This is a genomic window from Streptomyces sp. NPDC087844 (assembly GCF_044742785.1).
GTDB lineage: Bacteria > Actinomycetota > Actinomycetes > Streptomycetales > Streptomycetaceae > Streptomyces.
Genome location: NZ_JBIUVD010000034.1, coordinates 1 through 57,671 on the forward strand (window position 1 = coordinate 1; position 57,671 = coordinate 57,671).

45 protein-coding genes (1 of these 45 running past the window's edge) are annotated in these 57,671 nt (G+C 71.8%); 22 read left to right on the forward strand and 23 right to left on the reverse strand.

The annotated features are described in order from the left end of the window. Positions 1-144: 144 nt before the first annotated feature. The gene (locus ACIOKD_RS39420) at positions 145-1,452 is read right to left on the reverse strand and encodes a glycoside hydrolase family 18 protein (protein ID WP_402093126.1); all 1,308 of its coding nucleotides are present in this window, start codon (positions 1,450-1,452) and stop codon (positions 145-147) included. Positions 1,453-1,782: 330 nt separating this feature from the next. On the opposite strand from ACIOKD_RS39420, the gene ACIOKD_RS39425 reads away from it, so the two are divergent. The 3 genes from ACIOKD_RS39425 (at position 1,783) to ACIOKD_RS39435 (ending at position 5,730) form a co-directional block, all read left to right on the forward strand. Then, the gene (locus ACIOKD_RS39425) at positions 1,783-2,955 is read left to right on the forward strand and encodes an acyl-CoA dehydrogenase family protein (protein WP_402093128.1); all 1,173 of its coding nucleotides are present in this window, start codon (positions 1,783-1,785) and stop codon (positions 2,953-2,955) included. 513 nt (positions 2,956-3,468) lie between these two features. Continuing rightward, positions 3,469-4,593 (forward strand): hypothetical protein, encoded by a 1,125-nt coding sequence (locus ACIOKD_RS39430; protein WP_402093130.1) that lies wholly within the window; start codon positions 3,469-3,471, stop codon positions 4,591-4,593. Between the two features lie 30 nt (positions 4,594-4,623). Continuing rightward, entirely contained in the window at positions 4,624-5,730 is a 1,107-nt protein-coding gene (locus ACIOKD_RS39435; protein ID WP_402093131.1) for a phosphotransferase family protein, read from the forward strand. A gap of 58 nt (positions 5,731-5,788) precedes the next feature. On the opposite strand, the gene ACIOKD_RS39440 is transcribed toward ACIOKD_RS39435, so the two are convergent. Beyond that, complete coding sequence (locus ACIOKD_RS39440; protein WP_402093132.1) at positions 5,789-6,226, reverse strand: hypothetical protein; 438 nt, start codon at positions 6,224-6,226, stop codon at positions 5,789-5,791. A 265-nt stretch (positions 6,227-6,491) separates the two neighbouring features. Between ACIOKD_RS39440 and ACIOKD_RS39445 the strand changes: the two genes are divergently transcribed. The 4 genes from ACIOKD_RS39445 to fxsA all read left to right on the forward strand — a co-directional run bounded on the left by ACIOKD_RS39445 (position 6,492) and on the right by fxsA (position 10,770). Next, on the forward strand, positions 6,492-6,932 hold the full coding sequence (locus ACIOKD_RS39445; RefSeq protein ID WP_107019623.1) for an Lrp/AsnC family transcriptional regulator: 441 nt from the start codon (positions 6,492-6,494) through the stop codon (positions 6,930-6,932). 165 nt (positions 6,933-7,097) lie between these two features. Then, positions 7,098-8,786, forward strand: a complete 1,689-nt coding sequence (locus tag ACIOKD_RS39450) for an amidohydrolase (RefSeq protein ID WP_402093134.1) — start codon at positions 7,098-7,100, stop codon at positions 8,784-8,786. Positions 8,787-9,322: 536 nt separating this feature from the next. Further along, on the forward strand, positions 9,323-10,090 hold the full coding sequence (locus tag ACIOKD_RS39455) for a polyprenol monophosphomannose synthase (RefSeq protein ID WP_402093136.1): 768 nt from the start codon (positions 9,323-9,325) through the stop codon (positions 10,088-10,090). An 83-nt stretch (positions 10,091-10,173) separates the two neighbouring features. Then, complete coding sequence (gene fxsA, locus ACIOKD_RS39460) at positions 10,174-10,770, forward strand: FxsA family membrane protein (RefSeq protein WP_402093137.1); 597 nt, start codon at positions 10,174-10,176, stop codon at positions 10,768-10,770. 232 nt (positions 10,771-11,002) lie between these two features. On the opposite strand, the gene ACIOKD_RS39465 is transcribed toward fxsA, so the two are convergent. The 4 genes from ACIOKD_RS39465 to ACIOKD_RS39480 all read right to left on the reverse strand — a co-directional run bounded on the left by ACIOKD_RS39465 (position 11,003) and on the right by ACIOKD_RS39480 (position 14,602). After that, positions 11,003-11,377, reverse strand: coding sequence for an RNA polymerase-binding protein RbpA (locus ACIOKD_RS39465; protein WP_042173984.1), 375 nt, complete (start codon positions 11,375-11,377; stop codon positions 11,003-11,005). Positions 11,378-11,632: 255 nt separating this feature from the next. After that, positions 11,633-12,994 (reverse strand): MFS transporter, encoded by a 1,362-nt coding sequence (locus ACIOKD_RS39470; RefSeq protein ID WP_402093192.1) that lies wholly within the window; start codon positions 12,992-12,994, stop codon positions 11,633-11,635. A gap of 103 nt (positions 12,995-13,097) precedes the next feature. Next, positions 13,098-13,865, reverse strand: coding sequence for a glycerophosphodiester phosphodiesterase (locus tag ACIOKD_RS39475; RefSeq protein ID WP_402093139.1), 768 nt, complete (start codon positions 13,863-13,865; stop codon positions 13,098-13,100). Next, entirely contained in the window at positions 13,862-14,602 is a 741-nt protein-coding gene (locus ACIOKD_RS39480) for a YitT family protein (RefSeq protein ID WP_402093193.1), read from the reverse strand. Before ACIOKD_RS39480 ends, ACIOKD_RS39475 begins: the two co-directional genes overlap by 4 nt. 30 nt (positions 14,603-14,632) lie before the next feature. Between ACIOKD_RS39480 and ACIOKD_RS39485 the strand changes: the two genes are divergently transcribed. Next, the gene (locus ACIOKD_RS39485) at positions 14,633-16,132 is read left to right on the forward strand and encodes a PLP-dependent aminotransferase family protein (protein WP_402093141.1); all 1,500 of its coding nucleotides are present in this window, start codon (positions 14,633-14,635) and stop codon (positions 16,130-16,132) included. 428 nt (positions 16,133-16,560) lie between these two features. Here ACIOKD_RS39485 and ACIOKD_RS39490 read toward each other — a convergent pair whose 3' ends face one another. Then, positions 16,561-18,237, reverse strand: coding sequence for a hypothetical protein (locus ACIOKD_RS39490; RefSeq protein WP_402093142.1), 1,677 nt, complete (start codon positions 18,235-18,237; stop codon positions 16,561-16,563). Between the two features lie 37 nt (positions 18,238-18,274). Continuing rightward, entirely contained in the window at positions 18,275-18,469 is a 195-nt protein-coding gene (locus ACIOKD_RS39495; RefSeq protein WP_041991757.1) for a hypothetical protein, read from the reverse strand. Between the two features lie 330 nt (positions 18,470-18,799). On the opposite strand from ACIOKD_RS39495, the gene ACIOKD_RS39500 reads away from it, so the two are divergent. The 4 genes from ACIOKD_RS39500 to ACIOKD_RS39515 all read left to right on the forward strand — a co-directional run bounded on the left by ACIOKD_RS39500 (position 18,800) and on the right by ACIOKD_RS39515 (position 23,508). Then, positions 18,800-19,192 carry an ankyrin repeat domain-containing protein gene (locus ACIOKD_RS39500; protein WP_189772896.1) on the forward strand — a complete coding sequence of 131 codons (393 nt, stop codon included), beginning with the start codon at positions 18,800-18,802 and terminating at the stop codon, positions 19,190-19,192. Between the two features lie 310 nt (positions 19,193-19,502). Beyond that, complete coding sequence (locus ACIOKD_RS39505) at positions 19,503-20,921, forward strand: HEAT repeat domain-containing protein (protein WP_402093144.1); 1,419 nt, start codon at positions 19,503-19,505, stop codon at positions 20,919-20,921. 227 nt (positions 20,922-21,148) lie between these two features. Next, positions 21,149-22,312 carry a glycosyltransferase family 4 protein gene (locus ACIOKD_RS39510; RefSeq protein WP_402093145.1) on the forward strand — a complete coding sequence of 388 codons (1,164 nt, stop codon included), beginning with the start codon at positions 21,149-21,151 and terminating at the stop codon, positions 22,310-22,312. After that, positions 22,309-23,508, forward strand: coding sequence for a glycosyltransferase (locus tag ACIOKD_RS39515; RefSeq protein ID WP_402093147.1), 1,200 nt, complete (start codon positions 22,309-22,311; stop codon positions 23,506-23,508). The genes ACIOKD_RS39510 and ACIOKD_RS39515 overlap by 4 nt, the downstream gene beginning before the upstream one ends. 331 nt (positions 23,509-23,839) lie before the next feature. Here the strand turns inward: ACIOKD_RS39515 and ACIOKD_RS39520 are convergent, their stop codons facing one another. Genes ACIOKD_RS39520 through ACIOKD_RS39540 form a run of 5 tightly spaced genes read right to left on the reverse strand, consistent with a single transcriptional unit; the run spans position 23,840 to position 28,333 of the window. Further along, a complete protein-coding gene (locus tag ACIOKD_RS39520; protein WP_402093148.1) occupies positions 23,840-24,745 on the reverse strand; it encodes a biotin-dependent carboxyltransferase family protein in 906 nt (301 codons plus the stop codon). Next, a complete protein-coding gene (gene pxpB / locus ACIOKD_RS39525; RefSeq protein WP_402093149.1) occupies positions 24,745-25,359 on the reverse strand; it encodes a 5-oxoprolinase subunit PxpB in 615 nt (204 codons plus the stop codon). Before pxpB ends, ACIOKD_RS39520 begins: the two co-directional genes overlap by 1 nt. Beyond that, complete coding sequence (locus ACIOKD_RS39530; RefSeq protein WP_402093151.1) at positions 25,356-26,150, reverse strand: LamB/YcsF family protein; 795 nt, start codon at positions 26,148-26,150, stop codon at positions 25,356-25,358. The genes pxpB and ACIOKD_RS39530 overlap by 4 nt, the downstream gene beginning before the upstream one ends. A 36-nt stretch (positions 26,151-26,186) precedes the next feature. After that, on the reverse strand, positions 26,187-27,017 hold the full coding sequence (locus tag ACIOKD_RS39535) for a putative hydro-lyase (RefSeq protein WP_402093152.1): 831 nt from the start codon (positions 27,015-27,017) through the stop codon (positions 26,187-26,189). Beyond that, positions 27,014-28,333, reverse strand: coding sequence for an MFS transporter (locus ACIOKD_RS39540; protein WP_402093153.1), 1,320 nt, complete (start codon positions 28,331-28,333; stop codon positions 27,014-27,016). The genes ACIOKD_RS39535 and ACIOKD_RS39540 overlap by 4 nt, the downstream gene beginning before the upstream one ends. Before the next feature lie 212 nt (positions 28,334-28,545). On the opposite strand from ACIOKD_RS39540, the gene ACIOKD_RS39545 reads away from it, so the two are divergent. The 4 genes from ACIOKD_RS39545 (at position 28,546) to ACIOKD_RS39560 (ending at position 36,723) form a co-directional block, all read left to right on the forward strand. Further along, positions 28,546-29,238, forward strand: a complete 693-nt coding sequence (locus tag ACIOKD_RS39545; RefSeq protein ID WP_402093155.1) for a GntR family transcriptional regulator — start codon at positions 28,546-28,548, stop codon at positions 29,236-29,238. Between the two features lie 122 nt (positions 29,239-29,360). Beyond that, positions 29,361-30,887: a hypothetical protein gene (locus ACIOKD_RS39550; protein ID WP_402093156.1), complete on the forward strand. Its 1,527-nt coding sequence runs from the start codon at positions 29,361-29,363 to the stop codon at positions 30,885-30,887. 190 nt (positions 30,888-31,077) lie between these two features. Then, positions 31,078-31,956 carry a hypothetical protein gene (locus ACIOKD_RS39555; protein WP_402093157.1) on the forward strand — a complete coding sequence of 293 codons (879 nt, stop codon included), beginning with the start codon at positions 31,078-31,080 and terminating at the stop codon, positions 31,954-31,956. 78 nt (positions 31,957-32,034) lie between these two features. Further along, positions 32,035-36,723 (forward strand): hypothetical protein, encoded by a 4,689-nt coding sequence (locus ACIOKD_RS39560; protein WP_402093158.1) that lies wholly within the window; start codon positions 32,035-32,037, stop codon positions 36,721-36,723. 5 nt (positions 36,724-36,728) lie between these two features. On the opposite strand, the gene ACIOKD_RS39565 is transcribed toward ACIOKD_RS39560, so the two are convergent. The 8 genes from ACIOKD_RS39565 to ACIOKD_RS39600 form a co-directional block, all read right to left on the reverse strand. Next, positions 36,729-38,291, reverse strand: coding sequence for a GMC family oxidoreductase (locus tag ACIOKD_RS39565; protein WP_402093159.1), 1,563 nt, complete (start codon positions 38,289-38,291; stop codon positions 36,729-36,731). Between the two features lie 39 nt (positions 38,292-38,330). After that, on the reverse strand, positions 38,331-39,914 hold the full coding sequence (locus ACIOKD_RS39570; protein WP_402093161.1) for an APC family permease: 1,584 nt from the start codon (positions 39,912-39,914) through the stop codon (positions 38,331-38,333). Between the two features lie 158 nt (positions 39,915-40,072). Continuing rightward, entirely contained in the window at positions 40,073-41,539 is a 1,467-nt protein-coding gene (locus ACIOKD_RS39575; RefSeq protein WP_402093162.1) for an aldehyde dehydrogenase family protein, read from the reverse strand. After that, positions 41,481-42,710, reverse strand: a complete 1,230-nt coding sequence (locus ACIOKD_RS39580) for an aromatic ring-hydroxylating dioxygenase subunit alpha (RefSeq protein WP_402093164.1) — start codon at positions 42,708-42,710, stop codon at positions 41,481-41,483. The genes ACIOKD_RS39575 and ACIOKD_RS39580 overlap by 59 nt, the downstream gene beginning before the upstream one ends. Before the next feature lie 11 nt (positions 42,711-42,721). Continuing rightward, a complete protein-coding gene (gene solA / locus ACIOKD_RS39585) occupies positions 42,722-43,876 on the reverse strand; it encodes an N-methyl-L-tryptophan oxidase (protein ID WP_402093165.1) in 1,155 nt (384 codons plus the stop codon). Between the two features lie 167 nt (positions 43,877-44,043). Further along, complete coding sequence (locus ACIOKD_RS39590) at positions 44,044-46,521, reverse strand: FAD-dependent oxidoreductase (protein WP_402093166.1); 2,478 nt, start codon at positions 46,519-46,521, stop codon at positions 44,044-44,046. Then, complete coding sequence (locus ACIOKD_RS39595; RefSeq protein ID WP_402093167.1) at positions 46,518-47,603, reverse strand: S-(hydroxymethyl)mycothiol dehydrogenase; 1,086 nt, start codon at positions 47,601-47,603, stop codon at positions 46,518-46,520. The genes ACIOKD_RS39590 and ACIOKD_RS39595 overlap by 4 nt, the downstream gene beginning before the upstream one ends. Positions 47,604-47,887: 284 nt before the next feature. Then, on the reverse strand, positions 47,888-48,706 hold the full coding sequence (locus ACIOKD_RS39600; RefSeq protein ID WP_402093168.1) for an IclR family transcriptional regulator: 819 nt from the start codon (positions 48,704-48,706) through the stop codon (positions 47,888-47,890). A 214-nt stretch (positions 48,707-48,920) separates the two neighbouring features. On the opposite strand from ACIOKD_RS39600, the gene ACIOKD_RS39605 reads away from it, so the two are divergent. Continuing rightward, positions 48,921-49,241, forward strand: a complete 321-nt coding sequence (locus ACIOKD_RS39605; protein WP_402093170.1) for a bifunctional 3-phenylpropionate/cinnamic acid dioxygenase ferredoxin subunit — start codon at positions 48,921-48,923, stop codon at positions 49,239-49,241. A gap of 469 nt (positions 49,242-49,710) precedes the next feature. Further along, positions 49,711-50,892: an NAD(P)/FAD-dependent oxidoreductase gene (locus ACIOKD_RS39610; protein ID WP_402093172.1), complete on the forward strand. Its 1,182-nt coding sequence runs from the start codon at positions 49,711-49,713 to the stop codon at positions 50,890-50,892. 12 nt (positions 50,893-50,904) lie between these two features. On the opposite strand, the gene ACIOKD_RS39615 is transcribed toward ACIOKD_RS39610, so the two are convergent. Beyond that, entirely contained in the window at positions 50,905-51,372 is a 468-nt protein-coding gene (locus ACIOKD_RS39615) for a hypothetical protein (protein WP_402093195.1), read from the reverse strand. A gap of 749 nt (positions 51,373-52,121) precedes the next feature. Here ACIOKD_RS39615 and ACIOKD_RS39620 point away from each other — a divergent pair. The 4 genes from ACIOKD_RS39620 to ACIOKD_RS39635 all read left to right on the forward strand — a co-directional run bounded on the left by ACIOKD_RS39620 (position 52,122) and on the right by ACIOKD_RS39635 (position 56,609). Continuing rightward, a complete protein-coding gene (locus ACIOKD_RS39620; RefSeq protein WP_402093173.1) occupies positions 52,122-55,103 on the forward strand; it encodes a nitrate- and nitrite sensing domain-containing protein in 2,982 nt (993 codons plus the stop codon). After that, a complete protein-coding gene (locus tag ACIOKD_RS39625) occupies positions 55,100-55,537 on the forward strand; it encodes a roadblock/LC7 domain-containing protein (protein ID WP_402093174.1) in 438 nt (145 codons plus the stop codon). Before ACIOKD_RS39620 ends, ACIOKD_RS39625 begins: the two co-directional genes overlap by 4 nt. Positions 55,538-55,546: 9 nt before the next feature. Further along, positions 55,547-55,942, forward strand: a complete 396-nt coding sequence (locus ACIOKD_RS39630) for a DUF742 domain-containing protein (RefSeq protein ID WP_402093175.1) — start codon at positions 55,547-55,549, stop codon at positions 55,940-55,942. Positions 55,943-56,003: 61 nt separating this feature from the next. Then, positions 56,004-56,609, forward strand: a complete 606-nt coding sequence (locus ACIOKD_RS39635) for a GTP-binding protein (protein ID WP_402093176.1) — start codon at positions 56,004-56,006, stop codon at positions 56,607-56,609. 89 nt (positions 56,610-56,698) lie between these two features. On the opposite strand, the gene glpK is transcribed toward ACIOKD_RS39635, so the two are convergent. Beyond that, positions 56,699-57,671, reverse strand: the 3' portion of a protein-coding gene (glpK, locus tag ACIOKD_RS39640; RefSeq protein ID WP_402093177.1) for a glycerol kinase GlpK. 536 nt of this gene lie beyond the right edge of the window; only the last 973 of its 1,509 coding nucleotides appear in the window; the start codon falls outside the window, past its right edge — the gene reads right to left on this strand; it ends in the stop codon at positions 56,699-56,701.

The following is a 57,671-nucleotide window of genomic DNA, read 5'->3' on the forward strand; positions in this document are numbered from 1 at the left end:
GGGGGGGGGCGGGCCCGCCCCCGCCCCCCTCCCCTCCTCGGCGCCGGCCCCCCCCCCCCGCGGGGGGGGGCCCCGGGGGGGGGGGCCGCCCGGGGGGGGGGGGGGCCCCGCCCCCCCCCCGCCCCGACTGCCGTACCGGTGCAGCTAGTTGATCGCCTTGATCAGTTCGCCGTTCGCCGTGTCACCGCTCAGCTCCCAGAAGAACGTGCCGCCCAGACCCTGCGCGTTCTTGTAGCCCATCTTCCCGGCGATGGTCGACGGGGTGTCGTAACTCCACCAGTCGCTACCGCACTTGGCGTACGCGGTGCCGCCCACCGTGCCGGTGACCGGGCACTTCGTCTTGAGCACCTTGTAGTCGTCGATGCCCTGCTCGTACGTACCCGCCGCCGGCCCGGTGGCCGAGCCGCCGGGCGCCGCCTGGGTGACTCCGGTCCAGCCACGTCCGTAGAAGCCGATACCGAGCAGCAGCTTCGAGGCCGGTATGCCCATGCCCTTGAGCTTGGCGATGGTCGCGGAGGTGTGGAACTCCGCCTTCGGGATCCCCGAGTAGGAGTTCAGCGCGGAGTGCGGAGCCGTCGGACCGGTCGCGTCCCAGGCACCGAAGAAGTCGTACGTCATCGGGTTGTACCAGTCGACGTACTGGGCCGCGCCCGCGTAGTCCGCCGCGTCGAGCTTGCCGCCGGCCGTCGCGTCGGCGGGGATCGCCGAGGTGACCAGCGCCGAGCCGCCGAACTTGGCGCGGACGGCCGACATCAGGTTCTTGTACGCGGCCCGTCCGCTGGTGTCACAGCTGAGGCCGCAGCTGTTGGGGTACTCCCAGTCGATGTCGATGCCGTCGAAGACATCGGCCCACTTCGAGTTCTCGACCAGGTCGTAGCAGGACTGGGCGAAGGCCGCCGGGTTCCCGGCCGCCTCCGTGAAGCCGCCTGACCAGGTCCAGCCGCCGAAGGACCACAGGATCTTGAGGTTCGGGTGCTTCTTCTTCAGCTCGCGGAGCTGGTTGAAGTTGCCGCGCAGGGGCTGGTCCCAGGTGTCCGCGACCCCGTCGACCGACTCGGCCGCCGTGTGCGTCCGCTCGGTGGCCGCGTAGGCGTCGCCCATCGCGCACTTGCCGCCGGTGACGTTGCCGAAGGCGTAGTTGATGTGCGTCAGCTTGGCCGCTGAGCCGGACGTCTCCACGTTCTTGACCAGGTACTTGCGGTCGTAGGTGCCCCATTCGGTGAAGTAGCCGACGACCTTGGAGCCGGCCGCCGCGGCTGTGGCCGCTGTGGGGGTGGCGGCCTTCCCGGTCGAAGCGGTCGTAGCCGTCGTAGCTGTCGAAGCGGTCGCAGCGGTCGTACCGGCTGCGCCGGCCGTGCCCGCGCCGGCGAGCAGCCCCGCGCCGAGGGCGGCGCAACACGCGGCGGACAGGAGCGCCCGGAAACGGACGCGAGGGCTGAGTGAGGTGAGCATCGGACTCCTCGTGGGGGAGAGGGGAACATGCGCCGATCGGCATGAACGCGGTGAAGCGTTGGAGCGAAACAGTAGGAGGACTAGACCAGTTGGTCAATGGTTCGGACCAATTCGCAGTGGGATTCCGTGCGGGGATTCTCTACTCTGGAGTAAGCGGTCGTTAACGGGTGACTCCATGCCTCCGATCGGGCATACTCACAGCGCACAGCCGCTGATCAGCCGCTTCCGTGACCCGGAGGCGCGAGCATCGTCGGTGCTCAGTGAGACCCGGCGGCGCAGCCCCACCCAGGTGTGCGCCCGCCGATGTGCCCGACAGGGAGGATCGTCACCATGCCCGACCGCGCCCCGCAGCCGGTGGACCGTCAACTGCCCACGGACGAGGCCCGGGATCTGATCTCGCTCGTCCGCGACATCGCGCAGCGTGAGATCGCCCCGAAGGCGGCCGAGGAGGAGGACGCCGGACGCTTTCCCCGGGAGATCTTCGGCCTGCTCTCGGAGTCGGGACTGCTCGGCCTTCCGTACGACTCCGAGCACGGCGGCGGTGACCAGCCGTACGAGGTCTACCTCCAGGTCCTCGAAGAGCTCGCCGCCGCCCGCCTCACCGTGGGCCTCGGGGTCAGTGTGCACTCGCTCGCCTGCCATGCCCTTGCCAACTACGGCACCAAGGAGCAGCAGGTCGAGCACCTCCCGGACATGCTCGGCGGCGGCCTCCTGGGCGCCTACTGCCTCTCCGAGCCGGCGTCCGGATCGGATGCGGCGTCCCTGCGTACGAAGGCCGTGCGCGACGGCGACTCCTGGGTGCTCACCGGGACCAAGGCCTGGATCACGCACGGCGGGGTCGCGGACTTCTGCACCGTGCTCGCACGGACCGGTGGCGAGGGGGCGCGGGGCATCACGGCGTTCCTGGTGCCCGGTGACGCCGAGGGCCTGAGCGCCGCGGTGCCCGAGAAGAAGATGGGCATGAAGGGCTCACCCACCGCCCAGGTGCACTTCGACGGGGTACGGATCGACGACAGCCGGCGTATCGGCGAGGAGGGGCAGGGCTTCGCGATCGCCCTGTCCGCGCTGGACTCCGGGCGGCTCGGCATCGCGGCGTGTGCGGTCGGGGTCGCCCAGGCCGCGCTGGACGAGGCGGTCGCCTACGCGACGGGGCGTGAGCAGTTCGGCCGGCCGATCGCGGACTTCCAGGGTCTGCGTTTCATGCTGGCGGACATGGCGACACGGATCGAGGCGGGCCGTTCGCTGTACCTCACCGCGGCCCGGCTGCGCGACGCGGGGCGGCCCTTCGCCCGGCAGGCGGCCATGGCGAAGCTGTTCTGCACCGACACGGCGATGCAGGTCACCGTCGACGCCGTCCAGGTGCTCGGCGGGTACGGCTACACCGCGGACTTCCCCGTCGAGCGGTACATGCGCGAGGCCAAGGTGCTGCAGATCGTCGAGGGTACGAATCAGATCCAGCGGATGGTCATCGCCCGTCACCTCGCGGGTCCCGAGTCGCGCTGAACCGTCCGTACGCGTACATCGCCGAAGGGGCCGCCAACCGGGCCCACTCCGGATCGTGGCGACCGGGCAGGGTCCGGCCGCGGTCGGACCAGGCGCGCAGCATGGCGCGATAGATGGGCGGGTCCACGGGTTGATGGGACCCCTGCGGGCCCTGTGATCCCTGGTATCCCTGTGACTCCTGGGGTGCCTGCAGTACTCGCGTCCACTGTGTCTCTTGGGGCACCAGGTGCTCCTGAGGCTGCTGCGGCCCCTGGTTCCCTTGAGTCCCCTGGGAAACCGATTCTGCCGAGGGAGGGAGAAACCCGCGACGACGGCCCGTCTCTGCGTATGTCTCTGCGTACGAAGGGGTCATACCGGGCCAACGTGCTTCGGGGCGGGCAGGTCACCGACTGGCGAATTCGCCTGTGCGTTCGCGGGGGTTCCGGCCTCCCGCGGGGCTGCCGGACCCTGGTCCCCCGCGCCCATCTGACGTACCGTCAAGTCTCCCGCGCCGCGTGCCCCGGGAGGCAGCCGATGCCCGACGACCGTCCCGTAGCCCTCGACGAGTACCCCGTGCACCAGGTGCCCCTCTCGATGAAGCACGTGGCGACGGGGGACCGGAACGCCTACGACCGGTGCATCTTCCATGTCTTCGACCACGAGGGCGGGGCGCTGCTCGTCCTGGGGCTCGGGGTGTATCCGAACGTGGGCGTCATCGACGCGTACGCGACCCTGCGCGTCGGGGACACGCTGCACGCCGTGCGCGCCTCGGACGCCCTCGACGACGACGAACGGATGCGCCTGTCCGTAGGGCCGCTCCGGATTCACGTCGAACGCCCGCTGAAGGACTTCGTCCTGAGCTGCGCGGCCGATCCCACCGACCCGGACGGACTGTCGTACGAGATCAACTGGTCCGCGGACTTCCCCGCCCTGTGGGAGCCGCATCACCTGCAACGCCGGGGCGCCCGCCTGACGTTGGAGGGCAGGCGCTTCGTCCAGGCGGGCCGGTGCGACGGCTGGATCCGGGTCGCGGGGAAGGAGACACGGCTGTCCGGCGACGGCTGGACCGGCACCCGCGACCGCAGCTGGGGCACGCGTCCCCTCCCCGGCGAGGAGGGCGGCCGGCTGGCCGAGGAACACCGGGCCGAGGGCTTCCACTGGCTCTGGTGCCCCGTCCGCTTCGAGGACCGTTTCCTGATGGTCGTCACCCAGGAGGACGCCGACGGCTACCGGACCCTGAACGACGCGACACTCGTACGAGCCGGGCGGCGCGACCGCCAACTCGGCTGGCCCCGGGCGGAGATCGCCTACCGGAGCGGCACCCGCCACCCGGAGAACGCGACCGTCCACCTCGGCGACCCCCGCGAGCCGCTCGAACTGGGCGTCGAGATCCTGGCCTCCTCCCCGCTCGCCGTCGGCGCGGGCTACCCGCCCGCCGGGGACTGGCAGCACGGCACCTGGCAGGGCAGGGACTGGACCGACCGCCGCGCGTACGACCTCTCGGACCCGGCCGCTCTCGGGCTCGCCGCGTACGGGGTGACCGACCACGCGGCCCGCTTCACCCTCGACGGGCGCACCGGGTACGGGATCTTCGAGCACGGCTCGTTCGGGCGGCACGACCCGAGCGGGTTCACCGGGTTCGACTCGGTCGCCCCGTGAGAAACGTGCAGGTCGCGAAGGAGTGGTGGCGTGGCTGAGGCACCCCGTCCCCGCCCTCGTCCCCGTACGACGACCCGTGACCCGCAGGAGATCGCACGGCGGCTGACCGCGTGGCTCGCCGTCCGTCTGCCCGGTGCCGAGGCGGTCGACGTCCACGTCCCCGCGGCCAACGGACTGTCGAGCGAGACCCTGCTCTTCGACATCGAGCACCCCGAACCGCCCCTCCGTGGCTGTGCGTTGAGGCTCGCGGCGGACCCGGCGGCGTACACCGTCTTCCCCGTCTACGACCTGCCGAGGCAGTACCGCACCATGCGGTTGGTCGCGGACCGCACGGACGTCCCGGTGCCACGCGTGCTGTGGCTGGAGGAGGACCCGGGGCCGCTCGGGGCGCCCTTCTTCGTCATGGAGCGGGTCGAGGGGCGCGTACCGCCCGACGTCATGCCCTATACCTACGAGGGAAATTGGCTGCACGCCGCGGGCGGGGCCGAACGAGAACGGCTGGAGACGGCGTCGGTCGGCCTCCTCGCCAGGCTGCACGACCAGGTCCCGGTGAAGGAGGCCGGTTTCCTCGCGGCGCCCGGAGCGGGGAGCCCCCTGCGGCGTCACGTCGAAGCCCAACGCGCCTACTACGCGTGGGTGGTCGACGGGCTGGCACGCTCACCGCTCATCGAGGACGCCTTCGACCGGCTCGACGCGCTCTGGCCGCGCGACGAGGGCGAGACAGTGCTCAGCTGGGGCGACGCACGTATAGGGAACGTCGTCTACGACGGCTTCGAGCCCGCCGCCGTCCTCGACTGGGAGATGGCGGCACTGGGCCCGCGCGAGGTCGACCTGGGCTGGATGATCTACCTGCACCGCTTCTTCCAGGACCTCACGGAGAGCCTCGGCCGGCGCGGACTGCCCGGCTTCCTGCGCAGGGACCGGGTCGAGGCGCGCTACGCCGAACTCACCGGCCACCCACCACGGAACATGGACTTCCACATCCTGTACGCCGCCCTGCGGCACGCCGTCGTCATGCTGCGCGTCGCCTACCGGCAGGTGCACTTCGGCGAGACCGACGTCCCGGCGGATCCGGACACGCTGATCCTGCACCACGACAGCCTGCGAGCCATGGTGCAGGGCGACTACAGAAACTGAGGATCTTCGGCGCTCGGGCGCTTCGGCGGGGTCCGGGCCGTGCTCGACCGGCCAGGTCCTAGGCGGCCTCGCGCCGCATCGCCGGCACCTGCAGGGGCCGCGAGCCGGGGCCTCCGACGTGCGAGAAGGGCTGGGTCCGCCAGTCGAGTCCCTGCGGGAGCGTCAACAGCAGCGCGGTCTCCTGCTCCTGGATCTCCATCGTCTCGTCGGCGGGCCGGGCGTCGGCCGCCGCGCGGCCCGTACCGGCGCAGACCGTGAGCCCGAAGGGGTTCCACGGAGACGCGCAGAGCGCGTGCTCCGGCAGGCTCTCCTCGTCCGCCAGCAGCGCGATGGGCTGCGCGCAGTCCGGGCAGATCACCCGGTACATCTCGAAGGTGTCGTACGCGTCGATCTCCTCGCCGTCCAGGGTGTCCGGTTCGACACCCTCCGGCTCGGGTTCGAAGACCGACTGCTGCCGCTTGGGCGCGGTACGTCCAAGACGCTTGAGACTCTGCATGGGTTACTCCCCCTCGGATGGGCCGGCAAGGTACTGCGACCTCGGCCACAGCAAGCACTTCCCGTCCCGTCTCCGTGGTAATCACGAGAACATCACGGAAGCGGGCGGTGTCATGTGGTGTTCGTCACATGCTGCCCGCAGGTGCCCGACTCGGCTGGTTCGTACCCCGCGCGCGCCGCCGCGCGGGCCCGACCACCTCGCACGGCGGGTATGACCTGCGCCGCTGAGTATCCGGGGGGATCAAGCGCACTGTAGGTTCTGCGCCATGGAGGAGCTGGACCGCCACATCGTGCAGCTGCTCGTCGAAGACGGGCGGATGAGCTACACCGACCTGGGCAAGGCCACGGGCCTGTCCACGTCGGCCGTGCACCAGCGGGTGCGCCGGCTGGAGCAGCGCGGCGTCATCCGCGGCTATGCCGCTGTCGTCGACCCGGAGGCGGTGGGGCTGCCGCTGACGGCGTTCATCTCGGTGAAACCGTTCGACCCCAGCGCGCCGGACGACATCGCCGAACGCCTGGCGGGGGTACCGGAGATCGAGGCCTGCCACAGTGTCGCCGGCGACGAGAACTACATCCTGAAGGTCCGCGTCGCGACTCCGCACGAGCTGGAGGAGCTCCTTGCGCGGCTGCGCTCGCTGGCGGGGGTGTCCACGCGTACGACGGTTGTGCTGTCCACGCCGTATGAGGCACGGCCGCCGAAGATCTGACGGCGGACCGCCGCGCTCGTCGAACGCCGTTCCGGTGCGCCCGGTGCGCCCGGTGTAGTGGCGGATGCGTCTGCGGGCCGGTGGGGGTCGGTCGCGCGGTTCCCCGTGCTCCTGGCGGGGTGACCCGCGCACCGGGTCGCCCCGTCGAGGGGCGAGACTGTTCCCATGAGTGACAGCACCACCGCCCCCGGGCCGGATCGCGTCCCCGCGGGGACGCCTCGTACGACACCGTCCGGTCAGGACGACCGCTCCCGCGCGGCCCGGACCGTGCTGCTGCGTGGCGGCGAGGTCCACAGCCCCGCCGACCCGTTCGCCACCGCGATGGTCGTGGAACGCGGACAGGTCGCCTGGGTCGGCTCGGAGGGCGCCGCCGACGCGTTCTCGGACGGCGTGGACGAGGTGGTCGACCTCGAAGGGGCGCTCGTCACCCCGGCGTTCACCGACGCGCACGTGCACACCACGGCCACCGGCCTCGCCCTCACCGGCCTCGCCCTCTCCGACACCCGCACCCTCGGCGACGCCCTGGCCCGCGTACGGGACTTCGCCGCCGCCCGCCCCGACGACCGGGTGCTCCTCGGTCACGGCTGGGACGCCTCCCGCTGGCCGGAGCGACGGCCCCCGCGGCGCGACGAGCTGGACGAGGCCACCGGCGGCCGTCCGCTCTACCTCAGCCGGATCGACGTCCACTCGGCCGTCGCCACCACGGCCCTGCTGGACATGACACCGGGCGTACGCGGGGCGGTCGGCTTCCAGGACGGCGAACCGCTCACCCGCGACGCCCATCACGCCGTACGCGCCGCCGCGTTCGCGGCCGTCACCCCGCGCCGGCGCGCGGAGGCGCAGCGCACCGCCCTGCGGCACGCCGCCTCCCTCGGCATCGGCTCCGTGCACGAGTGCGGGGGCCCCGAGATCTCCTCCGAGGACGACTTCACCGGGCTGCTGCGGCTCGCCGCCGAGGAGGCGGGCCCCCGCGTCGTCGGCTACTGGGCCGAGCAGGACGTCACCAGGGCCCGCGCCCTCGGAGCGGCCGGCGCCGCGGGCGACCTCTTCGTGGACGGCGCCCTCGGTTCGCACACGGCCTGTCTGCACCGGCCGTACACCGACGCGGAACACACGGGCACGGCCTACCTGGACACCGCCGCCGTCGCCGCCCACGTGGTGGCGTGCACCGAGGCGGGGCTCCAGGCGGGCTTCCACGCCATCGGGGACGCCGCTGTGGCCTCCGTGGTCGACGGCATGCGCGCAGCCGCAGAGAAGGTCGGTCCGGCCCGCGTACGCGCCGCCCGGCACCGCGTCGAGCACGCCGAGATGCTCACGCCCGAGACGATCGCCGGTTTCGCCGACCTCGGCCTCACCGCTTCCGTCCAGCCGGCCTTCGACGCGCTGTGGGGCGGCGAGGAGGGCATGTACGCCGAGCGCCTGGGTGCCGAGCGCGCCCGCACGCTCAATCCCTACGCCGCCCTGCTGCGCGCCGGCGTGCCGCTCGCCTTCGGTTCCGACAGCCCCGTCACACCGCTCGACCCCTGGGGCACGGTCCGCGCCGCCGCGTTCCATCGAACGCCCGAACACCGGGTGTCCGTCCGCGCCGCCTTCACGGCGCACACGCGGGGCGGCTGGCGGGCGGCCGGACGGGACGACGCGGGGGCCCTGGTGCCGGGCGCGCCCGCGGACTACGCGGTGTGGCGCACCGGGGAACTCGTGGTCCAGGCCCCGGACGACCGGGTGGCCCGCTGGTCGACCGACCCCCGCTCCGGAACCCCGGGGCTGCCCGACCTGTCACCCGGCGCGGACCTGCCCGTCTGTCTGCGCACCGTGGTCGACGGTCGAACCGTATTCGTACGGCCGGACGAGTGATGTCCCGGGGTGGCGCGGTGGGGATCATGGTCCGACGGGCTGTCGCGCGACCTGCGCATCCTCGGCGCTGACCAGGTGTTTCTTGGTATACCCGCAGGTGGAACGACTGTTGACAGTGAGCGGCAGGTGGCCGGTAGGTTCGGCCGGGTCCACCACCGGACGTCCGGCCGGTGAACTTCCGCGCAGTCGCCGCAGCGCAGTTGGGTCAGGGGTGGTGTGCCGCACCGGCGCACCACCACTGGGAGCCAGGCCCAGCGTCCGCGCCACGGGGCGAGGGAACGTTCCGGCCGGATGGTGTGACCCGGGTGGGGCCCGGCCGCTCAGTAGACAACGGCTTTCGGTCGACCCGCAGCCAGCGGGTCCCAGGTCGGCCCGAAGGGCGCCGGGCCCCGATCCGCAGTTCCCCTCCCTCGTGCGACCCCTTTTCCCCTCGTACGACCCCGTTGTGTGACTTTTCAAGACGGTGCCTTACCTGCGGGAAGAGCGGCGCTCGCTATGGTGGTGCTCCTCTCGCACGGAAGTCTTAAGGGGAAGCTGTGAACGACGGCGTTGAGCGACGGTTCGGTCCGCTCGGCACGACCTTGGTGATCATCCCGACCTTCAACGAGGCGGAGAACATCAAGAGGATCGTCGGCCGGGTGCGGGCGGCCGTACCCGCGGCGCACGTCCTGATCGCCGACGACAACAGCCCCGACGGCACCGGCAAGCTCGCCGACGAGCTGGTCGTCGAGGACGAACACGTCCATGTGCTGCACCGCAAGGGCAAGGAGGGCCTCGGCGCCGCCTACCTCGCCGGTTTCGGCTGGGGCCTGGAACACGGGTACGGCGTCCTGGTCGAGATGGACGCCGACGGCTCGCACCAGCCCGAGGAGCTGCCCCGGCTGCTGACCGCGCTCAAGGGCGCCGACCTGGTGCTCGGTTCCCGCTGGGTGCCGGGCGGCAGGGTGGTGAACTGGCCCAAGTCCCGTGAGTTCATCTCACGCGGCGGGAGCCTGTACTCGCGTGTCCTGCTCGACGTGCCGATCCGCGACGTCACCGGCGGCTACCGGGCCTTCCGGCGGGAGACCCTGGAGCGCCTCGGCCTCGGAGAGGTCTCCTCGCAGGGTTACTGCTTCCAGGTCGACCTGGCCCGTCGGGCCGTCCGGGCCGGCTGTCACGTGGTCGAGGTGCCGATCACCTTCGTCGAACGTGAACTGGGCGACTCCAAGATGAGCCGCGACATCCTGGTGGAGGCGCTGTGGCGGGTCACCACGTGGGGTGTGGGGGAGCGGGCGGGGCGAGCGCTGGGGCGCAGGAAGCCCTGAGCCGCTTGCCTGTCGCACAGGCTGGGCTGATCGTCTCTTTACGCTTTATGCCGTACTGAGCCCTGGCCAGGCACACTGGAGGCATGACGACTGGCGCACCGATCCCGCCCTCCTCCGCCTCCGGCTCCACCTCTCGCCGGCCCCGGCGCTCGCGGCTGCTGAGGTTCCTGCCCCTGGGAGTGGCCGCGTGGCTCGTGCTGGAGGTCTGGCTGCTGACGGTGGTGGCGGGCGCGGCGAGCGGCTTCGCGGTCCTCCTGCTGTTGATCGGTGGGTTCGTCCTCGGCTCCGTGGTCATCAAGCGGGCCGGCCGCCGGGCCTTTCGCGCGCTGAGCGAGACGCTGCAACAGCAGCGGAGCGGGGCGCTGCCCGAGGGCAGGGCCAATTCCGAGGGCAACGGCCTGATGATGCTCGGCGGGCTGCTCCTGATGCTGCCGGGGCTGATCTCCGACGCGCTCGGGCTGCTTCTGCTGGTGCCGCCGGTGCAGAAGGCGCTGGGGCGGTATGCGGAGCGGACGTTCGAGCGGAAGGTGCGGGAGGCTTCGGGGTCCTTCGGGAGCGCCTTCCAGCAGGCTCGTATGCACCGGCCCGACGGGAAGGTGGTCCAGGGCGAGGTGATCCGTGAGGACGCGCCGCGTGAGCGCGACGGCAATCAGGGATCGCGCCCTCCGCTGACCGGCTGAGGTCGGGCTGACGCACGGCCGGGGGCTGTCGTCACCACCTCGGGGGCTCCGCCCCCGAACCCCCGCTCCTCGGACGCCGGAGGGGCCGAGATACCCCCAAGGGCTCGGGGAACGGTGAGACCTCCGCCACAGCGAGCTCCACGCGAACGCACAGAACCGCAGGAACCGTACTCAGAAGTACGGCGCCCGCGGTCGCGTGCGTGCGTTGTATGCCGCTCAACCCCCGGAGGGGTTACGCGGACTTGCGGCTGTCCCGAGGGTGGACCGCGATGTTCATGGCTCCGGATCGAAGCACGGCCAAGCGCTCTTCGAGGACCTCTTCGAGCTCCTCTCGCGTACGCCGTTCCATCAGCATGTCCCAATGCGTACGCGCGGGCTTGGCCTTCTTCTCTTCAGGGCCGTTGCCGTCCACCAGGAGTGCCTGGGCCCCGCAGACCTTGCACTCCCACTCCGGCGGGATCTCCGCCTCCACCGAGAAGGGCATCTCGAATCGATGGCCCTTCTCGCATGCGTACTCCACGGCCTGGCGCGGGGCCAGGTCGATGCCGCGGTCCGTCTCGTAGCTAGTCACCACGAGGCGCGTGCCGCGAAGAGCTCGCTCACTCATGAATCGTGCCTCCCGGGCTTGTCGCCCACAGGACAGGTGTCGCTGTCGTCGTCATCCGGTCAACGTCCGGTCGGCGGTAAAGATTCCCGCTCCGGGACATGCGTCGCCGTCGTAGCCGCCCGTTGTTGTACCCAGCTGCGCCCGGTTTGCCACATCTGACGGCAGATGTCACCCGGTGTTGCGGCATCTTTGACGCGCAGTAACGGTACGCCTGGCAGGCCAAACGCGTACACTACCGCCCTTTGGCGCTGAGCGCTAAATCCTCGCCGGAACGGGGTTGCCCGCGTCGCGCACCGCCCGGCGCACCGGAACCCGCGCGAGCAGCACGAAGCCCAGTACGAAGAAGGCCACGAGCGAGATGATCGCGTCCCGGTAGCTGCCCGTCAGCTGGTAGGTCACGCCGAACAGGAGCGGTCCCAGCCAGCTCATGCCGCGGTCGCTCATCTCGTACGCCGAGAAGTACTCGGCCTCCTTGCCGGGCGGCACCAGATGCGAGAACAGGGACCGGGAGAGCGCCTGGCTGCCGCCGAGGACCAGACCGATGCCCGCGGCGAGGACGAAGAACCAGCCGGGCGCTCCCGAGGGCAGGAAATATCCGGCGGCCAGCGTGAGGGTCCAGGCGACCAGGGACCCGAGAATGATCCGTTTGGCGCCGTACGTCCGGGCCAGTCGGCCCATCCCTAGGGCCCCGGCCACCGCGAGCAGCTGGACCAGCAGCACGGCGACGATCAGCGTCGACTGGTCGAGGCCCAGCTCCTCGGACCCGTACACGGAGGCCTGTGAGATGACCGTCTGGATGCCGTCGTTGTAGACGAGGTACGCGAGGAGGAAGGCGAGTGTGAGCGGCTGGCGGCGCATGTCGCGCACGGTCGCCGCCAGCTGCCGCCAGCCGTGCGCGGTCCTGCCCGGTGAGTCCTCGGGCGAGTGCGGTGTACGGCGGTCGCGCAGGCGCTTGAGCGGTATGAGGGTGAAGGCGCCCCACCAGATGCCCGCCGAGGCCAGGCAGATGCGGACCGCCATCGCCTCCGAGACGCCGAAGCTGTCGTGTGCGGTGTAGAGCACCAGGTTCGCCACCAGGACCAGCGAGCCCGCCGCGTAGCCGAACGCCCAGCCCTTCGACGAGACGGCGTCGCGCTCCTCGGGCGGGGCGATCTGCGGCAGATACGAGTTGTAGAGCACCATCGAGACGGCCAGGGAGGCATTGGCCACGATGAGCAGGAGGCCGCCCAGCAGATAGCGGTCGCCGTCCAGGAAGAACATGCCGGCCGTGGCCGCGGCGCCCAGGTACGCCGAGAGCGCGAGGAGCGGCTTCTTGCGGCCCGTCCGGTCGGCCGCCGCGCCCGCCAGCGGCATCACGAAGATCGACAGGAGCACGGACGCGGACACGCTGTAGGCGAAGAACGAGCCCGCGCGCAGGGGTATCCCCAGCGGGTGCACGAATCCGTCGGCGTCCGCGGCCGCCTTGGCGACCGACGTCAGATAGGGGCCGAGGAACACGGTGAGCACGCTCGTCGAATAGACGGAGCAGGCCCAGTCGTAGAAGTACCAGCCGCGTTGCTCGCGACGCCGTTCGGCGGCCCCGTCGGCCGCCCGTTCCCGCACGGTGTCGGTGCCCACCCGTGCCCTCGCTTCCCCGTTGTGCCCGGTGTGCGTCGTGCCCGGTGCGCGGACGCTCCGTCGTGTCTCCGTACGGGACTGCCGCGTGGTGAGCCGGGACCGCTCAGACCCAGGTGCCACGGTCCCGCAGGATTCCGCGCAGCGTCTCGATGTGATCGGTCATGATGCCATCGACTCCCAGGTCCAGAAGCCGGTGCATCCGCTCGGGCTCGTTGACCGTCCACACGTGGACCTGCAGTCCGCGCGCGTGGGCGGCGCTCACGAAACGGCGGTCCACCACCGGGATCCCCGACTGCGCCTCGGGAACCTGGGCACAGACCGCCGAGCGCCGCAGCGCGGCGGGCAGACCCCACGACCTCAGGCGCAGCCCCAGGACGCCCCGGGTGCCGTACGAGGTGGCCAGACGCGGGCCGGCCACGCGCTGGGCCCGCGCGACCCGCGCCTCGGAGAAGGAGCCGACGCAGACGCGGTCCCAGGAGCCGGTTCCGCGGATCAGGTCGAGGAGGGGGACCAGCGCGGGCTCCGCCTTCACGTCGACGTTCCAGCGGACGTCCGGGAAGGTCTCCAGCAGCTCCTCGAACAGGGGGACCGGTTCGGCACCCGCCACGCGCGCGTGGCGTACGTCGCCCCAGGGGAGGTCGGCTATCCGGCCCGCCCCGTCGGTCACCCGGTCCAGCGTCGCGTCGTGGAAGGCGACGAGCTTTCCGTCCGCCGTGGCGTGTACATCGGTCTCGATGTACCGGTAGCCGGTCTCGACCGCGCGGCGGAACTGGGCCGCGGTGTTCTCCATGCCGTCGGCGGCCCCGCCCCGGTGGGCGAAGGCTATGGGCCCGGGATGGTCGAGGTAGGGGTGGCGTACGCGCGGGATCACCCGCGCAGTATCGCCCGCTCCGATGGCCCTCCGGCAACGACCGTGCTGCCGTCCGGTGCTGCCGCAGGGACGGTGAACACCCGCAGGAACAACTGGGCCAGCGGCCCGATGGCGAGTGCGTAGAGAACCGTGCCGACCCCGACCGTGCCGCCGAGGACGAAGCCTGTCGCGACCACGGCCACTTCGAGAGTGGTGCGCACCAGGCGGATCGAGCGGCCGGTGCGCCGGTGGAAGCCCGTCATCAGGCCGTCGCGCGGGCCCGGGCCGAAACGGGCGGCTATGTAGAGGCCGGTCGCCACGCCGTTCAGCAGGATGCCCGCCACCATCAGCGGGACACGGACCGAGAGGGCGTGCACGTCCGGAAGCAGGGCGAGCGTGCCGTCCATCGCGATGCCGACCACGAAGACGTTGGACACCGTGCCGAGGCCAGGGCGCTGGCGCAGCGGGATCCACAGAAGAAGGACGACGGCCCCCACGATGATCGACACGACGCCGATCGTCAGGCCGCTCAGCTCGGCGAGGCCCTGATGCAGCACACCCCAGGGCTCCAGACCCAGACCCGCCTCCACGAGAAGGCCCGAACTCGCTCCGTACAGGGCGAGCCCCGCGTACAGCTGAAGAAGTCGGCGGGTGAGGTGCCTCGGCGGCGGGCTCGACACGTTGTGCTCCCTGGTGGTGCGGTGGTGCCAGTGGACTGACTCATGACACTCTGTGGCTTGAGGAGAACCCTCTTCCATGGCCAATTCGGGGAAGGTGGACTGGAAATCATGGCGCAGTGGACTTCGGCGGTGGGGGCCGCCCAGCTTGCCCGGTTGCTCAACTCCCAGCAGGAGCGCCCCGCGGGCCCCGGCACGCGCCGCCCGCCCGCCTACCGTGCCCTCGCCGACGGCATCCGGCTGCTCGTCCTCGAAGGCAGGGTCCCGGTGGCCGCGCGACTGCCCGCCGAGCGTGAACTGGCCCTCTCCCTGTCCGTCAGCCGGACCACCGTGGCGGCCGCCTACGAGGCACTGCGCGCCGAGGGCTTCCTGGAGTCCCGCAGGGGAGCGGGCAGCTGGACCGCCGTACCGGCGGGTAACCCGCTGCCCGCGCGCGGCCTCGAACCCCTGCCGCCCGAGACCCTCGGCTCCATGATCGACCTCGGCTGCGCGGCCCTGCCCGCCCCCGAACCCTGGCTCACCCGCGCCGTCCAGGGCGCCCTGGAGGAGCTGCCGCCGTACGCCCACACGCACGGCGACTATCCGGCGGGGCTGCCCGCGCTGCGCCAGACCCTCGCCGACCGGTACACCGCGCGCGGCATTCCCACCATGCCCGAGCAGATCATGGTGACCACCGGGGCCATGGGGGCCATCGACGCCATCTGCCACCTCTTCGCCGGCCGTGGGGAACGGATCGCCGTCGAGTCGCCCTCGTACGCCAACATCCTTCAGCTGATGCGTGAGGCGGGGGCCCGGCTGGTGCCCGTCGCCATGGCCGAAGGGCTCGCGGGCTGGGACATGGACCGCTGGCGGCAGGTGCTGCGCGACGCGGCGCCCCGGCTCGCCTATGTCGTCGCCGACTTCCACAACCCGACCGGCGCGCTCGCCGACGAGGACCAGCGACGGCAGCTCGTCGACGCCGCGCGGTCGGCCGGCACCGTGCTGGTCGTGGACGAGACCATGAGCGAGCTGCGTCTGGACGAAGGGCTCGCACTGCCGCGTCCCGTCTGCGGTTTCGACCCCGCCGGGTCGACGGTCGTCACGGTCGGCTCGGCCAGCAAGGCCTTCTGGGCGGGCATGCGGATCGGCTGGGTCCGTGCCGCGCCCGACGTGATCCGCAGCCTCGTCGCCGCGCGCGCGTACGCCGACCTCGGCACCCCCGTCCTGGAGCAGCTGGCCGTGAACTGGCTGCTCAGCACGGGCGGCTGGGAGCAGGCCGTGGACGTGCGGCGCGACCAGGCACGCGAGAACCGGGACGCGCTGGTGGGGGCGCTGCGCCGCGAGCTCCCCGACTGGGAGTTCGACGTGCCGCGCGGCGGGCTCACGCTGTGGGTGCGCACGGGGGGTCTGTCCGGCTCGCGGCTGGCGGAGGTGGGCGAGCGGGTGGGGGTACGGGTGCCGTCCGGGCCGCGGTTCGGGGTGGACGGGGCCTTCGAGGGGTATGTGCGGCTTCCGTTCACCGTCGGGGGCGCGGTGGCCGACGAGGCCGCTTCGCGGCTGGCGGCGGCGGCGCGGTTGGTCGAGTCCGGTGCGCGCGGGGGGGCGGAGGCGCCCCGCACGTTCGTGGCGTGACGCCTCCCGGAGGCGGGGGTGGCTCCTGGGCGGGCTGCCGGGTGCGGGCGGGTCGTGGCTGGCCGCGCAGTTCCCCGCGCCCCTGAAAGGGCAGGCCTGAAAGGGCGGGGCGGGCTGCCGGGTGCGGGCGGGTCGTGGCTGGCCGCGCAGTTCCCCGCGCCCCTGAAAGGGCAGGCCTGAAAGGGCGGGGCGGGCTGCCGGGTGCGGGCGGGTCGTGGCTCGCCGCGCAGTTCCCCGCGCCCCTGGGTGGGTGGGGGTGTGGCGGGCTTTTGTGTGCGGGTGGGTGATGGCTGGGTGCGCCGTTTTCCGTGCCCCTTTTAGGGGCGCGGGGAACGGCGCAGTCTTTTGGCTTTTGGCTTCTGGGGGCGGGGGGAACTGCGCGACCAGCCACCACGGACGGTTGGCCGACCTGTGGCGTCAAGCAGTGGTCAGCCTTCCGCGACCGCGCCCACCGCGCCCACCGCGCCCACCGCGCCCACCGCGCCCACCGCGCCCACCGCGCCCACCGCGCCCACCGCGCCCACCGCGCCCACCGCGCCCACCGGGTCCGCCGTAGGCGCGGGCGCCGGCGCCCGCGCGAGCGTCGCGTCCGCCGACGGCGTGTGGCCGGGGAGCAGGGCCAGTACCGCTTGGCGGTGGGTCTCGCTGGTCGCCTCGTCGTACGGATCCGGGGTCGCCGGCACCTGGAGCCGGTGGACGGGCCCCGCGCCCAGCCGGGCGTACCCCCGGCCGGCCGGCACCTCCGGTGTGGGAGTCGTGTGCGGCGGCGCCCCGAGCACCGCTTCGAGTTGGCCCGTCGAAGCCGGCCCGAGCACGACACGCGCGCGCGTGTGCCCCAGTACCGCCTCGCCGAGCGACTCCACGGTGTCGAACTGCTCGGCCACCACGACCGTGACTCCGGCAGCGCGGCCGTGCCGCAACGGCACCTGGAGGAGGGTCTGCGGATCACTGCGGCTGTCGGCCGCCGCGAGGTGGCCGAGCGCGGTCGGACGGTCCAGGAGGAGCCACAGCGGACGCCTCGTGTCCTCCGGCGGAGTCAGACCCGCCTGCCGGGACCGGTTCGCCGCGATGAGACGCCGCTCCGTCTCGTGGGCCGCCCATTCGAGGGCCGCCAGCGCGCCGGACAGGCCGCATTCGATGCCCAGAACGCCGTCGCGCCCCGTCAGGCACGCGTACTCGCCCGTACCGCCGCCCTCGACGATCAGTACGTCACCGTGCCGCAGGGCCTGCAGCGCGATCGAGCGCAGGAGAGTGGTCGTGCCGCTGCCGGGGCCGCCGACCGCCAGCAGATGCGGCTCGGTGGAGCGCGCGCCGGTACGCCAGACCACCGGGGGGACGTCCCGTTGCTCCTGGCCGAAGTCGAGCGGGAGCGTGCGCTGGACGCCGGCCGGGTCGGTGAAGCCGAGGACGGTCTCGCCCGGGGCCGTGACGAACCGCTGGGCGGCGATGTCGGTGGGCAGCGGTGGCAGGACGGCGACCGTGAGCTGGTTGCTCTCCTCGTCCCACGCGAAGCGGTACTCCCGGCCGCGGCCCGACTTGGCGTGCAGCAGTTGCTCGATACGGGCCCGGGAGTCGGCCTCCCCGTCCGTGAAGTAGGCCGGGTAGCGCACGGACAGCTGCGAGACCCGGCCGGTGTCGTCGAACTCGTACGCGTCGAAGGCCTTGCCCCACTCGCCGCCGTGGGCGTAGAGCGGGGCGGGGTCCTCGGGGACGGAGAAGTACGGGACGAGCGCCTCGTAGAGGGACTCCAGGCGCTTGCTCTGTGCGTCGTCGGGCCCTGTCGGCGTGGCCGGGGTGCGGTCCCTGCCCTGCCACGCGGCCGCCGCCATCAACGTGATGACGGCCAGCAGCGGCCCGTACGGGATGAGGGCCACGATCAGGACGACCGAGGCCACCAGGAACAGCAGTGGACCGCGCCGGTCCTTGGGGGTGTCCGCCCATTTGCGCCGGCCGGCGGCCGCCAGCCGGCGCAGTCCACGGCTGATGGTGATCAGCGGGTGGAGGACGTCGGTGGCGCTGTCGGCGGCCGTCCGGGCCAGGTCCCTGCTGCGGGCGATCTGCGCGCTGCCGGTACTCAGAATGCGGGGGAGGGGGCGCCGGGCCACTGCTGTCTCCTGGAGGTGCGTGCGAACGGGGTGGGGGTCAGAACTTGATCCCGCCGAGCAGACCGGCCAGGCTCGCGCCGCCCGCCGTGATGCTCGGGGCGATGGCCGTGCCCGCGAGGTAGAACCCGAAGAGGGCGCTGACCATCGCGTGCGAGGCCTTGAGGCCGTCCTTGCGGAAGAAGAGGAAGACGATGATGCCGAGCAGGACCACGCCTGACATGGACAGGATCATGATTGTTTCTCCTGGATCGATGGGGACAGTCACCATGAGTACTTCCAGGCTCACAGGATGTATCCATACGATAAAAGGTGCAACTGGGTGAAAGTCTCCTTATTTCACTCCGATAGACCTGCTCGGCAGGGCCCCTCGGTGGCCCTCTCGATGATTTGTCGGTTTCGTGGTGATCCTTGCCTCGGGTGGGCCAGGTCATGTGCCCGCGAAGCCAGTACTCTGGCGATTCACCCGTACGGTCGCACCGCTACGGCCGCACGTCCCCGCAGTCCCGTTCGTCGTCGCACTGTTCCCGCGGTGCGAGTCCCCCAGTGAGAGGCGGTCCCGTCGATGAGTGAAGCGCCCGACCCCGAGGTCGTGGAGCTGGCGACCAAGATCTTCGATCTGGCCCGGCAGGGGCAGACCGAAGCACTCGTGGCGTACGTCGACGCGGGCGTTCCGGCCAACCTCACCAACGACCGCGGCGACTCGCTCGTGATGCTCGCGGCCTATCACGGCCACGCCGACGCCGTGAGCGCCCTCCTGGCGCGCGGGGCGGAGGCGGACCGCATCAACGACCGGGGTCAGACTCCGCTCGCCGGGGCCGTCTTCAAGGGCGAGGACGCCGTCATCCGCGTCCTCCTGGACGCGGGCGCGGACCCCTCGGCGGGGACGCCCTCCGCCGTCGACACGGCCCGTATGTTCGCCAAGGCCGAACTGCTCGACCTGTTCGGAGCGCACTGAACCATCCGCTGTGACCAGGAGAGACAGCTTTTTCGGGGATTTTCGGGGGAGGCGGAACGGGGCCGCCGGAAATGCGGTCGCGGCAGCGAGAACCGCTGGGTCATCATGACGTCGTGATTCACGGACGCGATGGCTGGGCAGGTGTTGCCGCACCGCGCGGACCGTGACGCGGCCCGCACGGGCCACCGACGAGAGGCAGAGGAAGATGGTCTACAGCAAGCAGGAAACGGCGGGCGCCCCGACGTGTTGTCACGCGGCCAGGTAGAGCAGGATCCCGGTTGCGTCGACGCTTGATGTGAGGCTGTTTCCCATGTTCGATCCGGTCATAGCGCCCAGCGGTACGCTGCTCGGCCTGCTCCAGAGGGGCCGCGGCGACGGCACGCTGCACGCGCTCACCGCACCGCGGGCCGAAGCGCTCGCGGCACTCAACCACTGTGTGCTGAGCGATCCCCGCCACGACTGGCAGGTGGAGAACCGCTCGCTCTACTACGCCCGTCTCCACCTCGACCTGGGGGGAGGCCTCGACGAGATCGAGGCGCACCTCTTCGACGCGGCGGACGTGCTCGACACCGACGAGTCACGTACGGGCCTGGCGCTCGCCGTCCTCGGCCACCTCGCCTCGTACGGCAGGCGGGACGCCCTGGAACTGCTGCGGCGGTACGCCGCCCACGGCGCCAACTGGGCCTGGGCCCTCGACGAGCTGGCGCTGCGCGACGACGACGCCGGTCTGCGCGCGCTCGCGGTCCCCGTCCTCGCCCGCTTCCCCGCCGATCCCGAGGGCGAGGCCGAGCTGGCGGCGGTCGTACGGGACTCCTTCGAACCGAGGCCCTGGCGGCTGTGGGCCGACGATCCCCGCGCATCCGTGGGTACGCGCGTGCGTGCCGCCCGGGAAAGCGGTTCCTTCGACCGATGGCAGCAACAGATGCGACCGTCCGGGCCCCGCCCCGGGTGGAGCGTGCGGGCCGTCTTCGAGTGGGCCCAGCAGGGCATGGAGCGCGGAGCCGCGCTCCATGTGCCCGCCGCGCGCTGCCTTACGGCCGTCGCCGGACCCGAGGACCGCCCCGAGATCGTCGAGGCCGCCCGCACCGGGGACGACGGCGCACGCTGCACCGCCCTGCGCTATCTGGCCGACAGTCACGATCCCGACGCACTGGATCTGGTGGAGGCCGCACAGGCCTCCGGCTCGCCCCTCGTGCTGGAAGCCGCCGTGGACGCCTTCGAACGGATGCGGAGTGTCGCCGCCGTGCGACGGGCCCGCGGGTGGGCCCACCGGCCCGACGCCCTCGGAGAGGCCGCCGGACGCGTCCTCGCCTGCCGGGGCGGCGCACAGGACAGCGAACTGGTCCTGGGCGCCCTGCGCGAAGCCGTACGGGGTGAGGGACCCGACGCGCAGACCCTGTGGACCCTCGTCGACGGTGCCGGACGGCTCGGTATCGCGGGGGCGGCGCCCGTTCTGCGGCACGTCTACCGCGAGACCGCCTCCTCCCATCTGCGCGGCCGGGCGGCTCGCGCGCTGGCCGCCACCGACCCGTCCTTCGCCGCGGGGTTCGCCGTCGAATGCCTGTGGGACTGCGAGGAGACCACCCGCGAAGTGGCCGCACGGCACGCCGAGACCGGGGACGCCCGCGTGGTCGACCAGCTCCGCCGGCTCGCCGCCGACCCGGCCGAGGAGGCCGATGTGCAGACCGCGGTCCGCAGCCGCATCGGACCGGACGCGTCCGCCGTGTGACACCGGACCGCTCGGAAGCAGTTTGGGAACGCGCCGTGCGCGCCGGTGTACGCGACCGGCGTGTGAGCCTTCCGTCGTCGGCCCGTATCCCGCCGGTACGGGCCCGGACGCCGGAGCGTGACCGGTTCGTGATGAGAGGGCGTGCGGAGCACAACGCTCATGGGACGTTCCTCATCCGGAAAGATCCACGTTGACGTGGCCACGTCCGGCACGATGACAACACCCGTATGCGTGTCGTCATCGTCACCGAGTCCTTTCCCCCCGATGTGAACGGCGTGGCCCACTGCGCGCTCCAGACCGCCCGGCATCTCGTCGAGCGCGGTCACACCCCCGTTGTCGTCGCTCCGGCAACCTCCCCCAAGCTCTCGACCCCCTCCGAACAGCCGGGCGGCTCCTTCGGAATCGAGTCCGAGGCCTCCGCACCGTGCCCCGTCGTCCGCATCCCCTCCCTGCCGCTCCCCGGCTACCCCCAGGTCCGCGTCGCCCTCCCCAGCCGACGCGTCGCCGCCGCGATCACCGCACACCGTGCCGACATCGTGCACCTGGCCAGCCCCTTCGTCCTCGGCGTCCGCGGCATGGCCGCCGCGGGCCGGCTCGGCATCCCCGCCGTGGCCGTCTACCAGACCGACCTCGCCGGCTACGCCCGTACGTACCTCAACGCGGGCGAGGCCACCGCCTGGCGCCGTATCCGCTCCGTCCACGCCGCCGCCGACCGCACGCTCGCCCCGTCCACCGCCGCTCTGCACGACCTGGAGGCGCACGGTGTGCCCCGGGTGCGGCTGTGGCCGCGGGGCGTCGACACCGTCCGTTTCCGGCCGCAGCACCGGGACGACAGCCTCCGCCGCGAACTCGCCCCGAACGGCGAGCTGATCGTCGGTTACGTGGGCCGGCTCGCCCCCGAGAAGCAGATCGAACTCCTCACCGGAGCCTGCGGTCTGCCGAACGTACGGGTGATCGTCGTCGGTGACGGCCCGAGCAGGCCGAGCCTCGACCAGGCGCTGCCGGGGGCCGTCTTCCTCGGGCGCCGCACCGGCGACGAACTCGCCCGGATCTTCGCCTCCCTGGACGTCTTCGTGCACACCGGCCCGTTCGAGACCTTCTGCCAGACCGTCCAGGAGGCGATGGCCAGCGGCGTGCCGGTCGTCGCCCCTGCCGCGGGCGGTCCGCTCGACCTGGTGGCGCACGGGCGCACCGGGCTGCTCGTCCCGCCGCGCGACGAGGGCGCCGTGCGCGACGCCGTCCGGTCGCTCGCCGCCGACCCCGCCCTGCGGTCCGCCTACGGCGCCGAGGCACGGCGTACCGTCGAAGGCCGCACCTGGGCCGCCGTCGGGGACGCGCTCATCGATCACTACACGGACGTCCTCGCCGGACGGGCGGTGGTGGCGGCATGAGCGAGTCCCTGAGCATCGTGCGGCTCGCCAACTTCGTCACCCCCTCCTCGGGGGGCCTGCGGACCGCGCTGCGCGAACTGGGCGCCGGCTACCTGGCGGCCGGGCACCGGCCCGTCCTGATCGTGCCCGGTGAACGCGCCTCGGACCGCGAGACCGGACAGGGGCGCGTCATCACGCTGCCGGGCCCGCTGCTGCCCGGCACCGGCGGTTACCGCGTCCTCACCGACAGGCGGCGCGTGGCGGCGCTCCTGGAGACGCTGGCCCCCGACCGTCTTGAGGTCTCCGACCGCACGACCCTGCGCTGGACCGGCGTCTGGGCGCGGCGCGCCCGGGTGCCCGCGGTGATGGTGTCCCACGAGACCGCCGACGGCGTGCTGCGCACCTGGGGCATGTCGCCGGGCCTGGCCCGGCGGACCTCCGACGCCATCAACCTCCGTACCGCGCACCACTACGCGCGGATCGTGTGCACCACGGAGTTCGCGGAGCGCGAGTTCGTACGCATCGGCGCCCGCAATGTCGTACGCGCCCCTCTGGGCGTCGACCTGGAGGGGCGACACCCCGCGCTGCGGGACCCGGCGATCCGGGCCCGGTACGCGCGCGTGGACCAGACCCTGCTGGTGATGTGCTCCAGGCTGTCCGTCGAGAAGCGGCCCGGTACGGCACTGGACGCGCTGGAGGCGCTGCTGCGGGGCGGGCAGCGGGCGGTGCTCGTCGTGGCCGGCGACGGGCCGCTGCGGGCCCGGCTCGAACAGCGGGCCCGTGAACGGCGGCTGCCCGTCACCTTTCTCGGGCACGTCGCCGACCGTGCGCTCCTCAGCGGTCTGCAGGCCTCCGCCGACGTGTGCCTGGCGCCGGGGCCCGCCGAGACCTTCGGGCTCGCCGCCCTGGAGGCCATGGCCTGCGGCACGCCCGTCGTCGCCAGCGCCACCTCCGCCCTTTCGGAGGTCATCGGCTCCGCCGGAGCCACCGCCGCGGACACCGGGTCGGCCTTCGGCGTCGCGATCAGGATGCTCCTGGACCGGCCCGAGAACGAGCGCAGGATGGCCGCACGCGCGCGTGCGGCCTGTTTCGGGTGGCCGGCGGCCGTGGAGGCGTTCCTCACCGCGCACGACGCGGCCGTCCGGGTGGGGGCGCGGGAATCGCTCCCCGCCGCCGCTCTCCGTCCCGTGACACGGCCTCGGGAGGGCGTCGCATGAGACCACTGCGGTTCGTGGCGCTGGGCGACTCCCTGACGGAAGGGGTGGGCGACCCTGGCCGCTTCCGAGGTGCGGCATCGGGTGCGGGGCACTGGCGTGCGGCTTGATCTTGCGGCGTCCCGGGGTGTGGCGTCGGCGTTGGCGGGGCTTGCGGTGGGGGTCCCGTCGACGCGGCCGCGCAGTTCCCCGCGCCCCTGAAAAGCAAAAGATTGCGCCGTTCCCCGCGCCCCTGAAAGCGGAAGCTGCGCCGTTGCCTGCGGTCCTGGAAGGCGAAAGATTGCGCCGTTCCCCGCGCCCCTGTAGGGGGAAAGCCGCGCCGTTGTCCGCGGCTCTAGAAAGCAGCAGACTGCGCCGATCTCCGCGGCCCCGAGGGGGTGCGGGTCGGTACGAAGCGTACGGGGGTGCCCGGGGGGGCCTGGGCTGTGGTGGGGAGGTCTGTGGGGTGGACCACTGCGATCACCGGGTAGCCGCCGGTGGTGGGGTGGTCCGCCAGGAAGACGACCGGGCTGCCGTCCGGGGGGACCTGGACGGCGCCCAGGACCATCCCCTCGCTGGGGAGTTCGCCGCCGATCGCCCTCTCCAGGGCGGGCCCCTCCGTGCGCAGGCCGATGCGGTTGCTCGCGGAGGACACCCGGTAGGTGTGCGTGGTGAACGTGTGCCAGGCCGTGGCCGTGAACCAGTCGTCGCGTGGGCCGGGCGTCACCCGAAGCACCAGTTCGGCCGGCGGGGACGGCTGCGGAACGACGTCCACGCGCGCGGGGACGTCGTACGGCTTCCCCAGGGGGAGCACCGTGCCGTCGGTGAGGGGCGGCGGGCCGAGGCCCGAGAGGAGGTCGGTCGAGCGGCTGCCCAGCACCTGTTCGACGGTCACCCCGCCCGAGACGGCCACGTAGGCGCGTACTCCGGAGACGGCCGTTCCCACTGACAGCAACGCTCCGGCGGGCACGTGCACCGGGGCACCCCAGGCGGCAGGGCGGCCGTCCACGGAGACGGGGCACGGGGCGCCTCCCACGGCCATCGTGACCGCCGAACGCGGCCGCACCTCGCAGCCGTTCAGTGTCGTCTCCAGGAGGGCCGTTTCGGGCGGATTGCCGACGAGCCGGTTCATCAGGGCGGCGGCGGGCGCGTCCAGCGCGCCGGAGCGCGGTACGCCGAGGTGTGCGTGGCCCGGACGCCCTCGGTCCTGCACCGTGGTCAGCGCCCCGGCCCGTACGACGACCAGTGCGCGGTCGGTCATCAGAAGTCCACCGGCACGAAGCGGACCGGTGTTCCTGGCGACAGCAGGGCGGCCGGCACACGCGCGTGGTCCCACAGGACGGCGTCCGTCGTGCCGATCAGCTGCCAGCCGCCCGGCGACGAGCGCGGGTACACGCCCGTGTACGGGCCCGCGAGGCCCACCGAGCCCGCGGGGACGGTCGTACGGGGTGTCGCGCGCCGGGGCACGCCGTAACGGGCCGGGAGCCCGGTGAGGTAGCCGAAGCCGGGCGCGAACCCGCAGAAGGCGACGCGGAACTCGGCCGCCGCGTGGATCCTCGCCACCTCGTCCGGGGACACGCCCCAGCGCTCGGCGACGTCCGCCAGGTCGGGGCCGTCGTAGCGCACGGCGATCTCCACCATGTCCTTCTCGGGTGGCGGAACGGGCGGGAGGCGTGCGGCGGACAACTGCGCGGCCAGCCGGGACGGGTCGTCGAGGCCGTCGAGGAGCACCGTGCGGGCCGCGGGGACGATCTCGCGCACGGAGAGGGAGCCCTCCGCGCGACGGCGGAGCAGATCGGCGTGCAGGGCCTGTGCCTCCTCGTCCGTGGACACCTCCACGAGCAGAGCACGGTCACCGACCGGCAGTGCCCTCATACGAACGCCTCCACGCGGACGCCCGCCTCCTCCAGCCGTGCCCGGACCCGGCGGGCCAGGTCCACCGCGCCGGGCGTGTCGCCGTGCAGGCACAGGGAGCGGGCCCGTACGGCGATGTCACGGCCCGAGTGGGACGTGACGACACCAGAACGGGCGAGGCCGACCGAGCGTTCCACGACCTCACCCGGACGGGTGATCACCGCGCCCTCCCGGCCACGCGGCACGAGTGTGCCCTCGTCGGTGTACGCGCGGTCCGCGAACGCCTCGGTGACGACCGGCAGCCCGGCCTTCCCGGCCGCGTCGAGGAACCGGGAGCCTGGCAGCCCGAGCACCGGCAGCGAGGCGTCGGCGAGCCGTACCCCGTCCACGACCGCCCTCGCCTGTTCCTCGTCGTGCACGACGCGGTTGTAGAGCGCGCCGTGCGGTTTGACGTAGGCCACGCGCGCGCCCGCCGCGCGTGCGAAGACCTCCAGGGCACCGATCTGGTAGGCCACCTCGGCCGCCAGTTCGTCGGGCGGCACGTCCATCGCGCGCCGCCCGAAGCCCGCCAGGTCCCGGTAGGAGACCTGGGCGCCGATCCGTACACCGCGCCCGGCGGCGAGGTCGCACACCCGCCGCATGGTGGGGGCGTCCCCGGCGTGGAAGCCGCAGGCCACGTTGGCGCTGGTGACGACGGACAGCAGCTGTTCGTCGTCGGTCAGGTGCCAGCGGCCGAAACCCTCGCCGAGATCGGCGTTGAGATCGATGGAGGTACCGAGGGAGGAACCGGTGGGGATACCGGTGGAGGTCATGGAGTGTCCGTTCTCCGGTCGGGTGGATCAGGCGACTCAGGCGACGCGGTACTGCTCGTCACGGGCGTCGGTGATGAACATCTGGCCCGGCGCGTGGGTGATCGCGAACGGCGGGCGCGAGGCCATCACCGCGGCCTGCGGCGTCACACCGCAGGCCCAGAACACCGGGATGTCGTCCGGTTCGAAGTCCACCGGATCGCCGAAGTCGGGGCGGCCCAGGTCCTCGATGCCGAGGGTGCCCGGGTCGCCGCAGTACACCGGGCTGCCGTGCACCGCGGGCAGCAGACTGGTCTCCCGGATCGCCACGGGCAGGTGCTCGGGCGGCACCGGACGCATGGACACCACCATGGGCCCGTGCAGCCGTCCGGCGGGGCGGCACTGGCGGCCGGTCACGTACATGGAGACGTTGCGTCCCTGCTCGATGTGGCGCATCGGTACGCCCGCCTCTGTCAGCGCCCACTCGAAGGTGAAACTGCACCCGATGAGGAACGAGACGAGGTCGTCGCGCCAGTGCGCCACCACGTCCGTGGGCTCCTCCACCAGCTCGCCGTGCTCCCACACCCGGTAGCGCGGCAGGTCGGTGCGCAGATCGGCGCCGTCGGCCAGGGCGGTCGTCCAGGAACCGGCGTCGGTGACGTCCAGCACCGGGCAGGGCTTCGGGTTGCGCTGGCAGAACAGGAGCATGTCGTACGCCCAGTCGGCCGGCACCGAGATCAGGTTCGCCTGGGTGTGGCCCGCCGCGCAGCCCGCGGTGGAACCCGACACGCCCGCACGGAACCGGGAGCGTGCCTCTGCCGGGCTCCACGCGTGCGCGTGGTCGTCGAGCAGGTTGAGCGGGCGGTGCTGTGTACTCGGCGGCCGGTTCACAGAAGCTCCTTCCCACGGGTCTCGGGCAGACCGAGCAGGGCCAGCGCCGCGAGACCGTATCCGATCGCGCCGAAGACCAGCGCGCCCCCGACACCCCAACTGTCGGCCAGGAAGCCGACCAGGGTCGGGAAGACCGCGCCCACGGCACGGCCGGTGTTGTACGTGAAGCCCTGCCCCGTGCCGCGTACGGCCGTCGGATACAGCTCACTGAGGAACGAGCCGAAGCCGCTGAAGATCGCCGACATGCAGAACCCGAGCGGGAAGCCGAGCACGAGGACGAGGGTGTTGGCGCCGCTCGGGATGTTCGCGTACGCCAGGACGCAGATCGCCGAGAGGATCGCGAAGAGCAGGATGTTGCGCTTGCGGCCCAGCTTGTCGGTGAGATAACCGCCGGTCAGGTAGCCGATGAAGGCCCCGGAGATCAGGAACGCGAGATAGCCGCCGGTGCCGACGACGGACAGTCCGCGGTCGGTCTTCAGGTACGTCGGTACCCAGGTGGCCAGTGTGTAGTAGCCGCCCTGGACGCCCGTGGAGAGCAGCACGGCGAAGATCGTCGTCTTCAGGAGTCCGGGTTCGGTGGCCGTGCCCGGCTTGAAGATCCTGGCGAAGGAACCCTTCTCGGGGCTCTCCTTGCGGCGCTCGGCCGCCTCCGGTGCGTCCTGCACCTGGCGGCGCACCCAGACGACCAGCAGGGCGGGCAGGGCTCCGGTCCAGAACATCACGCGCCAGGCGATGTCGTCGTCGAGGAACTGGAAGACCAGGGTGTAGACGACCACGGCGAGTCCCCAGCCCACGGCCCAGGCGCTCTGGACCGCGCCGAGCGTACGGCCCCGGTGCTTGGGGCTCGCGTACTCGGCGACCAGGATCGCGCCGACCGCCCACTCACCGCCGAAACCGAGTCCCTGAAGCGCGCGGAAGACCAGCAGGGTCTCGTAGTTGGGCGCGAAACCGCAGGCCACGGTGAAGACCGCGTACGTGATGACCGTGATCATCAGTGCCTTGACGCGCCCGATCCGGTCCGCGATGACACCCGCGGCAGCGCCGCCGATCGCGGACACGACGAGCGTGACGGTCGTGAACAGCCCGGTCTGGCCGCTGCTGAGACCGAAGTACGCCGCCAGGGCCACCATGCTCAGCGGCAGCGTGAAGTAGTCGTACGAGTCCAGGCCGTAGCCGCCGAACGCGCCCCCGAAGGCGCGGCGACCGCGCGGCCCGAGGGCCCGCAGCCAGGCGAACGCACCCTCGTCGGCGGTGGGTTCACCCGCTCCGGGGCGCTTTTCGGCGGACAGGGCCCGCGGTGGAGGGGTCGTGCTCATGGGCACCTCGCAGATGAGGGACGGGAGGGTGCTTGGGGACCGAGCCTTGCCATGCCGTGCGGAAGCCGTCGGCACCGGGACGAGCGGGTGGTGCCCGGGACGAGCAGGTGGTGCCCGACACACCCGGTGCCTGCTAAGCAAGGTAGAGGATCGTTGAACGATCCTTCAATACTCATGTTGTCTCGTTCTTGTATCTGCGATTGAATTCGGGCGTGGCCGAACTGAACGGACTGGCGGACGACCGCGCGCTGCTGGGCCGCACCAGCACCGCCGAGCGGGTCTCGGACATCCTGCGGAGCCGGATCGCCGACGGGTACTTCCCACCCGGCAAGCGCCTGTCCGAGGACAGCATCGGCGGCGCGCTCGGTGTCTCCCGCAACACCCTGCGCGAGGCGTTCCGGCTGCTCACGCACGAACGGCTGCTGGTCCACCGGCTCAACCGGGGTGTCTTCGTACGGGTGCTGACCGTCGAGGACGTCGAGGACATCTACCGCACCCGCAGCCTCGTCGAATGCGCGGTCGTCCGCGGACTCGGCAAGCCGCCGTACGCGGTGGACGGCCTCGCGGAGTCGGTCACGGACGGGCGGCGGGCGGCCCACGAGGGCGACTGGAAGGGCGTGGGCACGGCCAACATCCACTTCCACCAGGAACTGGTGGCCCTCGCCGCCAGCGCCCGCACCGACGAGCTGATGCGCAGCGTCTTCGCCGAACTCCGCCTCGCCTTCCACCTCGTGGACGACCCGAGACGCCTCCACGAGCCCTACCTGACCCGCAACGGCCAGATCCTGCAGGCGCTCCAGGACGGCGACCGGGAGGAGGCGGAGAACCTGCTCGCGGTCTATCTGGACGACTCCCGCAGGCGGGTCACGGAGGTGTACGGCCGCAGAGTGGCGGAGCCCCTCTAGGAGCGCGGGGAACGCCGCGGCCGGCCCCCACCGGCCCGCCCCGGCGAACAACCGGAAGCACCCCACCCCACCCGCGGGAACGATTTGGGTGGATGTCAGACCCAGGACCTAGTCTGTGCAGCGTGACTTCGCCTGCATCGACGGACAGCGCTCCGCCCCAGCTCAGCGCGGGGCCGCGCCCCGCCCTGGGCCCGGCCGCCGACGAGGGCCTGGCGCGGCGGCTGCGCGCGCTCGCCTGCACCGCGCCCCTGCACGACCTCGACGTGCGCAAGGCGAACCTCGCGGGTGAGTACTCGGTGTACGGCATGGCGGAGGTGGCCCTCGCCTCCATCGACCTCATCACGCTGAACATGGACTTCGACACGGGCGCCGACCACGACCAGATAGTGGCCAGGCTCATCCCGCGCATCGCCGCCCAGGCCCCGCGCCGGCCCGTCGCCGAGCACGAACGGGTGGCCCGCTGGGTCCTGGAGAACCTGATCAACGTCGGCAGCGTCGACCGCGGCTTCCGGGCCGTCTACGGCACGTTCGCGCCCGACGGTTCGTACGTGCGCCGCGACTACGACTTCAAGCTGATCGAGGAGGTGGCGGGCTACGCGGGAAGCGTGTACCTCCGTACGACGGACGAGGCGGTCAACGTCCTCGTGGGCGCCCTCGACACCGACGTCACCAGCGCGCAGATCGCCGCCGAGGTCAAGCTTGAGGTGCTGATCAGCCGGGGCCGCCTCGCGGACGCCCAGCTCGCCGCCGAGCAGGCCCGCTACCGGACCGTGCAGTACTCGGAGACGCTCCGCAGGGCCCTGGACGCCACCCGGCGCAACGTCCGGGCGGTGGACTGGCTGCAGGCCGTGCCCGACATGATCGCCGAGGCCCTCGACCACGTGGCCGACCGCTACCGCCACGAGAACGCGATCCTCACCAACATCCGCAAGGCGCGGGACGAGTCGGAGGACCCCGAGCAGAAGCGCCGGGCCGCCGAGCTCGTCGACATCGTGAAGGACTGCATCCGGCGCCACACGCAGTTGCAGTCCCGGCTCCTGGAGGCCGGGCCGCTGTTCCGCGCCGAGCAGGACCGGCAGGCCTTCGCGACTCCGATGACCACCTCCGGCCTCGACCTCTACGGGCATCTCGTCGCCCCTGTACTGCCGCTGACCCTGGAGCAGGCGCTGCGGGTGACCGACGCCTTCTTCGCGCGCGGGACGGGGCTTCGCACCCCCGCGTCCGTCCGGGTCGGGGATCTGGTCGACCTGCTGCTGACGCCGCCGGTGGAGCGGGAGCATCTCGGTGCGGAGATGCCCGAGCCCGATCTCATCGCCACGCCGGACGACAGCCGGTTCAGCGAGGAGCAGCTCGCCGCCGCCATGGAGTTGCTCGACCTGCCGGCCGACGCGCCGCGCCGGCTGTCCGGGCTGCTCGCGGACGCGCGGCGGCAGGACTCCGAACTGCCGTATCTGGTCGCCCTGCTGGCGGTGCACGCGGCCAGTCCGCCGGTCGGCACCGCGTACCGGCAGGGGGAGGGGCGGCTGCTGTTCGCCGTGGACGACGGGGTCGAGCTGGACGATCCGGAGTTCGGTGGGGCGGATCTGATCGTGGGGATGGCTCTGCTGGATGTGGTCGGGATGACCGCGGGCCGGTCGGAGGTCGCGTGAGCGGTTGCTTGAGCAGGATGGGGTACTGCGGACGGGGTGTGACGTGCGGGCCGTCCGTGGCTGGTCGCGCCCACGCGGCGGAGCCGCACATGTCACAGCCCCGCGCCCATGAGGGCGCCCCCGAGGGGGCGCGTGACCTGGGCCCCGATATGCGCAGGGGCCGCGTTTTTCGTAGCAAGGAGTCCCAGTCGTGAGCGAGCAGGTCGAGTGGAGTGAGCCGGAGGCGGTCGTCGCGGCGGTGAGCGCCCCCGTCACCCCTGCCGACACCGCGGACGCGGCGCGGCTCGTGGCCTTCGGGCTGCAGCCCAAGACGCAGCCCGCGCGGGATCAGGAGTACGCCGAACTGCTGCGGCGGTACCGCGAGGATCCCCCCTTCGCGCGGCTCGCCGACGCCGTGGCCACCGGGCTCGGGCTCGTCGTCCTTGAGGTGTCCCCGCGGGCCGGTATGGCGGTGACCGCCGCCGAGGACTCGGTGTTCGCCGTGCGCATGGGCGACTACGCGCGACGGGCGTCCGCCGACTCGGGCGACCGGTTCCTGCACGGCCTCGCCCACCTCGCCGTCGCCGCCCTTGCCTTCCCGAGGCCCGAGGACCTCGCGGACGACGGATACATCGGCCGCGTGTCGGTCAACGGCGTCGACGCGTTCGTACGACAGGCCTGCCGGCGTCTGGAGGAGCGGGCCGAGGAACAGGGGGAGAACACCGATCCGGCCACGGACGCGCCGGGGCTTGAGGCCGCCTGGCGGATCTGGGCGCGGCGCAGCTCCGCCGGAGCCACCAAGGACGCGCGCAGACTGGCCGGTTCCACCACCGGCATCGTCGGCAAGGCAGCCGCGTTCCTCACCGACTCCGGGTTCCTGCAGCGCACCGGGGACGACGCCGGGGGCACGTACCGCACGACCGCCCGCTATCAGCTCCAGGTGCGGGACATGGCGGGCAGCGCCGCCCTGGCCGAGCTGCTGGAGCTGGGTGTCGTGCCGGTGACCGACGGCACCGCGAGCCTGATGCCGGCCGAGGACACCGACGATCTGGAGCTGGCCGCCGACGCCGGGCTGCCGTTCCACTCGTAGCCGACGCGGCCCGATCCACCGACCCCTCGCCCCCCTCCCGTCACTTCCCCCCACCACTCACGACTACGAGAGTCCGCCATGTACGAGCTGTCCCGGGTCCGCCTCTACTCCATCGGGCCGGCCGGTGCGCGCTACGCCGACACCGTGCTGGACCTGCGCGGAGTCGGCGGCCTCGTGCCCGACCCCGCGCCCACACAGGCGGAGTTCTTCCAGGAGGAGCCCGTCGGGCCGCCGCGCCGCCCCGCACCCGCAGGTGTGCTCTTCCTGGAGAACGGCGGCGGCAAGTCCGTACTGCTCAAGCTGATCTTCTCGGTGATGCTGCCCGGCCACCGCAACACCCTGGGCGGCGCCAGTTCCGGTGTGCTGCGCAAGTTCCTGCTCGCGGACGACTGCGGGCACGTGGCGCTGGAGTGGCAGCACACGCTCACCGGCGAGTGCGTCGTGGTCGGCAAGGTCAGCGAGTGGCGCGGGCGGCAGGTCTCCAACGACCCGCGGAAGTTCGCCGAGGCCTGGTACTCCTTCCGGCCCGGTCCCGGGCTGAGCCTGGACAACCTGCCGGTCGCCGAGGCGACCGCCGTACGGGCGCCCGTCGAGGGCGCCTCGGGCGCGCGGGGCCGACGGCGCACCATGAAGGGCTTCCGGGACGCGCTCACCGAGGCGGGCAAGGCGTACCCGCACCTCGAAGTGCACTGGGAGGAGATCCACGACCGGTGGATCGAACACCTCGGCGACCTGGGCCTCGACCCCGAACTCTTCCGCTACCAGCGCGAGATGAACGCCGACGAGGGCGAGGCCGCCGGTCTCTTCGCCGTCAAGAAGGACTCCGACTTCACCGACCTGCTGCTGCGCGCGGTCACCGACACCCGGGACACCGACGGCCTCGCCGACCTGGTGGGCGGATTCGGCAACAAGCTGGGACGACGGGCCGAGCTGATCGCCGAGCGCGAGTTCACCGCCGGATCCGTGGACCTGCTCGGACGGATCGTCGAGGCGGCCGGGGCGCGCTCCCACGCGCGCGACATCCACACGGCCGCCGAGCGGCGTACACGCACACTGGCCAGGCGGCTGTCCGCGCGCGCCGTGCTGGAGCGGGGCCGCACCGGAGACCTGGCCCAGCAGGTCACCACCGCCGCCCACCGCGTCACCGAGGCGGAGGGTTCCCGGCAGCGCAGCGCGCTCGTCGCGGCCGAACTGGCCTACCGGCACGCCTCGTTGGCGCTCGCCGCGGCCGAGAAGGGTGCTGCCGCACAGAAGAGGGAACTCGCCGACGCGCGCACGCTGCACTCGGCGTGGCAGGCGGCGGAAGCCGTGCTGCGGCACCGCGCGGCGGCCGACCGCTCCACGCGCGTGGCCGCCGCGATCCGCGAGGCCGAGCGGGACGCCGCCCCCGCCCTCGCCGCCCGGGCCAGGGCCGCCGTCGACCTCGTACGCGCCCTGCACGCCGCTGCCGAAGGGGCCGAGTCGGTCGCCAACGAGCAGGAGGAGCGGTCCAGTTCGCTCCAGGAGGTCGGTGAGGCCGCCCACCGGGACGCGACGTCCGCCGCCACCGAGGCGCAGCGCGCCCGCAGCGAGGTCGGCCATCTGCGCCAGCGCCTGGGTGAGGTCGAGCAGGAGACCGCCGAGGCGGTGCGGGCCGGCTGGCTCGACGACACCGCCCCCGACGCCGACCCGGCCCGCGCCGCGCTCGCCGCCAGTGATGCCGAGAAGACGGCCGTCGCCGCCTGGGACACCGCGCGCGAGGCGTCCCGCCGTACAGCGGACCATGCCAGGGAGGCCGCGTCCGCCGAGTCCCGGGCCGAGCTGACGGCGGCCCGCGCGGCCGACGCGGCGACGGCGGCCGAGCACGCGTACGACGCGGAACGGCGGGCCGCCCAGGCCCTGGCGGGAGAGGAGCGGCTCGCCGAACTGCTCGGCCTGCCGGGAGCTTCCGGCGGTACGGGCAGCTCCGCGCGCCCGTCGCTGCCGGGGCCACGGCAGGCGACCGCCACGGACGCGAGCGCCGACGGCAGAGGGACGACAGCCACGGCGGACTCCGACGACAGCGGGGCCGACGGCCCCCTCACACCCCGGGAGCTGGACCACTACGCCGACGAGCTCCGCCGGCTCCTCGACGACACCGTCACCTCCGCCGAACGACAGCTCTTCGAGCTGCGGACCGCCGCGGCCGACGACTCCAGGATCCTCGGCGCGCTCGGTGACGGCGGGCTGCTGCCGCCCGGCCCCGACGTGCTGGCCACCGTGGAGTACCTGGGCGAGCACGGCATCCCCGCGCTGCCCGGCTGGCGCTACCTCGCGCAGGCCGTCGACCCCGTCGACCACGCGCGCGTACTGGCAGCCCGGCCCGAACTGGTCGACGGCGTGATCATCACGGACCCGGACACCCACGCCCGGGCCCGCGACGCCCTCACCGACGCCGCGCTCCTCCCGCGCTCCGCGGTGGCCGTCGGTACGGCCGCCGCGCTGCTCGCCCCGACCCCGGCCCCAGGCGCGGGCGGGGACGACGTCTTCCTCGTACCGCCGAACCCGGCCATGCACGACGAGCACGCCGCCGACGAGGAGCGGCAGGCGCTGCGCAGGCGCGCGGCCGAACGGGACGACGAGATCCGAGAGTCGGCGGCCCGGCTCGCCAAGGACCGGGAGCTCGCCGCACGGCTCGCCTCCTGGCGGACGGGCTGCCCGGCGGGGCGGCTCACCGAACTGGCCGGGGCGGCCGGTGACGCGCTTACGTTCGCCGAGGAGACCGAGGCGGAGTTGGCCGAGGCCCGCGCCGTGCGGATCGAGGCCGACGAGGCGGCGGCCGAGGCGGCCCTCGTGCGGGACGAGCGACAGGAAGCCGCACAGCGGGCCCGGCGCGCCGCCGACGCGCTCGCCGGACTCGCCTTCCGGCTGCGAGAACGCGCCGGCTGGCAGGTCAAGGTACGCGAACTCGCCGACGAGGCAGCCGAGTCGGAGGCCCGCGCCCAGGCCTGCCTGGAGCGGGCCCGCGCCGCCGACGAGGACCGGCGCGGCACCCAGCGCGCCGCCGACGACGCCCGGCGCACGGCCCGTGCGCTGCGCGCCGAGCGCGCGGAGATCGCGGGCGCCCCCGACGACCTGCCGGAAGTGGAGTCCGGAGCCGCGAAGCCGTCGCTGCCCGCCCTCCGCGAGGCCTACCGGGCCGCCTCCCAGCTGTACGAGAAGGTCGGGGTCGGCGCCGACCTGCGCGCCGAACAGGCCCGGGCCGAGAGCGACGAGAGCACCGCGCTCACGGAGCTGAACCGGCTGACCAACAAGGTGCGCACCCGGGCCGCCCAGCTCCTGGAGTCCACCGACGGTTCCGACGGCCCGTCCCGGCAGGCGGCCGTGGCCCGCGCCGAGGAGCTGGTCCAGCTCCTCGAAGGCCGGGTGTCGACCGCGAGCGAACAGCTCGGCCGGCTGCGCGGCGAGGCCGAGCGGCACGCGCCCGAGGAGGCCGACGCCCACACCGAGCTGCCCGACGACCTCGTGCCGCGCGACGCCGAGCACGCACAGAGTCTGCTGCGCACCGCCACCGGCGAACTCGCTTCCCGCACCGACGCGTTGAGCCAGGCGCGCGCCGCGCACACCGAGCTGCTCGATGCCCACCACGCCGCCGAGGACGCGGCCGGCGGCTTCGACGAGACGGCCGCCCTGCTCCGGGACCTCCTGCGGGAGCACGCGGACGACGAGCAGGAGGAGACCGAGCCCTATCCCGGCACGCTCGAAGAGGCCAGGCAGTCCGCCGCCGAGGCCCGCCGCTCCCTGCGCGGTTGCGCGGCCGACCTCTCCGCCGCCGAGGCGGCCGTGCGCGAGGCGAGCGACATCCTCGTACGGCACGCCAACTCGACACGCTACGAGCAGGTGCGTACCCCCGCGCGTCAGCAGATCAGGGAGCTGCCCGCGTCCGCCCTGCCCGAGCACGCGCAGAAGTGGGCGGACGCCTTCGCGCCCCGACTGCGGGTCCTGACCGACGAGTTGGCGCAGCTGGAACGCAACCGCGACTCGATCGTGGACCGGCTGCGAGGTCTGGTCGAGTCCGCGCTCGCCACGCTGCGGTCGGCCCAGCGCCTGTCCCGGCTCCCCGAGGGTCTTGGGGAGTGGTCGGGCCAGGAGTTCCTCCGCATCCGCTTCGAGGAGCCCGACCAGGCCACGCTCGCCGAGCGGCTGGGCGAGGTCGTGGACGAGGCGACCAGAGCGGCGGTCAAGAAGAACTCCGACCTGCGCCGCGACGGAATGTCACTGCTGCTGAGGGGAGTCGGCGCGGCTCTGCAGCCCAAGGGCGTCGCCGTCGAGATCCTCAAGCCCGACGCCGTACTGCGCGCCGAGCGCGTCCCCGTCGGGCAGATGGGCGACGTGTTCTCCGGCGGCCAGCTGCTCACGGCCGCCATCGCGCTGTACTGCACGATGGCGGCCCTGCGCTCGAACGACCGCGGCCGGGACAAGCACCGCCACGCAGGCACGCTGTTCCTGGACAATCCCATCGGCCGCGCCAACGCGACGTACCTGCTGGAGCTGCAGCGGGCCGTCTCCGACGCGCTCGGCGTCCAGCTCCTGTACACCACAGGCCTGTTCGACACGACCGCGCTCGCCGAGTTCCCGCTGGTCATCCGCCTGCGCAACGACGCGGACCTGCGGGCGGGCCTGAAGTACATCAGCGTGGAGGAACACCTCCGGCCGGGCCTGCCGAAGGAGACCCCCGCCGGGGAGGCCTCCCACACGGAGATCACGGCGACCCGCATGTACAAGCGGCCCGCGCAGACGGCCCCGTAGAGCCCCTACGGGGCGCCGGCCGCGTCCTCCTTCAGCAGGTCGGCGCACTTCTCGCCGATCATCATCGTCGTGATGCACGGATTCACGCTGACAAGATCCGGCATCACCGACCCGTCCGCGACCCGCAGCCGCTCCACCCCCTTGACCCGCAACCGCGGGTCGAGGGGGGCGGACGCGTCCCCTGCCGCACCCATCTTCACCGTGCACGACGGGTGGTAGACGGTGTTGTGGGTCTGGTGGATGTAGTCGAGCAGCTCGTCGTCCGTCCGGACGTCCGGCCCGGGGGCCAGCTCGGCCCCCGCCCACCCGCTCAGCGCGGGCCGCGCGGCGATCCGCCGGGCCAGCTTCAGTCCGTACGTCATCACGCGTGCGTCGTGCTCGTGCGTGAAGTACCGCGGATCGACCCTCGGCTTGTCCCGGTAGTCGCGGGTGCGCAGCCGCACCGTGCCGCGTGACTTCGCGCGGGTGACGTTCGGCGTGAGACAGAACGCGTTCTCGGAGGTCGGATAACCCCACCGCGCGGTGTTCATGTCGAACGGCACCGACCCGTAGTGGTACATCAGGTCGGGCCGGTCAAGACCCGGTTCGGTGTCGTAGAAGACGCCCGCCTCCCACCACTGGCTGGAGGTGGTCGTCATCGGCTGCTTGGCCTCCCACATGATGACGCCCTCGGGATGGTCCTGGAGGTTCTCGCCCACGCCGGCCGCGTCCACCACCACGTCGACGCCGACCTCGCGCAGATGTCCGGCGGGTCCGATGCCCGACAGCATCAGCAGTTTCGCGCTGTCGATCGAGCCGCAGGACACGATCACCTCGCGCCTGGCCCGTACCGTCCGGGTGTGGATCAGGTCGGGGTCCAGGTACTCGGCGCCCACGCAGCGCCGCCCGTCGAGCACGAGCTTCTTGGCGCGCACCCCGGTCCGTACGTCGAGGTTCGGGCGCTTGCCGAGGATCGGGTGCAGATACGCGACCGACGACGACTGCCGGATGTTGTTCCCGTCGGAGTTGATCTGGAACCAGTTGGCGCCCCGGACGACGGTCCTGCCCGAGTTGAAGGGCGTCGTCGGGATGCCCTCCTGCGCGCAGGCCTCCAGCAGGGCGGTGCCGCACGGGTCGTCGCTCTTGAGCGTACGCAGCTTCACCGGGCCGGTGCGGCCGTGGTGCTCGCCGGGAGCGTCGTTGTTCTCCAGCCGCCGGTAGAGCGGGAAAAGCTCCGCCGCACTCCACCCCGTACAGCCCGCGGCGGCCCAGTCGTCCAGGTCCTCGGCCGGTGCCCAGAAGGCGATGCAGGAGTTGTGCGAGGAGCAGCCGCCCAGGACCCTGGCGCGGGCGTGCCGCAGATAGCTGTTGCCGCTGGCCTGCGGCTCGACCGGGTAGTCCCAGTCGTAGCCGGACTCCAGCAGCCCCATCCAGCGCTCCAGCTTCATGACGGCGTCGTCGCCGACGTCACTGGGGCCGGCCTCCAGGACGCAGACCGTGACGGCCGGGTCCTCGGAGAGCCGGGCCGCGACCACATTGCCCGCGGTGCCCCCGCCCACCACGACATAGTCGAACTCGTCGTTCGGCATGCTGAGTTGACCTCCTCGAAGTTGTGAGTTCCCGGGCGCTCAGTCGGCCGTGGGCGTGGCCGCAGGCGACGCGGGCGGAAGAGGCGTGTCGGCGGCCTCGTACCGGTGCTCCGCGAGCACCCCCGTGCGGTGCCGCTGCACGAACCAGTAGTAGGCGAAGCCGCCTCCCATCACGATGCCGACGAACAGGACGGCACCCCACCGCAGATACCAGTGGTACGGGGCGGCCGCGTTGTAGACCGCGGCGCGCGGCCAGATCAGGTTGATCATCATGACCGCGCCCCACACGACGGCGACGATGTTGACGGGCAGTCCCCAGCGGCCGAGCGAGAACCTGCCCTCGCCCGCGGGCTGCCACTGTCCGCGCAGCCTGGCCACCAGCATGGGCCCGGTGACCAGCAGATACGCGAGATAGATCAGGATGATGCCGATACTGGTGACGACGGTGAAGATCTGCGGCTGGCGGATGTTGACCACCAGGATCGCCAGCGCCAGGATGCCGATGATCACCGCGGGCAGGATCGGGGTCTGGAAGCGCGGATGGACCTTGGCCAGCCTGGAGGAGGCCGGCAGGTTGTTGTCGCGGGCCATCGCGAAGGCCAGCCGGATCGCCGCCGTGTGCACGGCCAGGGCGCACACGGTGACCGCGATGAACACGCACCACAGCATGGCCTTGCCCGCGTCCTCACCGAGCACGTTGAGGACGACGTACTGCAGGCCGTCCGTGGACAGCCGGTCGCCCTTCAGGCTGGACACGCTCATCAGCGCGAGCAGCAGGACGAGCCCGCCGAGGACGAACGAGGCGACGATGGCGCGGATGATGGCACGCGGCGCGTTGCGCGACGGGTCGAGGGACTCCTCGCCGAGCGAGGCGGCCGTGTCGAAGCCGTACATCACGTACGCGGACGCCAGCGACGCGACCAGGAACGCGCCGAAGTAGCCGCCGGGCTGGCCCGCGCCCGTGCCGTTCGTCTCCAGCACGACCCCCGGACCACGGGTGATGTGCACGGCGAACAGCACGATGAGGACGACGGTCGCGACCAGCTCGATGAAGACGCCCGCCGTGTTGATCCGGGCCATCAGCTTCACACCGAGGGCGTTCACCAGAGTGGTGAAGACGATCAGAACGGAGGCCAGCAGCACGGCGTTGGTGGCGACGTCGTACTTGCCCGTGCCGTCACCCACGAACTGGAAGACGGAGGAGATCTGAGGGAGTGTCAGCTGGTAGGCGAGGGCCACGGCCGCGATCGACACGACCGAGGCGATGAGCATCGTCCAGCCGGCCAGCCAGCCTATGTGCGGATTACCTATCTTCTTGGACCAGTTGTAGACGGAACCGGCGACGGGATAGCGGGCGGCGAGTTCGGCGAAGCAGAGCGCGACCATGAACTGGCCGACGAAGACCATGGGCCACGACCACCAGTAGGCGGGCCCGCCGCTGCCGTAGCCGAAGTAGAAGAGCTGGAAGGTGCCGGTGAGGATGGAGATGTAGCTGATACCGGCGGCGAAGGTGTGGAAGTTGCCGAGCGTGCGTTTCAGCTCGGGTCTGTAGCCGAACTCGTTGAGTTCCGAGTCGTCGTGACCGTGTTGTCCCGATGGTGATGGTTGCTCGGTGGTGGTCAAGAGCGGCCTCCTGGGGAAGGGGGAGTTCTCCCGGGCGGGAGTGGAGCGCGGCTCGTGCGGGGCCGTTGGTGAAGACTGGATCTTATGGCGCGGGCGGCCGGATCACTAAGGTGCGGTGCCGTGTATTGCGCGGTGGTGGTGAACCCCGTAGCGGCGGTTCACGAGAACCAGCCCTGGGGACTCGGATCCGTCGTGCGCCAGATGTGCTTGGTCTCGCGGTACTCGGCGAGGCCCGCAGGTCCGAGTTCCCGCCCGAACCCGGACTGCTTGTAACCTCCCCACTCGGCCTGCGGGACGTACGGGTGGTAGTCGTTGATCCAGATCGTTCCGATGCGCAGGGCCGACGCGACGCGCTGCGCCTTCGCCTCGTCGGACGTGAAGACGCCGCCGGCCAGACCGTAGATCGTGGCGTTGGCCAGCCGTACCGCCTCCGCCTCGTCGGTGAACCGCTCCACGGTCAGGACCGGACCGAAGGACTCCTCCTGGACCACGGACATCTCCGCGGAGCACTCGTCGAGCACGGTCGGCGGATAGTAGAAGCCCTCCGGGTGCGGGGGCTCGGCCGGCCGGCCCCCTCCGCAGCGCAGGACCGCCCCCTCCGCCAGTCCCCTGGCCACGTACGCCTCGACCTTCGCCCGGTGTGCGGCCGAGATCAGCGGCCCGGTCTGCGCCCGTTCGTCGAACGGCCCGCCCAGTCTGATCAGCCGGGCCCTGCGGACGACCTCGTCGACGAAACGGTCGTGCAGGCAGTCCTCGACCAGCAGCCGCGCCCCGGCCGAGCAGACCTGTCCGGAATGCAGGAAGACGGCCGTCAGCGCCATGTCGACGGCCGTCTCGAAGTCGGCGTCGGCGAAGACGATGTTCGGGTTCTTGCCGCCCAGTTCGAGGGCGACCTTCTTCACCGTGCCGGCCGCCGCGGCCATGAGCCCGCGTCCGGTCCGCAGACCGCCGGTGAAGGAGACGAGGTCCACGTCCGGATGGTCGCCCAGCGGAGCGCCCGCCTCCGGGCCGGCGCCGAGAATCAGGTTCGCGACCCCGGCGGGCACCCCGGCCTCCTCCAGGAGGCGCATCAGATGGATCGCGGTGTGCGGGGTCAGCTCGCTCGGCTTGAGGACGAACGTGTTGCCCGCGGCCAGCGCCGGGGCGACCTTCCACGCGGTCTGGAGCAGCGGATAGTTCCAGGGGGTGATCAGCGCGCACACACCGACCGGTTCGTGTACGACCCTGCTGTCGACGCCCTCCGTGCCCGTCTCCACGACCCGGCCGGACTCGCTCGCGACGAGCCGCCCGAAGTAGCGGAAGCAGTTCTCGATGTCGTCGATGTCGTACTCGCTCTCCACCAGGCGTTTGCCGGTGTCGAGGGACTCCGCCCGTGCGAGTACGTCCTTGTCGCGGGCGAGCAGATCGGCGACGCGGAGCAGCAGATCGCCGCGTTCGTTCGCGGGGGTCCGCGGCCAGGGGCCCTCGTCGAAGGCGCGGCGCGCGGCCGCGATCGCGTCGGCGGTGTCCTCGCCGCCCGCCTCGTCGACGACCGCGACGAGCGCCCCGTCGGCCGGACAGCGGATCTCACGGGTGCGTTTCTCCCGCGCGCTCGTCCAGGTGCCGCCGATGTAGAGATCCGCCATCCCTGCCTCCCAGCATGCCGATGAGCCACTCGTGGAACATCCCGATGTGGTGCTCGGTGGGCACCAGCACCCCGCCCCTGCGGTAGGCGCGGGACGCCATGGCGGGCTGTGTTCGCTCGCACGCCTCGAAGTCCTGGGCGTTGACCCGGTGGAAGAGCTCCACGGACTTCGACACGTCGGCGCCCGACTCGACGACCTCGGGGGCGTAGAGCCAGTCGCACTCCACGATCGTCCGGTCCTCGGAGAGGGGGAACATTCGGTGCAGGATGACATGGTCGGGGACGAGATTGATGAACACAGTGGGTTTGACCGTTATCGCATAGTAACGACGGCCCTGATCCTCCGCGACCTCAGGCAGCCTCCCGAATCCCTCACTGCCGTCGACCGTGAATCCCTTGACCCCCTCACCGAACTCGGCGCCGTGGCCCACGTAGTACTGGGCGGCATAGCCGTCCGCGAACTCCGGTAGCACATCGGTGAGTTCGGGGTGGATGGTCGCGCAGTGGTAGCACTCCATGAAGTTCTCGACGATCAGTTTCCAGTTCGCCCGCACGTCATAGGTGATGCGTTTGCCGAGGGCGAGGTTCTGCGTGCCGTAGTGCTCGATGGCCGCCACGTTCCCGAGCCGTTCGACGGCCGCGCCCATCACCGTCTCCTCGAAGGACGGCGGTTCGTCGGCCAGACACACCCAGGCGTACCCGAGCCACTCCCGCAGCGCGACGGTGACCAGCCCGTACTCCCGGCGATCGACGTCCGGCATCCGCACCAGGTTCGGCGCCGCGATCAGCTTCCCGTCCAGGTCGTACGTCCAGGCGTGGTACGGGCACTGGAGGCTGCGCCGGACCTCGCCGGCCTCCTCGGTGCGGAGCCGGGCCCCGCGGTGCCGGCAGATGTTGAGGAAGGCCCGCAGCTCACCGGTGCGCGACCGGGTGACCAGGACGTTCTCCCGGCCCACCTGGACCGTACGGAACGCGCCGGGCCTGGCCAGGTCGGCGCCGCGGACCGCGCAGAACCACATCGACTCGAAGAGGTGCTCCTGCTCCTGCCGGAAGATCTCCGGAGAGGTGTAGTAGTGCCCCGGCAGTGTGCTGATCAGACTGGCTGACCGCTGAGCGGAGGCGGTGGCGGAGGCGGTGGCGGAGGGAGCGGTGGACACGGGGGTCGTCGTCACGAGGGGGCTCCTCAGGCGGGCGCGGCGGCGAGACGGTGGGGGTCGAACAGGCCGATCGGGTGAGGGGTGGTCCCCGTCAGGGCCAGATCGGCGAGGATCTCGCCGACGACCGGCACGAACTTGAAGCCATGGCCGGAGAAACCGCAGGCCACGGTCACGGATTCGGGATGCGCGGGATGTCGGGCGATGACGAAGTGCTCGTCGGGGGTGTTGGAGTACATGCAGGTGGCGGCCTTGAGGAAGGTGCCGGGCAGGTCGGGGATACAGCGCGACATGTGGTCCGCCATCGCCCGGATCTCGTCCTCGTGGACTGTCCGGTCGATGGTCTCCGGGGTGCAGATCTGTCCCTTGCGGAAGAAGGCGACCTTGGCGCCCAGCTCCGGCCCGTCGATGGCCGGGAAGCCGTACACCTGGACGTCGTCCGCGTCCTCCCAGATGTAGATGGGGTGGTTCTCGGGCAGGAACGGCCCGACCCCGCCCCTGGGCCGGAACCAGTACATGACCTGCCGCTCGATGGTGAACGGCACCCCGAGGTCGGTGAGCAGTTGCGGCGCCCACGCCCCCGGGCAGACCACCAGTCGATCCGCCGTGTAGGTGTTCTCGGCCGTATGCACGCGTACGCCGTCCCGGTACGGCTCCCAGCGGGTCAGCGGCTCGTCGAAGTGCAGGTCGGCGCCCTGCCGGGTGGCGAGCTGCAGATGGGCCGCGACCATGTCCTCGGGGCGGACCAGACCGGCCCTCCTCTCGAAGAGCCCGACCTCGTCGTCCTTCGGCTTGAGGGTGGGGAAGCGGCGGCGGATCTCGGCCGCGTCGAGCATCTCGTGGGGCAGTCCCCACTGGGTGGCCGAGCGCAGCGAACCGGAGACGGTCAGCGAGTCGGGCCGGCCGATCATCACGCCACCGCACAGGGTGGCGATGTCCCGCCCGGTGGCCCGCTCCACGTCCTCGTACAACTCGTACGCGCGCAGCAGCAGCGGCACGTACGCGGGGTCCTCGAAGTACGACTGCCGGGTGATTCGCGACCCCCCGTGACTGGAACCGCGGTTGTGCACGGGCCCGAACTTCTCCAGCCCGAGCACCCGCACACCGCGCGAGGACAGATGATGGGCGGCGGCACTACCCATACCGCCAAGACCGATGACGATGACGTCGTAGGAGGGGGACACGAAGACCTCCGTCTTCTCAGGGGCGCGGGGAACGGCGCGATCTTTGGTCTTTCGGGGCGCGGGGAACGGCGCGATCCTGTCGCTTTCAGGGGCGCGGGGAACGGCGCAGTCCTGTGTCTTTCAGGGCCACGGACCCGCACCCGCCCCACAACCCCTCCACGAAGCGATCAACACCGAATACGGCTCATCTCCGGATCGAAGATCGGCTCCTCCACCACCGTGGCCCCCACCTTCTCCCCGAAGTACTCGACAGAGACCCCCGCCCCCACGGGCAACACCGGCAACCACGCGTACGCCACACACCGCCCCACCGTGTACCCGTACGCCGCACTCGTGACGTACCCCGCGGGGGACCCGCCGACGTACACCGGCTCCTTACCGAGAACCACAGCCGAGGGGTCGTCGAGCAGCAGCGGCGTGAGCCGGCGCACAGGCTCACCCTTCGACCGCAGCGCCCCCGCCCCCGTGAAGTCCCCCTTGTCCAGCCGGACGGCGAAACCGACCCCCGCCTCGTACGGATCGTCCTCGTCGGTCATGTCGACACCCCACGCGCGGTACCCCTTCTCCAACCGCAGGCTGTTGAACGCGGAACGCCCGGCCGCGATCACACCGTGCTCCCGGCCCGCCTCCCAGAGCGTGTCCCAGAGGCGGAGCCCCAGGTCGGCGCTGGTGTAGAGCTCCCAGCCCAGCTCACCGACGTAGCTCAACCGCATGGCGATGACCGGGACATGACCGATGTACGTCTCCTTGGCGCGGAAGTAGCCGAAGCCCTCGTGCGAGAAGTCGTCGCGGGTGAGCGGCTGCACGAGCGCGCGGGCGAGCGGACCCCAGACACCGACGCAGCAGGTACCGGACGTGATGTCCCGGATGTGTACGCCGTCAGGAGCGTGCCGGGTCAACCAGTCCAGGTCGGCGGGCGAGTTGGCGCCGACCTGGAAGCGGTCGGGGCCCAGGCGCGCGACGGTGAGGTCGGAGCGGATGCCGCCCGACTCGTCCAGGAGCAGGGTGTAGGTGACCGCGCCGGGCTTCTTGCGGAGGTTGTTGCTGGTCATCCCGTGCAGGAAGTCGAGGGCTCCGGGGCCGGTGACCTCAAGGCGCCGCAGGGGGGTCATGTCGTAGAGCGCGACCTTCTCGCGGGTCGCCCGAGCCTCGGCCGCCGCGACGGGCGACCAGTACCGCGCCGACCAGGCGTCCCGCGCGGGCACGGGCGGCCCGGCGGCGAGGGGGGCGTTCGCCTCGTACCAGTGCGGACGCTCCCAACCGCCACCCTCAAGGAAGTACGCGCCCAGCTCCTGCTGGCGGGCGTGGAACGGGCTGACCCGCAAGGGGCGCGGTCGTTCCATCGGCTGGAGCGGATGCAGGACGTCGTACACCTCGACGAACTGCTGCGAGCCGCGCTCCCGGATGTACGCGGGCGAGCGCTGGGCGTCCTCGAAGCGCGTGAGGTCGCACTCGTGGGCGTCGATCCCGGGGCGGCCGTCGATCATCCACTCGGCCACGGCCTTGGCGACACCGGCCGAATGCGTCACCCACACGGCCTCCGCCAGCCAGAAACCGCGCAGCGCACGTGATTCGCCGAGCACCGGCATGCCGTCCGGAGTGAAGGAGAAGACGCCGTTGAAACCCTCCTCGATCTCGCTCCCGCGCAGCGCGGGCATCAGGAGGCGGCAGTCGTCCCAGCTCGGCGCCCAGTCCTCCTCGGTGAAGGGGAAGGACGACGGCATCTCCAGGTCGTTCGCGCGCGCCTCGTCGTAGCCGAGGACCGCGAACGGATCCACGGGGAGCGGCCGGTGGGCGTAACTGCCGATGCCGATGCGGTCGGTGTGCTCGCGGAAGTAGAGGTCGCGGTCCTGGAAACGGAGGACGGGCCTCGACGCCTCCGCGGTGGCGCCGGCCGGCCGGGGGAGGGGCTTCGTCCGCGCGTACTGGTGGGCGAGGGGCTGCAGAGGTACGTCGACGCCGGCCATGCGGCCGATCACCGGCCCCCAGAATCCGGCCGCCGAGACGACGTGGTCGGCGGGGAAGACGCCTCGGTCGGTGACGACGGCGGTCACCCTGCCGTCCTCCTTCTCGATCCCGGTGACGGTGTGCCGGTCCAGGAAGCGGGCGCCACGGCTTTCGGCCCGCTCCCTCTGGGCGCGGGCCGCGAGCAGTGCGCGGGCCAGACCGTCGTCGGGGGTGTGGAAGCCACCGAGGACCATCGAGACGTCGATCAGAGGCCAGAGTTCCTTGCAGCGGGCCGCGTTCACGATCTCGCCGCGTACGCCCCAGGAGGCGGCGTAACCGGCTCTGCGGTGCAGTTCGGCGAGCCGCTCGGGCGTTGTCGCGAGCTCCAGACCGCCCACCTGGTCGAAGCAGGAAACGCCGTCGACCTCCAGAGAGCTGAACTTCTCGACCGTATACCGGGCGAAGGCCGTGAGGGTCTTGGACGGACTGGTCTGGAAGACCAGGCCCGGCGCGTGGGAGGTGGAGCCGCCGGGAGCGGGCAGCGGCCCCTGTTCGAGGACGGTGACGTCGGTCCAGCCGCGGGCGGTCAGCTCGTCCGCGAGGGAGCAGCCGACGATGCCGGCGCCCACGACGACCACGCGGGGGTTCGCTCCGGATGTGCCTGCCCCGCTCCGCCCCGCGTCTGCCGGGGCACTCACAGGACCACCACCGAGCGCAGCACCTCGCCGCGGTGCATGTTCGACAGCGCCTCCTCGACCTGGTCGAGCGCGATGGTCTCCGAGACGAACGCGCCCAGGTCCAGCAGCCCGTAGAGGTACTGGTCGATGAGGAAGGGGAAGTCGCGGCTGGGCAGACAGTCGCCGTACCAGGAGGACTTGATCGCGCCGCCGCGGGAGAACACGTCGATCAGCGGCAGCTCTACTCTCATCTCCGGGGTCGGGACGCCCACCTGCACCAGCAGACCCGCGTGATCGCGCATGTAGAACGCCTGCTTGAAGGTCTCCGGGCGGCCCACGGCGTCGATGGCGATGTCGACCCCGAAGCCGTCGGTGAGGGCGCGTACGGCCTCGACCGGGTCGGTGCCACGGGAGTTGACCGTGTGGGTGGCGCCGAACCTCTCGGCCCGGTCGAGCTTCTTGTCGTCGATGTCGACGGCGATGACCTTCATGGCGCCGTTGAGGCAGGCGCCCGCGACGGCCGCGTCGCCGACACCGCCGCAGCCGATGACGGCGACCGTGTCACCGCGCCCGACGTTGCCGGTGTTCACCGCCGCGCCGTAGCCGGCCATCACGCCGCAGCCGATCAGGCCGGCGGCCTCGGGGCGGGCCGCGGGGTTGATCCTCACGGCCTGGCCCGCCGCGACCAGCGTCTTCTCGGCGAAGGCGCCGATGCCGAGCGCGTTGCTGAGGGGGGTGCCGTCGAGGAGGGTCATCGGCTGGGTGGCGTTGCGCGAGTCGAAGCAGTACCAGGGGCGGCCACGGCGGCAGGAGCGACAGGAACCGCAGGGGGCCCGCCAGGCGAGGACCACGTAGTCACCGGCCCTGAGGTCGGTGACGCCCGCACCGACCGCCTCGATCGTGCCGGCCGCCTCATGGCCCAGCAGGAACGGGAAGTCGTCGTTGATCGCGCCCTCGCGATAGTGCAGATCCGTGTGGCAGACCCCGCAGGCCTGCACGGTGACGAGCACCTCGCCCGGACCGGGATCGGGAACGACGATCGTCCGCACCTCGACGGGTGCGCCCTTTTTCACAGCCACTACGGCACGGACCTCATATGGCACGACCTAGCTCCTCTGCTGTTGCGCAGTGCACTATGGGTTGCGCTATGAGGAACATAGTGAGAACGCCTCCAGGGGGCCGTCAAGGGGTACGGGTTAACCCTTGGCAAAAGGAGCCGGCGCCCTGAAATCTCTCCGACACACGCAAGCGCGGGGCCAGGTGTCCCTGACCCCGCGCCGTGTTCCGCCCAGTGGTCCGTGCTGTGTCCCGTGTCCGTACGAAGCCGGTGTCCGACTCCGTCGCGGGGCCGGTTCCGTGTCCGCCCGCGGGTGCGCCTCCGCTTTCGTCAGAAGCCGTACCCCATCCGGCGCGAGAGGTCGGCCGCGGCCGCGACCGTACGCTTGGCGAGTTCCGGCAGCCGGTCGGTGTCCAGCCGGTACACGGGACCGGAGACGCTGATCGCGCCGATCACCTTGCCGTCGTGCGCGCGCACCGGCGAGGCCGTGGCGGCCAGCCCCAGCTCCAGCTCCTCCAGGGCGAACGCGTAGCCCTGCTCGACGACCGCCTCCAACTCGGCGCGCAGCGCGGCCGTACCCGTGATCGTGCGCTCGGTGAACCGCGGCAGGGTCCTGGCCAGCAGCCCTTCGCGGAGCGTCGGCGGCAGGTGGGCCAGCAGTACCTTGCCGCTGGAGGTGGCGTGCAGCGGGGTTCGCCTGCCCAGCCAGTTCTGCGCGGTGACCGAAGCGGCGCCCCGGGCCTGCATGATGTTGACCGCCGCGTTGTCGTCGAGCACCGCGATGTTGACGGTCTCGCCCAGCTCGTCCGCGAGTTCGCGGCAGACGGGCACCCCCTCCTGCGAGATGTCCAGCCGCACTGCCGCCGCCCCCGCCAGGCGTAGTACGCCGGCCCCCAGGAAGTACTTGCCGCGGTCCTTCGCCTGCGCCACCAGGCCGCGGTTCTCCAGCACCCCGAGGAGCCGGAAGGCCGTGGACTTGTGCACCTCCAGCTCGTCGGCGATCTCGGTGACGCCCGCCTCGCCGAGCCGGGCGAGGATCTCCAGCACGCTCACCGCGCGGTCCACCGACTGGACGGCGCTGCCCGCGCCTCTGCTCGGCTTCTCCGGTGTCTCCCCTGTGCCGTCAGCCTGCTTCTGAGTGCGGGTCATAGCTCAACTCTCACCACCTGGCGGCCCGGTTTGAGCCGCATCTGACGGAAGCCCTTGACGCGGTGGGCATCCCGCGCGGATTCTGTTGCGCATAGCGCTCCCTCGTGCGCCATACGAAACATCATGTTACCGAAGAGTCCGTGACCGGGAAGGTCTCGGACCAGACCGGACCTGTGAGGTCCAGGACCGCGGTCCTGGACCGAGAGGGGGGCCCGTGATTCCCGTCTGCCGCCTTGATGACCTCCCCGCGGGCGAATCCGTCCGTGTCGACACCATGCCGCCCATCGCCGTGTTCAACGCCGACGGCGAGCTGTACGCCATCGACGACACCTGCACCCATCAGGACGCGTCGCTCTCCGAGGGGTGGCTGGAGGGCTGCCAGGTCGAATGCCCCTTGCACGCCGCCTCGTTCGATCTCCGCACGGGACTGCCGACGTGTCTGCCCGCGCGCAGCGCCGTCCGCACCCACCGCGTCACCGTCGACGACGGCGTCGTCCACGTCCACGTGGCAGCGAAGGAGGACACGGCGGCATGACGATCCCCCATACGAGGGGTACGACAGCGCGCCCCTCCGGGCCCCACCTTTTCACGGGCTCCGCCCGGCACGCCGCCGAGAGGCCCACGCACCTCTCGGCACGGGGCACGGGGCGTCCGGGGACCCGCGCCGATCACGACACCGGTGCGACGCCGACCACCGCCGAAAACGCCGTCATGACGGCGATAGCTCCCACTCCTTCGGGAACCGGCGCCGAACCGGTGACGGTATCCGCCGGGCGCGGCGGCACGTCGGTGGCGCGATTCTCCAGGGCGTCTGATCGCGGCGCACGACGAGGGGTTCGCATCATCCGTTGCCTCCCGTTCCGGTCTACTGCATGCCTGCGGGGCGTGCGCCGCCGACAGGTGGACCTGGCCGAGTGCGGTTGCGGTAGGGCGACACCCGGCCGCACCGCGCCGGTTCCCGGAAGCGCACGGTCCGCGCCCGCCGTCCGGAAGGAGTCAGCCGTATGAGGACCGTCATCGTCGTCGGGGCCTCGCTCTCCGGGCTGTACGCGGCCCGCGAGCTGCGTGCCCAGGGATTCGACGGGCGGTTGGTGGTCGTCGGAGACGAACCGCACCGCCCGTACGACCGCCCGCCCCTGTCCAAGGACTTCCTCTCCGGCCGGTCCGGCGAGGACCGACTGGCCCTCAGCGACCCCGAGGAGATGGCCGCACTCGACGCGGAGTGGCTGCTCGGCACCCGCGCCCGCCGCCTCGACACCCGCGGCCGCACCGTCCTCCTGGACGACGGCCGTACGGTCTCCGGCGACGGCGTCGTCATCGCCACGGGAGCCTCGGCGCGCCGGCTGCCGGGCCCCGAACTCGCCGGAGTCCACACCCTGCGCACCCTCGACGACGCCCGCGCTCTGCGCGCCGCACTGTCCGCGGGTCCCCGCCGTGTCGTCGTGATCGGCGCGGGCTTCATCGGCGCCGAGACCGCGTCCTCGTGCGCCGGACTCGGTCACGACGTCACCGTCGTGGAAGCGGCTGCGCTGCCGTTGGTGCCCCAGCTCGGCCCGGAGATGGCCGCCTTGTGCGCCGCGCTGCATCGTCGCGGTGGCGTCGACCTGGTCACCGGCACGGGCGTCGCCGCACTGCGTGGCACGGTCGCGGTCACCGGGGTGGAACTCTGCGACGGCCGTCTCCTTCCCGCCGATGTCGTGATCGTCGGCATCGGCGCCGTCCCCAACACCGGCTGGCTGGCAAGCTCGCCGCTCGCGCTGCACGACGGCGTGCTGTGCGACGACGGCTGCGCGACGGCTCTGCCCCAGGTGGTCGCCGTCGGAGATGTGGCCCGCGTGGGCGGAACCCGCGCCGAACACTGGACCAGCGCCACCGAGCAGCCCCGGATCGCCGTGCGCAACCTGCTGGCCGGGTACACCGCGGAGACCGTGCGCCCGATGCCCTACTTCTGGTCCGACCAGTACGGGGCGCGGATCCAGTTCGCCGGACGGCGGCTCGACACCGACACCGTCCGCATCGCGGAGGGCACGGTCACCGACGGAGTACCGGGCGAGGACGGCCTGCTCGCGCTGTACGAGCGCGAGGGCCGAACGACCGCGGTGCTGTCCGTGGACCGCCCCCGCCCCTTCATGCGGGCCCGGCGCGAACTGGGCCGCGGGGCGGGCGCGATGGAGGCGGTCTCCTAGGCACGCGACGTGTCAGGAGTGCGACAACTGCCCCGTGCTGCCGCCTCGTCGGCGTATCCGCTCCTTGGTCCGCTCCGCCGACCGCTCCTGACGCCGGGTCTTGCGCCGCTCGCGCCGCAGGGCACGGGCCGTGCTGCTCGGCTCCGACACCACGCCGTGGCGCTGGTTCCACACCTGGCGCGTCACCCAGACGTCCAGCGCGCCCCACGTGGCCACCACCGTGCTCGCCACGCTGCTCAGCACCATGGGGAACGCGAGCCAGGAACCGGCCAGCGTGCACAGGAAGGCGACCATCGCCTGGATCAGCGTGACAGCGATGATGATGACGGCGCGCACCGCGGACGTACGCACGGGGTCGGGCAGCCGACGCCTGTTCGCGGGCTCCTCGACCCACAAGGGCCGGTAGTAAGCCTGCTCCTCGGCCTCCGCGAGGAACTGCTCCCCGGTCTCCGGCACCCGGTCGTCCCCGCTTCTCGCCAAAGGCTTCGCCCCGGCCTCCGTCACGGCCCCCGTCCTGCCCTCTCCCACCGCGCTCGTGCCCGCCTCTGCGGCGGACCCGGCCCCTGCTTCTGCCGCCGGCCCGATTCCGGCGGGCCCGATTCCGGCTTCCGCCGCAACCGCGGATTCCCACCTGGCCTCCGCCTCACGGTCCGCTTCCGCCGCCGCGAGGTCCATCGCCGCGAGATCGGCCGCAATGTCGGCCGGAATACCCTGACGCGGGATCCGTGGCCCCCGCTCCGCCTCCGCGACCGTCGTGACGCCCGTCCCCGGCGCCCCGTACCGCTCCGCCGTGCCCATCAACCTGTCACTCCCCACCGCCTGACAGCCGCTCGCTCCGGTGTCACGAGACTCCGGCTCCCCATCGGCTGCCCGGCTTGCGCTGTTATACGCCCCCTGGACGCGGCATCCGGCACCTGCAGCCGATTCCGCCTCCAACTTCCATACAGACAGACGATCGACGTAAGCCGAAGATTCCCGGCAAGCGAAAAATTTCGGCCAACTGATCTGCCGCACGGACTCGATCGCACCCCTTTCCCCGTGTCGGATTCAGGGAGGCAATCTCCCCCAATGAACGGACAACTGCGGATGTCTTGTGCCTGATACCCGGCAAGTCGGGTCGGAGAGGCTCGGACTGGCCTTCGAGATACCTGTGCGTCGGTAGTAGGCTCACGCCGTTTGTTGCCGTACATGTGTGCCCCCGGCCTGCGGGGGCCGAGCTGGGGGAGGCCATGCGCTTTCGCGGGAAGTCCATCCGCCGGAAGATCGTGGCGCTGCTTCTCGTGCCGCTGATTTCTCTGACCGGGATCTGGGGCTTCGCCACCGTACTCACGGGCCGCGAGGTCAACCAGCTGTTCGACACGACCTTCGTCGTGCAGGAGATCGGCTATCCCACCGAGGACGTCATCAGCGTCCTCCAGGCCGAGCGCCGTCAGACCCTCGTCTATCTCGCGGACCCCCGGGCCTCCGACGCCCTCACCGACCTGCGCCGCACCCGGGCCGCCACCGACGAGGTCGTCTCGAAGATCCGCAGGAACGCCGGAAAAGCGGATGTACGGGACGAGATGGGTTCCGAGGCCACCGAGCGCCTCACCGCGATTCTGGACGCCTTCGACGGCGTCGGATCGCTGCGCCAGAGCGTCGAGGACAACACGGTCACCCGCGCCCAGGCCCTGGACCTCTACAACCGCCTGGTGGACCCCTGTTACATCCTCCTGGCCAACCTCCAGGTCCTCGACAACGTGGACGTGGACAAGCAGGGCCGCGCCCTCGTCAACATGTCCCGCGCCCGTGAGCTGCTGGCCCGCGAGGACGCCCTGCTCGGGTCCGCCCTCGTCGTCGGCAAGGTGACCCGCGACGAGGCACGCGACATCTCCGACCTCGTCGCCCAGCGCGCGATCCTGTACGAGATCAACCTCCCGCAACTGCCCTCCGCCGAGCGCGTCCGCTACGAGCGCTACTGGAAGAACGCCGCCACCGCGCCCCTGCGCGTGGCCGAGCAGTCCGCCCTCGCCTCCGCGCCGGGCACCCCGCGCGGAGTCACCGCGAAGAGCTGGGACGGCCTCGCCGACGGGGTCCTGGACGGCCTCGACAAGTTCAACACCCAGGCGGGCGACCGCTTCCAGGACCGGGTCCGCCCCGTCGCGGTCGGCGTCATCGTCAAGGCGGCCATCGCCGGTGTGCTCGGCCTGGCCGCGGTGCTCTTCTCGCTCTTCATGTCCGTACGCATCGGCCGAAGCCTCATCCGCGACCTGCGCCGGCTCCGCCAGGAGGCCCACGAGACCGCCGGCGTCCGGCTGCCCAGCGTGATGCGCCGTCTCTCCGCGGGCGAACAGGTCGACGTCGAGACCGAGGTCCCGCGCCTGGAGTACGAGAAGAACGAGATCGGCGAGGTCAGCCAGGCACTCAACAGCCTCCAGCGGTCCGCCGTCGAGGCCGCGGTCAAGCAGTCCGAACTGCGCAGCGGGGTCGCCGACGTCTTCGTGAACCTCGCCCGCCGCAGCCAGGTCCTGCTGCACAAGCAGCTCACGCTCCTCGACACGATGGAACGCAGGACCGAGGACACCGACGAACTCGCCGACCTCTTCCGCCTCGACCACCTGACGACCCGTATGCGCCGGCACGCCGAAGGCCTGGTGATCCTCTCCGGAGCGGCCCCCTCCAGGCAGTGGCGCAGGCCCGTCCAGCTGATGGACGTCGTACGCGCCGCCGTCGCCGAGGTCGAGGACTACGAGCGCATCGAGGTCCGGCGGCTGCCGCGGATGGCGGTCACCGGATCCGCCGTCGCCGACCTCACCCACCTGGTGGCCGAACTCCTGGAGAACGCCACGGTGTTCTCGCCGCCGCACACGGCCGTACAGGTGCTCGGCGAGCGCGTCGCCAACGGATTCACCCTGGAGATCCACGACCGCGGCCTGGGCATGGCCTCCGAGGCGCTCCTCGACGCCAACCTCCGTCTCGCCGAGACCCCCGAGTTCGAGCTGTCCGACACCGACCGGCTCGGTCTCTTCGTGGTCAGCCGGCTCGCCCAGCGGCAGAACGTACGCGTCTCCCTGCAGCCGTCCCCGTACGGCGGGACGACCGCGGTGGTCTTCGTGCCCGACGCGCTGCTCTCGGACGACGTGCCCGACACCAACGGCGTCGGGTTCCGGCTCGACCGGGCGGTTCCCTCCAGGAACGCGAAGATCGAGGCCGACGAAGGCCGCCGGGCCGCCCTGTCGCAGGTACCGGTCACGCTGCCCGGCCTGTCGGCGTCGATCCTCGACGGACCGGTCGAACTGGAGGCGCCCGTCGGCCTGGACGCCCTCGAAGACTTCCCCGGTGCCCTCGACGACGAGGACGGCGAACACGGCGGCATCTTCCGCCCGCGCCGCTCCATCGCCGGGCCGCCGGTGGACGAGACGCGTGAGGCTCCGCGCGAGCCGTCACCCTCCTCCGAGGACGACGAGCAGTCCGATGCCACGCCGTCGCGCCGTCGCACGCCCAAACTGGTCAGCTCGCACGGCCGTCCCGTGACGCACGGCAGGTCGCGGCGCGAGGAGCTGACGGACCGCCCGGACAACGGTGAGGTCACGGAACTGTCCCAGTCGGCCCAGGCCCAGGCCCAGGCCCGGGAGACCTCCGAGCGCTCAGGCGTGCTCGAAGAGCTGCCGAAGCGGTCGAGGGGCGCCAGGCGTGGGCCGGGACGCCCCGAAACCGGGGACCCGCTCGCCATCCGCAGGGGTGCGGCCGACGACTGGCCCACGGGAGCCGGCGCCGGCCCGGCGGACCGCGACCGCCGCCCCGCCCTCGACCGTGGCGGCGAGCCGGGTGGAGGGGTGGGCGGAGCCGGTGAAGCCCCGGCCCTGCCGCAGCGCGGATCGCGTCGCGGGATCGAATCGAACGGCGGGCGTCCCGGCACCCCGTCGCCCGGCACTCCGTCGCCCGGCATCGCGCGCGCCCGCACCGCCGGACCGGCCGGAGGCCCTGCTTCCGGACTGCCCCGCCGGGTACGGCAGGCCAATCTGGCCCCGCAGTTGAAGGAAGGGCCCGAGCGGCGCACCACGCGCGACCCGGCCCGTACGACGGACCCCTCGGAGCGTGACGCGGACGAAGTACGCAACCGGATGGCCTCGCTCCAGCGCGGCTGGCGGCGCGGGCGCGAGGAGAACGCCGCGGGCGACGAGACCCAGGACGGCACAGCACCAGGAACGACCAAGGGAGACGGCCGATGACCGCACCGAAGGCCGCCGGCCACATGACCACCACGGCGACGGGGGAGCTCAACTGGCTCCTCGACGACCTGGTGGCGCGTGTCGCCAGCATCCGCAAAGCACTCGTGCTCTCCGGAGACGGCCTCCCCACGGGGGTCTCGACCGATCTGACGAGGGAGGACAGCGAACATCTCGCCGCCGTCGCCTCCGGATTCCACAGCCTCGCCAAAGGCGTCGGCCGCCACTTCGACGCGGGCAGCGTCCGGCAGACGGTGGTCGAACTGGACGAGGCGTTCCTGTTCGTCACGGCCGCCGGTGACGGCAGCTGCCTCGCCGTCCTCTCCGACGCCGATTCCGACGTCGGGCAGGTCGCGTACGAGATGACGCTGCTGGTCAAGCGCGTCGGCGTACATCTCGCCGCCGCTCCGCGCACCGAACTGTCCCCGGGCGGGTAGTGAGTTGGCATGAGCGGAGACGGGCAGGAGCTGTCCCACTGGTTCGACGACGATGCCGGACCGGTGGTCCGTCCGTATGCCATGACACGGGGCCGCACCACCAGCCCCGGCCAGCACCGCCTCGACCTGATCGCGGTGGTGGTGACGGAGGAGTACGCCTCCGACCCGGAGGCGGACAACTCGCTGTCCCCGGAACACGTGGACATCGTCGAACTCTGCCGTGACACCCCCCAGTCGGTCGCCGAACTGGCCGCCGAACTCGACCTGCCCATCGGGGTCGTACGGGTCCTCATCGGCGACCTCGTCCAAGACGAACTGGTCCGTGTGACCCGTCCGGTGCCCCCGGCGGAGCTGCCGGACGAAAGCATTCTGCGTGACGTGATCAGCGGCCTCCGGGCCCTGTGAACGGCGTGCCGGCACAGCGGCAACGAGACACCACCTGAGCGAGAAGCGAGAGAAGAGATCGATGATCTTCGGGCGCACTGAACGCGGCAAGGCCCCGGTCGAGCCCGTCACTCTCAAGATCCTCGTGGCGGGCGGCTTCGGTGTCGGCAAGACCACCCTGGTCGGCGCCGTCAGCGAGATCAAGCCGCTGCGTACCGAGGAACTGCTGACCGAGGCGGGCCGCCCGGTCGACGACACCAGCGGTGTGGAGGGCAAGCACACCACCACGGTCGCCATGGACTTCGGCCGCATCACGCTGCGCGAGGACCTCGTGCTGTACCTCTTCGGCACCCCCGGCCAGGACCGTTTCTGGTTCCTGTGGGACGAGCTCGCGACCGGGGCCCTGGGCGCGGTCGTGCTCGCCGACACCCGCCGCCTGGAGGACTGCTTCGCGGCGGTCGACTACTTCGAGCGGCGATCCATCCCCTTCGTGGTGGGCGTCAACTGCTTCGAGGGCGCTTCCCGCTACCCCGTCGACGACGTCCGTCAGGCCCTCGACCTGGACTCCGCGGTACCGGTGGTCCTGTGCGACGCACGCGGCCGGGAGTCGGTCAAGGAAGTCCTCATCGAGGTCGTCCAGCACGCGATGGCGTACGCGGCCGAACGCCGGCACACCGTCACCGGCTGAGGCACACGCCGGTCCGGGCCGTGCTTCTGGTGCTTTCGTGCTCCACGCACGCGTGGAGCACGAAAGCACCAGAAGCACGAGGACGGGACTCAGCGCGCGTCGTCGTGCCAGCCGAAGCTCTTCTCCACCGCCTTGCGCCAGTTGCCGTACTCGCGGTCACGGACCGACGCCTCCATGGAGGGTGTCCACTCCACGTCCTTCTGCCAGTGCGTCTTCAGTTCGTCGAGGTCGTTCCACACCCCGGTCGCCAGGCCGGCCGCGTACGCCGCTCCCAGGCACGTCGTCTCGGAGACCTTCGGGCGGATCACCGGTACGTCGAGCACATCCGCCTGGTGCTGCATGAGCAGATTGTTCTTGGTCATGCCGCCGTCGACCTTCAGGGACGTGATCCGCACCCCGGAGTCCTGGAACATCGCGTCCACGACCTCACGCGTCTGCCAGCTCGTCGCCTCCAGGACCGCCCTCGCCAGATGCCCCTTCGTGACGTACCGGGTCAGCCCCGTGACGACCCCGCGCGCGTCGGAGCGCCAGTACGGCGCGAACAGACCCGAGAACGCGGGCACGATGTACGCGCCTCCGTTGTCGTCGACACTCGCCGCCAGGGTCTCGATCTCGTCGGCGGTACGGATGATGCCCAGCTGGTCGCGGAACCACTGCACCAGCGCGCCCGTGATCGCGATGGCCCCTTCAAGGCAGTAGACCGGCGCCTCCGTGCCGATCTTGTACCCCATGGTCGTCAGCAGCCCGTGCTTCGAGGGCACGGGCCGGTTCCCGGTGTTGAGCAGCAGGAAGCTGCCCGTTCCGTACGTGTTCTTGGCGGTGCCCACGTCGTAGCAGGCCTGCCCGAACACCGCCGCCTGCTGGTCGCCCAGCGCGGACGCCACCGGGACCCCGGCGAGCTGGCCCACGGCGGTTCCGTACACCTCGGCGGAGGACTTGATCTCGGGCAGGACGGCTTCGGGGACGTTCATCGCGGAGAGGATGGACGGGTCCCACTGAAGGGTTTCGAGGTTCATCAGCATGGTGCGGCCGGCGTTGGTGACGTCGGTGACGTGCCGGCCG

What these genes read in the sequence shown, in the direction of transcription:
- ACIOKD_RS39515 (WP_402093147.1), top strand. Translation starts at nt 22,309, where the DNA reads ATGAGCGAGTCCCTGAGCATCGTGCGGCTCGCCAACTTCGTCACCCCC.
- ACIOKD_RS39500 (WP_189772896.1), top strand. Translation starts at nt 18,800, where the DNA reads ATGAGTGAAGCGCCCGACCCCGAGGTCGTGGAGCTGGCGACCAAGATC.
- pxpB (WP_402093149.1), bottom strand. Translation starts at nt 25,359, where the DNA reads ATGAGGGCACTGCCGGTCGGTGACCGTGCTCTGCTCGTGGAGGTGTCC.
- ACIOKD_RS39625 (WP_402093174.1), top strand. Translation starts at nt 55,100, where the DNA reads ATGACCGCACCGAAGGCCGCCGGCCACATGACCACCACGGCGACGGGG.
- ACIOKD_RS39430 (WP_402093130.1), top strand. Translation starts at nt 3,469, where the DNA reads ATGCCCGACGACCGTCCCGTAGCCCTCGACGAGTACCCCGTGCACCAG.
- ACIOKD_RS39630 (WP_402093175.1), top strand. Translation starts at nt 55,547, where the DNA reads ATGAGCGGAGACGGGCAGGAGCTGTCCCACTGGTTCGACGACGATGCC.
- ACIOKD_RS39445 (WP_107019623.1), top strand. Translation starts at nt 6,492, where the DNA reads ATGGAGGAGCTGGACCGCCACATCGTGCAGCTGCTCGTCGAAGACGGG.
- ACIOKD_RS39620 (WP_402093173.1), top strand. Translation starts at nt 52,122, where the DNA reads ATGCGCTTTCGCGGGAAGTCCATCCGCCGGAAGATCGTGGCGCTGCTT.
- ACIOKD_RS39465 (WP_042173984.1), bottom strand. Translation starts at nt 11,377, where the DNA reads ATGAGTGAGCGAGCTCTTCGCGGCACGCGCCTCGTGGTGACTAGCTAC.
- ACIOKD_RS39565 (WP_402093159.1), bottom strand. Translation starts at nt 38,291, where the DNA reads ATGCCGAACGACGAGTTCGACTATGTCGTGGTGGGCGGGGGCACCGCG.
- ACIOKD_RS39575 (WP_402093162.1), bottom strand. Translation starts at nt 41,539, where the DNA reads ATGGCGGATCTCTACATCGGCGGCACCTGGACGAGCGCGCGGGAGAAA.
- ACIOKD_RS39600 (WP_402093168.1), bottom strand. Translation starts at nt 48,706, where the DNA reads ATGACCCGCACTCAGAAGCAGGCTGACGGCACAGGGGAGACACCGGAG.
- ACIOKD_RS39520 (WP_402093148.1), bottom strand. Translation starts at nt 24,745, where the DNA reads ATGACCGACCGCGCACTGGTCGTCGTACGGGCCGGGGCGCTGACCACG.
- ACIOKD_RS39510 (WP_402093145.1), top strand. Translation starts at nt 21,149, where the DNA reads ATGCGTGTCGTCATCGTCACCGAGTCCTTTCCCCCCGATGTGAACGGC.
- ACIOKD_RS39480 (WP_402093193.1), bottom strand. Translation starts at nt 14,602, where the DNA reads ATGGAAGAGGGTTCTCCTCAAGCCACAGAGTGTCATGAGTCAGTCCAC.
- ACIOKD_RS39530 (WP_402093151.1), bottom strand. Translation starts at nt 26,150, where the DNA reads ATGACCTCCACCGGTATCCCCACCGGTTCCTCCCTCGGTACCTCCATC.
- ACIOKD_RS39540 (WP_402093153.1), bottom strand. Translation starts at nt 28,333, where the DNA reads ATGAGCACGACCCCTCCACCGCGGGCCCTGTCCGCCGAAAAGCGCCCC.
- ACIOKD_RS39610 (WP_402093172.1), top strand. Translation starts at nt 49,711, where the DNA reads ATGAGGACCGTCATCGTCGTCGGGGCCTCGCTCTCCGGGCTGTACGCG.
- ACIOKD_RS39440 (WP_402093132.1), bottom strand. Translation starts at nt 6,226, where the DNA reads ATGCAGAGTCTCAAGCGTCTTGGACGTACCGCGCCCAAGCGGCAGCAG.
- ACIOKD_RS39495 (WP_041991757.1), bottom strand. Translation starts at nt 18,469, where the DNA reads ATGATCCTGTCCATGTCAGGCGTGGTCCTGCTCGGCATCATCGTCTTC.
- ACIOKD_RS39450 (WP_402093134.1), top strand. Translation starts at nt 7,098, where the DNA reads ATGAGTGACAGCACCACCGCCCCCGGGCCGGATCGCGTCCCCGCGGGG.
- ACIOKD_RS39505 (WP_402093144.1), top strand. Translation starts at nt 19,503, where the DNA reads ATGTTCGATCCGGTCATAGCGCCCAGCGGTACGCTGCTCGGCCTGCTC.
- ACIOKD_RS39420 (WP_402093126.1), bottom strand. Translation starts at nt 1,452, where the DNA reads ATGCTCACCTCACTCAGCCCTCGCGTCCGTTTCCGGGCGCTCCTGTCC.
- ACIOKD_RS39425 (WP_402093128.1), top strand. Translation starts at nt 1,783, where the DNA reads ATGCCCGACCGCGCCCCGCAGCCGGTGGACCGTCAACTGCCCACGGAC.
- fxsA (WP_402093137.1), top strand. Translation starts at nt 10,174, where the DNA reads ATGACGACTGGCGCACCGATCCCGCCCTCCTCCGCCTCCGGCTCCACC.
- ACIOKD_RS39635 (WP_402093176.1), top strand. Translation starts at nt 56,004, where the DNA reads ATGATCTTCGGGCGCACTGAACGCGGCAAGGCCCCGGTCGAGCCCGTC.
- ACIOKD_RS39560 (WP_402093158.1), top strand. Translation starts at nt 32,035, where the DNA reads ATGTACGAGCTGTCCCGGGTCCGCCTCTACTCCATCGGGCCGGCCGGT.
- ACIOKD_RS39485 (WP_402093141.1), top strand. Translation starts at nt 14,633, where the DNA reads ATGGCGCAGTGGACTTCGGCGGTGGGGGCCGCCCAGCTTGCCCGGTTG.